General features: G+C 43.1%; 43 protein-coding genes (2 of these 43 only partly in view). 10 read left to right on the top strand and 33 right to left on the bottom strand.

All coding sequences use genetic code 11. The features are described 5' to 3' along the window. The 5 genes from KCV26_01345 to KCV26_01325 all read right to left on the bottom strand — a co-directional run. On the bottom strand, nt 1-1,145 hold the 5' portion of the coding sequence (locus KCV26_01345; GenBank protein ID WZX37066.1) for a PQQ-dependent sugar dehydrogenase. It extends 118 nt beyond the left edge of the window; only the first 1,145 of its 1,263 coding nucleotides appear in the window; its start codon is at nt 1,143-1,145; its stop codon lies off the left edge, out of view. Nucleotides 1,146-1,394: 249 nt separating this feature from the next. Continuing rightward, entirely contained in the window at nt 1,395-2,384 is a 990-nt protein-coding gene (locus KCV26_01340) for an aldo/keto reductase (protein ID WZX37065.1), read from the bottom strand. Nucleotides 2,385-2,488: 104 nt separating this feature from the next. After that, nucleotides 2,489-2,947: an 8-oxo-dGTP diphosphatase gene (locus tag KCV26_01335; protein WZX37064.1), complete on the bottom strand. Its 459-nt coding sequence runs from the start codon at nt 2,945-2,947 to the stop codon at nt 2,489-2,491. A 52-nt stretch (nt 2,948-2,999) separates the two neighbouring features. Further along, the gene (locus KCV26_01330) at nt 3,000-6,245 is read right to left on the bottom strand and encodes a PD40 domain-containing protein (GenBank protein WZX37063.1); all 3,246 of its coding nucleotides are present in this window, start codon (nt 6,243-6,245) and stop codon (nt 3,000-3,002) included. A gap of 195 nt (nt 6,246-6,440) precedes the next feature. Continuing rightward, nucleotides 6,441-7,583, bottom strand: coding sequence for an iron-containing alcohol dehydrogenase (locus KCV26_01325; GenBank protein WZX37062.1), 1,143 nt, complete (start codon nt 7,581-7,583; stop codon nt 6,441-6,443). A gap of 399 nt (nt 7,584-7,982) precedes the next feature. Between KCV26_01325 and KCV26_01320 the strand changes: the two genes are divergently transcribed. From KCV26_01320 to ovoA, 4 genes are all read left to right on the top strand, one after another. Then, a complete protein-coding gene (locus tag KCV26_01320; protein ID WZX37061.1) occupies nt 7,983-8,549 on the top strand; it encodes a LemA family protein in 567 nt (188 codons plus the stop codon). After that, complete coding sequence (locus tag KCV26_01315; GenBank protein WZX37060.1) at nt 8,550-10,496, top strand: DUF2207 domain-containing protein; 1,947 nt, start codon at nt 8,550-8,552, stop codon at nt 10,494-10,496. A 51-nt stretch (nt 10,497-10,547) separates the two neighbouring features. Beyond that, on the top strand, nt 10,548-11,117 hold the full coding sequence (locus KCV26_01310; GenBank protein WZX37059.1) for a GNAT family N-acetyltransferase: 570 nt from the start codon (nt 10,548-10,550) through the stop codon (nt 11,115-11,117). Nucleotides 11,118-11,188: 71 nt separating this feature from the next. Then, nucleotides 11,189-13,312, top strand: a complete 2,124-nt coding sequence (gene ovoA / locus KCV26_01305; GenBank protein ID WZX37058.1) for a 5-histidylcysteine sulfoxide synthase — start codon at nt 11,189-11,191, stop codon at nt 13,310-13,312. A gap of 34 nt (nt 13,313-13,346) precedes the next feature. Here the strand turns inward: ovoA and KCV26_01300 are convergent, their stop codons facing one another. From KCV26_01300 to gdhA, 4 genes are all read right to left on the bottom strand, one after another. Further along, on the bottom strand, nt 13,347-13,802 hold the full coding sequence (locus KCV26_01300) for a PEGA domain-containing protein (GenBank protein ID WZX37057.1): 456 nt from the start codon (nt 13,800-13,802) through the stop codon (nt 13,347-13,349). 99 nt (nt 13,803-13,901) lie between these two features. Next, complete coding sequence (locus tag KCV26_01295) at nt 13,902-16,769, bottom strand: PD-(D/E)XK nuclease family protein (GenBank protein ID WZX37056.1); 2,868 nt, start codon at nt 16,767-16,769, stop codon at nt 13,902-13,904. A 5-nt stretch (nt 16,770-16,774) separates the two neighbouring features. Then, nucleotides 16,775-18,022, bottom strand: a complete 1,248-nt coding sequence (locus KCV26_01290; GenBank protein WZX37055.1) for an OFA family MFS transporter — start codon at nt 18,020-18,022, stop codon at nt 16,775-16,777. 134 nt (nt 18,023-18,156) lie between these two features. Further along, nucleotides 18,157-19,494 carry an NADP-specific glutamate dehydrogenase gene (gene gdhA / locus KCV26_01285; protein ID WZX37054.1) on the bottom strand — a complete coding sequence of 446 codons (1,338 nt, stop codon included), beginning with the start codon at nt 19,492-19,494 and terminating at the stop codon, nt 18,157-18,159. Nucleotides 19,495-19,825: 331 nt separating this feature from the next. Between gdhA and trmB the strand changes: the two genes are divergently transcribed. The 6 genes from trmB to KCV26_01255 are packed head-to-tail and all read left to right on the top strand — an operon-like array spanning nt 19,826 to nt 30,606. Next, nucleotides 19,826-20,566: a tRNA (guanosine(46)-N7)-methyltransferase TrmB gene (trmB, locus tag KCV26_01280; protein ID WZX37053.1), complete on the top strand. Its 741-nt coding sequence runs from the start codon at nt 19,826-19,828 to the stop codon at nt 20,564-20,566. A gap of 18 nt (nt 20,567-20,584) precedes the next feature. Next, nucleotides 20,585-21,694 carry an Mrp/NBP35 family ATP-binding protein gene (locus KCV26_01275; GenBank protein ID WZX37052.1) on the top strand — a complete coding sequence of 370 codons (1,110 nt, stop codon included), beginning with the start codon at nt 20,585-20,587 and terminating at the stop codon, nt 21,692-21,694. Beyond that, the gene (locus KCV26_01270) at nt 21,691-22,224 is read left to right on the top strand and encodes an NUDIX domain-containing protein (GenBank protein WZX37051.1); all 534 of its coding nucleotides are present in this window, start codon (nt 21,691-21,693) and stop codon (nt 22,222-22,224) included. Before KCV26_01275 ends, KCV26_01270 begins: the two co-directional genes overlap by 4 nt. A gap of 37 nt (nt 22,225-22,261) precedes the next feature. Further along, nucleotides 22,262-25,255, top strand: a complete 2,994-nt coding sequence (locus tag KCV26_01265) for a tetratricopeptide repeat protein (GenBank protein WZX37050.1) — start codon at nt 22,262-22,264, stop codon at nt 25,253-25,255. A gap of 20 nt (nt 25,256-25,275) precedes the next feature. Continuing rightward, entirely contained in the window at nt 25,276-26,970 is a 1,695-nt protein-coding gene (locus KCV26_01260; protein WZX37049.1) for a hypothetical protein, read from the top strand. A 57-nt stretch (nt 26,971-27,027) separates the two neighbouring features. Next, nucleotides 27,028-30,606 (top strand): hypothetical protein, encoded by a 3,579-nt coding sequence (locus tag KCV26_01255; GenBank protein WZX37048.1) that lies wholly within the window; start codon nt 27,028-27,030, stop codon nt 30,604-30,606. 41 nt (nt 30,607-30,647) lie between these two features. On the opposite strand, the gene KCV26_01250 is transcribed toward KCV26_01255, so the two are convergent. The 24 genes from KCV26_01250 to KCV26_01135 all read right to left on the bottom strand — a co-directional run. Beyond that, entirely contained in the window at nt 30,648-30,977 is a 330-nt protein-coding gene (locus KCV26_01250; GenBank protein ID WZX37047.1) for a hypothetical protein, read from the bottom strand. A 108-nt stretch (nt 30,978-31,085) separates the two neighbouring features. Beyond that, entirely contained in the window at nt 31,086-31,655 is a 570-nt protein-coding gene (locus tag KCV26_01245; protein WZX37046.1) for a sugar O-acetyltransferase, read from the bottom strand. A 130-nt stretch (nt 31,656-31,785) separates the two neighbouring features. After that, a complete protein-coding gene (locus KCV26_01240) occupies nt 31,786-32,481 on the bottom strand; it encodes a hypothetical protein (GenBank protein ID WZX37045.1) in 696 nt (231 codons plus the stop codon). 30 nt (nt 32,482-32,511) lie between these two features. Further along, nucleotides 32,512-33,339, bottom strand: coding sequence for a DUF4838 domain-containing protein (locus KCV26_01235; protein ID WZX37044.1), 828 nt, complete (start codon nt 33,337-33,339; stop codon nt 32,512-32,514). Nucleotides 33,340-33,881: 542 nt separating this feature from the next. Continuing rightward, the gene (locus KCV26_01230) at nt 33,882-34,382 is read right to left on the bottom strand and encodes a secondary thiamine-phosphate synthase enzyme YjbQ (protein WZX37043.1); all 501 of its coding nucleotides are present in this window, start codon (nt 34,380-34,382) and stop codon (nt 33,882-33,884) included. A gap of 37 nt (nt 34,383-34,419) precedes the next feature. Next, nucleotides 34,420-35,121 carry a triose-phosphate isomerase gene (locus KCV26_01225; protein WZX37042.1) on the bottom strand — a complete coding sequence of 234 codons (702 nt, stop codon included), beginning with the start codon at nt 35,119-35,121 and terminating at the stop codon, nt 34,420-34,422. 39 nt (nt 35,122-35,160) lie between these two features. Further along, complete coding sequence (locus tag KCV26_01220; GenBank protein ID WZX37041.1) at nt 35,161-35,766, bottom strand: SIS domain-containing protein; 606 nt, start codon at nt 35,764-35,766, stop codon at nt 35,161-35,163. Continuing rightward, nucleotides 35,763-37,178 carry an FGGY-family carbohydrate kinase gene (locus KCV26_01215; GenBank protein ID WZX37040.1) on the bottom strand — a complete coding sequence of 472 codons (1,416 nt, stop codon included), beginning with the start codon at nt 37,176-37,178 and terminating at the stop codon, nt 35,763-35,765. Before KCV26_01215 ends, KCV26_01220 begins: the two co-directional genes overlap by 4 nt. A gap of 1 nt (nt 37,179) precedes the next feature. After that, nucleotides 37,180-38,496, bottom strand: coding sequence for a neutral/alkaline non-lysosomal ceramidase N-terminal domain-containing protein (locus KCV26_01210; GenBank protein WZX37039.1), 1,317 nt, complete (start codon nt 38,494-38,496; stop codon nt 37,180-37,182). A 13-nt stretch (nt 38,497-38,509) separates the two neighbouring features. Then, the gene (locus KCV26_01205) at nt 38,510-39,490 is read right to left on the bottom strand and encodes a hypothetical protein (protein WZX37038.1); all 981 of its coding nucleotides are present in this window, start codon (nt 39,488-39,490) and stop codon (nt 38,510-38,512) included. A 1-nt stretch (nt 39,491) separates the two neighbouring features. Continuing rightward, complete coding sequence (locus KCV26_01200; protein WZX37037.1) at nt 39,492-40,661, bottom strand: amidohydrolase family protein; 1,170 nt, start codon at nt 40,659-40,661, stop codon at nt 39,492-39,494. Between the two features lie 41 nt (nt 40,662-40,702). Next, on the bottom strand, nt 40,703-41,479 hold the full coding sequence (locus KCV26_01195; protein ID WZX37036.1) for an SDR family oxidoreductase: 777 nt from the start codon (nt 41,477-41,479) through the stop codon (nt 40,703-40,705). 10 nt (nt 41,480-41,489) lie between these two features. After that, nucleotides 41,490-42,416, bottom strand: a complete 927-nt coding sequence (locus KCV26_01190; GenBank protein WZX37035.1) for a Gfo/Idh/MocA family oxidoreductase — start codon at nt 42,414-42,416, stop codon at nt 41,490-41,492. Nucleotides 42,417-42,434: 18 nt separating this feature from the next. Then, a complete protein-coding gene (locus tag KCV26_01185) occupies nt 42,435-43,391 on the bottom strand; it encodes an aldo/keto reductase (GenBank protein ID WZX37034.1) in 957 nt (318 codons plus the stop codon). A gap of 2 nt (nt 43,392-43,393) precedes the next feature. After that, nucleotides 43,394-44,188: a hypothetical protein gene (locus KCV26_01180; protein WZX37033.1), complete on the bottom strand. Its 795-nt coding sequence runs from the start codon at nt 44,186-44,188 to the stop codon at nt 43,394-43,396. Nucleotides 44,189-44,216: 28 nt separating this feature from the next. Then, nucleotides 44,217-45,524 carry an aminotransferase class III-fold pyridoxal phosphate-dependent enzyme gene (locus tag KCV26_01175; protein ID WZX37032.1) on the bottom strand — a complete coding sequence of 436 codons (1,308 nt, stop codon included), beginning with the start codon at nt 45,522-45,524 and terminating at the stop codon, nt 44,217-44,219. A gap of 43 nt (nt 45,525-45,567) precedes the next feature. After that, complete coding sequence (locus KCV26_01170; GenBank protein WZX37031.1) at nt 45,568-46,569, bottom strand: amidohydrolase family protein; 1,002 nt, start codon at nt 46,567-46,569, stop codon at nt 45,568-45,570. Nucleotides 46,570-46,631: 62 nt separating this feature from the next. Continuing rightward, on the bottom strand, nt 46,632-47,900 hold the full coding sequence (locus tag KCV26_01165) for an MFS transporter (protein ID WZX37030.1): 1,269 nt from the start codon (nt 47,898-47,900) through the stop codon (nt 46,632-46,634). A 64-nt stretch (nt 47,901-47,964) separates the two neighbouring features. After that, complete coding sequence (locus tag KCV26_01160) at nt 47,965-49,152, bottom strand: exo-alpha-sialidase (protein ID WZX37029.1); 1,188 nt, start codon at nt 49,150-49,152, stop codon at nt 47,965-47,967. 119 nt (nt 49,153-49,271) lie between these two features. Then, nucleotides 49,272-50,720 (bottom strand): hypothetical protein, encoded by a 1,449-nt coding sequence (locus KCV26_01155; protein WZX37028.1) that lies wholly within the window; start codon nt 50,718-50,720, stop codon nt 49,272-49,274. A 21-nt stretch (nt 50,721-50,741) separates the two neighbouring features. Then, nucleotides 50,742-51,953: an exo-alpha-sialidase gene (locus tag KCV26_01150; protein WZX37027.1), complete on the bottom strand. Its 1,212-nt coding sequence runs from the start codon at nt 51,951-51,953 to the stop codon at nt 50,742-50,744. A 103-nt stretch (nt 51,954-52,056) separates the two neighbouring features. Continuing rightward, entirely contained in the window at nt 52,057-53,538 is a 1,482-nt protein-coding gene (locus tag KCV26_01145; GenBank protein WZX37026.1) for a hypothetical protein, read from the bottom strand. A gap of 122 nt (nt 53,539-53,660) precedes the next feature. Next, the gene (locus tag KCV26_01140) at nt 53,661-55,148 is read right to left on the bottom strand and encodes a RagB/SusD family nutrient uptake outer membrane protein (GenBank protein WZX37025.1); all 1,488 of its coding nucleotides are present in this window, start codon (nt 55,146-55,148) and stop codon (nt 53,661-53,663) included. A gap of 19 nt (nt 55,149-55,167) precedes the next feature. Beyond that, nucleotides 55,168-57,671 carry the 3' portion of a TonB-dependent receptor gene (locus KCV26_01135; GenBank protein WZX37024.1) on the bottom strand. 766 nt of this gene lie beyond the right edge of the window, so 2,504 of the gene's 3,270 nt are visible here — the last part of the coding sequence; its start codon lies off the right edge, out of view; it ends in the stop codon at nt 55,168-55,170.

Raw genomic sequence — 57,671 nt, 5'->3', positions numbered from 1 at the left:
CCGATAACTTTATTGTCTTTCAGGACTATTCGGGCTATGTGTTTGCTGTTCAACCCACCTATAAACAGGTTGTTCTGCCATTCTGGAATTGCACTGGAAGAATAGAATGCCATTCCGCTGGGAGAGAGGACAGGATCCCAATAATATACCGGCTGTTCCAGTCCTTCTTTTTGCGTAGCTCCACCACTGATGGCAGCACCGCTGTATTCAATTCCATACGTGATGGTTGGCCATCCGTAATTTTTGCCGGGTTTGACCAGGTTGATTTCATCACCGCCTCGCGGCCCCATTTCCGATAACCAGAGTTCCTGGGTAAGCGGATGGATGTCGAGTCCTTGTGGATTTCGATGCCCATAGGAGTAAATCTCGGGCAATGCACCTTCTGTATTGATAAACGGATTACCGGCAACCGGTTTCCCTTCGGTGGTGATATGAATTACTTTCCCGTGTCCGGTATTGAGTAATTGTGCATTGGGCCTTGTTCTCAAATCCGATCGTTCACCGGTGGAAACGAAAATATTTCCACGCTTGTCAAAAACGATGCGGCTTCCGAAGTGCATGCTATTGTCGAAGTATGGAACGGCCCTGAAAATGATCTGAAAATTCTCGATGGTTGTTTCGTCAGCAGAGAGCTTGCCCTTACCCACTGCTGTAAGCGATCCTTGCGTTGTCTTTTCGGCAAGGGTGAAGTAAAGCATCCTGCTGGCCTCAAAATCGGGAGCCGGAGCTACGTCGAGCAACCCTCCCTGGCCCCTGTCGTCAACGGCAGGAAATCCGGAGATGGGGGGGCTGACTGTACCCTCAGTGGTGGCTATGCGCATTGTGCCTCCTTTTTCAGTGATGGCTAACCTCCCGTCAGGAAGGGCAGTAACAGCCCAGGGGCTCGCCAATCCGCTTGCAATAACCTTAGCTTCGTAGGGAGTGGTTGTTTTCACCCCTGCAATCCGGGTTTGCCCTTCAAACGCGGGCTTGTAATTTGTATTGGCTTTCCCTGTCTCTACCGGAGGCAATGTCCCCGCCTGAGGTTCTTGCTCCGTCGGTGTCTGGTCGATATCCCCTCCATCGCTATCCTTTTGTTCAACGCAGGAGGCTGACGCAAAAAACCATGCCAGCGAAATTATCGCTGCAAATTTAAAATGTTTCATTACCTGTGATCTTTAATGTTAAATTATACCCGCATTTTTGTTAAGCTAAATGAGTAAAGCCAAACTCGTTTGGGCTTTGCCATAGCGAAAAAATGCCTAATGAATATGAACTATTTCGTTAAGCGAGAGCAGAGCAAATTTATTTGATTTGCCGAGCGCAGAATTGAAAATCGAGGATCGAAGGCGACTCAAATAGTCTGATGAAATCGAATTCTTTTGTTGGAGCCGTTTTTCGTAACGGTTCCTTGTTTATGTCCTCGGGTCGAAGAACGGATAATCCTTTACGGCCAGAAATTCATTGTCTAGCAATGTTTTTTCTTTTTTCGTTAAAGGACTGTCCAGGATTTCTTCGATATTGTCTACACAGAACGAGAAATTACGAAAATCGCCCGGTGGAATAATTACGTCTGCCCCTGCCTGGAAGGTGAATTTCAGGGCTGCAATACCAAATTCCCGGTTTTCCACATCGATGGGTTTACACCACGATTTCTGGTATCTGGAGTCCTGTTTCTCGTCTTCCATCCAACGGCGGTGGATCAATCCTTTAATAGCCAAAACGCCCATTCCTCGCCTTTTTGCCTCGTTTACAGCTCCGGCTCCCCATCCGTCTAATTTAATCATTTGCCAGTTGGTGGGGAACATGATCGTGTCGAAGTCGTACATCGACATGGCCCGGATAGCCTGCTCCTGCGAGTGTGCCGAAAAACCTACTTTGCGGATCCGTCCGCGTTGTTTTTCTTTTTCTACCATCTCCATAATACCGTCTGGTCCGAAAATTTGTTCCGTATCTTTCGGCGTGCTGATGCTATGTAGTTGATATACATCAAAATAATCGGTCTGCAATAATTGCAGTGATTTCTCAAACTCCTTTTCTGCACCTTCACGTAATCGTTGAGTGGTTTTGCATGCCAGAAAATTGTCTTTCCGGTAGGGCTTTAACGAATTACCCAGCTTTTCTTCCGCATCTCCGTAACTGGGAGCCACGTCAAAGTAGTTGATCCCCCTGTCCAATGCCCAGGCCACATAGTTGTCTGAAGCCTTTTGTCCGTCCTGCATGGATACGATTCCACCATAAACTACCGGATAAACTTCGAATCCGGTTTTTCCCAGCTTTCTTTTTATTGTGCCGGTTTTCTTCGGTTTGGCCGTAGTGTCGGCAAACGTTGTGGAGACCACTCCTGAAGTGCCGATGGCTACTGCTCCGGCAATACTTTTCCTGATAAATTCTCGCTTGTCCATAGTTTTTGTTTAATGTTATAACAAATAAATATACAAAGTAGTTTAAGACATGGGCACCAAAACCTTAACTACCTGTTGGCAGGGGTTGATTTGGATAGCTTCGTCTAAAACCATTTGATGTCTGGGTTGTATCCGCTTTCATTCCATACCTGGAACCTTTCCGTGTTTTTCTCCTCAAAAAACATAGGCAGCCGGTCGATAAATCTGTCGGACAAATTTAAAACGGGTAGCTCTTCGGGGGTTACCCAGAAGACCTTTCCTTCCTCTGTTTCAGGGAGCAACTCTCCGAAGAAGTCACTTGTTTTATAATTGAAAACCAGGTGGCGATCGCCTGTTTTATCGTTGTACCAATGAACGATCCCGCACGGTCTTAAGTTGGATACCGTTAGCCCTGTCTCTTCCTTCATCTCCCGAATGGCGGCTTCCACCAGGCTTTCACCTTCTTCAACGCCACCAGCCGGGAAACTGATCCCTTTCCAGTCTAAAACCCTATCCTGTACCAGGACTTTATTAGTTTTCAAATCCTGGATCATGCACATGCATGTAAGGCTTACTTTTGCCATTTTGTACCCCTTGACTCAAGTTTTACTTTCTTATCTTCAATGGAACAGCCTGTCATTTAATTTCCGTTTCAATCCATTTCGACCTGTCGGGAGGAGCAGGTACGGAAACTGGTTTGCGTGGATTCTCTTTCAGTTCATTGAGCAGTACCTCCACGGCTTTTTCGATGCCGGGATCGTTACCTTTAGCCAACGCTTCGGGACGGTCAACCACCTCGATATCGGGATAAACCCCGATTCCTTCGATAATCCACTCGCCACTATTGTCATAAATACCGAAAATAGGTACGGAGATATAACCGCCGTCAACCAGGCCTGCGTTACCCGAAATGCCCACCAGTCCTCCCCAGGTACGCGTGCCGATAAGTTTCCCCTCTCCTGTTTTTTTAAAGAAGTAGGGAAAAGCATCTCCGCCTGACGATGAGTATCCGTTGATGAGCATAACCTTTGGCCCGTCGTGAGCGATTCCGGGTGTTTTCATCGGTTGGGGAAGCCCGTTGCGATGCCAGTAAACCAGTGTGCGGCGGTTGAGCAGGTCGATCATCCGGTCGGGGATAAACCCTCCTCCGTTGTAGCGGTCATCAATAATGAGGGCATCCTTATCGTTGTAGGAATACATCCCCCGGAAGAGCTCGCGGTTACCCTCGACAGCAGTGTTGGGCACGTGGATATAACCGATTTTCCCTCCCGAAAGTTTATTCACCAGGGCGCGGCGTTCATTTACCCAGTCCAGATAGCGCAGTTCGTGCTCGGAAGTAATAGTTTTCACGGTATGGGTTTTTGCTCCCGAAGCCGAAGGAGAGCTGTTTACCGTTAACTCCACATGCCTGTTGCCCCAATTTTCAAGCAATTCATACGGATTGTCATCGGTAGTGAGATTTTTACCGTTTATACTAATCAGGTAGTCACCTGCTTTTACGTCTATCCCATTTTCTGTAAGTGGCGAACGGCGGCTTTCATTCCAGTTTTCGCCTGCGTATATCTTCTTGATGACATATCGTTTAGCGGATAGGTCAGCTTCTAGTTCAGCCCCAAGCAATCCACCGTTTATCCGGTCGACCTTGGCAATGTCGCCCCAATCCACGTATGCATGTCCGGTATTGGTTTCACTCACGATTTCGTTCAGGATATAATCCAGGTCAAAGCGGCTGGGAACGTGTGGCAACAGGGCTCCGTACTCCTTTTGTATCCTTTCCCAATCCACTCCGTGCAGGTTACTCACGTAGAAATAGTCACGAAAAATGCGGAAAGCATCGGTGTAAATCTGGTCCCATTCTTTACGCGGCTCAATTTTCATCGTCAGGTTAGTCAAGTCGATTTTGTTAGCCCCGGCTTTTTGTCCGGCCTGGTTTTTTGCTACGGCATAATCACTGCCGGAGCGGTAAATGAACGATTTTCCATTAGCGCTCAGGGTTCCGTTGCCTGTACCGTCGAGGATCTCTTCCGTTTTTTCCTCGTTGATACGGTAGCGCATGATCTTATTGCCGGAAGTGTAGAGCAATCCTTCCTCCACTGCGCCTATGATGCGGTAATTCCCCGGTTGAACGGGTAACGCTACGATACGGTTCCGGATGTTCTCAAGGTCAATTTGAACGTTCAACGGCGGTTTGTTCTTGTTCCCGGATTGGACGGAATCGGTTTTTTCACCGCCAACAGGTTCCGTATCGTTTTTGTACTGGATTAGCGTTGTACCGTCGTTTCGCAACGGTATAGCGTAAATGCGTCCTGCGTTGTTGTATAGGTAGTCGAATTCGAAACTACTGAAAGCCAGGTTGAAGTCCCTGTTGGAGGTGAAGAAGAGAAACTTTCCGTCGCGGCTGAATGTCGGTTGTCCGTCGGAGAACGAAGCGTCGGTGATTTGATGCTTCTTGCTAGTAGAAATCTGGTACAGCCACAGTGCCGACTGATAGTTTGGTGATGATTTGCTGTAGGCTACCCAATCGCCGTCGGGCGAGAAGGAATAATCACGGATCTCTTCCGCCGATGCTTCGTCAATGACGGTCTGTTTACCGGAAACGGCATCCACCAGCCAAAGTTTGAGTGTGCGGTCGCTGTACACCAGTTGCTTGTTGTTTGGGGACCATTCTGCCGTATACTTCCAGGCTTTCGAACCTTTTGTCAATTGCCTGGGTTGAGCGCCTTTCTTGTTTTCGAGCAGGTACATTTCGTATTCGCCAGTGGCATCGGAATAGTAAACGATGTTGTTCCCGTCGGGTGACCATACCGGGAAAATTTCCCGTATGCCCTGTGTGCGGGTGAGGTTTTCGATTTCACCGTTCTCTACCGGAACGGAGAAGATATCACCCCTGGCATCGAACAGCGCACGCTTGCCCGATGGTGAAAGCGAAAAACTGCCCACGAAATCTTTCACGTTCTTGAAATAGGGCAATAGGTTGGGGTTGTCGTAGTTAATGGAGACGGATATTTTATCGGAAGTTCCCGAGGCGAGGTTGAGAACATAGAGATAACCGCCGTTCTCATACACCAGCTTTCCGTTACGGCCCGATGGCCACATCACATCGAAATCCTTGTGGTGAGTTATTTGCACGTTTTCCTTGTTTTGCGTATTGTATCGCCAGATATTCAGGCGTGTGTCCTGATCGGATGCGTAAAAAATATACTCTCCGTGCCACGTCGGCCACTGGTCGCTGCCAGCCCAATGCGTTATCTGTTGTGAGGTATGGTTCGTCAGGTCGTATGTCCACAGCTCAGTAGCACGGCCGCCTTTGTAACGTTTCCAGGTGCGGAATTCCCGGTCGACCGGAGTGAAGCAGAGCTGCAAACCGTCGGGCGATAATGTGGCAAAACCGCCGTTCACAATGGGTAGCGGCTCTTCCAAACCGCCGTTGATACTTACCGTGAAATATTTGCCGTTGCGTTCCCCGAAGGAGGTGCGGTTGGCACGGAAGAGAACACGTTTGCTGTCGGGTGTCCAGTCGAGCACCACATTGTCGAATCCACCCCGGGGTGGCATCACGCCTTCGGAATTGTAAAATGTGAGCTGGCGTGCTGTTCCACCTCCAGCGGGCATCACCCATATTTGGCGGTTTCCGGAATATTCTGCCGAGAAGGCGATCCATTTCCCGTCGGGAGAAATTTTCGGAAAAAGTTCGGTTCCCGCATGTGAGGTGAGTCGTCTGGCTTCGCCGCCCGTAGCTTGGACCGTCCAGATATCGCCGGCGTACACAAATGCAACCAGGTTCCCGTTAATGTCGGGATACCGCATCATGCGTGCATCATCTACTGCGGAAGCCCTGAAGATTAAAAGACTGACGGATAAAAAGAGGAGTAGTTTTTTCATTTTTTAATTACAGCAATTTTTTATAATCATTCCCAGAATTTATATTACTCAATTTTCGCAAGCATCAGTTTCTTAGTCTTGTACACTAGCAGCTAGATATTCAGCTTTTTTTTGCGGGAACCCATTCCGCGTGATCTTGCGTTAAAATCGAGCGTTAGTTCCAACTATAAAAGCTTGCGAAGCTTAAGTATAATATTATGAGCACGCCAGTAAAATTTCCCGTGCCACGTCGCCCGTCACGTTTTGGTTTTCACCGAACGCTACGCCACGGTCGTTAAATCGTTTGGCGATGGTTTCGATGGTTTCGTTACCGATGTTTTCTTCCGATAACCGGGTAGTCAGGCCCAGCGAACGGTAAAACTCTTCTGTTTTTTCGATGGCTTTGTCCACACGTTCCGGTTCACTACCCCCCGTTATTCCGAAAACACGCTCGCCGTACTGCAGGAGTTTTTCATGTTTTTGTTCTTTCAGTACACGAAGCGTGCCGGGCATCACAATCGCGAGCGAATGTCCGTGCGTAGTGCCATGCAGCGCAGTAAGCTCGTGTCCGATCTGATGCGTTGCCCAATCCTGCGAAATACCCATCCGGATAAAATCGTTGAGAGCCAGGGTCGCTGCCAGCATATAGTCGGCCATCAGGTCGTAATCACATGGGTTTTCCTTTATTTTCGGAGCAATCTCCATGATCGACAACAATACCCCTTCAGCCCACCTGTCCATCAGCCGTGATTGTCCCGGCGTGGTAAGGTATTGCTCCAGCACGTGCGTATAGGCATCGGCAAGTCCGCAAGCCACCTGGTGCTTGGAAAGGGAGTAGGTTACTTCCGGATCGAGGATGGAAAACTGCGGATAATCACCTCCGAAAGCAAATTTCTCCCGGGTTTCGGCGCGGGTGATAACGGCGCCACCGTTCATTTCCGATCCTGTTGCCGGTACAGTAAGGACGGATGCAAAAGGAATTTGTTTTTCAGCAACACCTTTCAGCACGATGTCCCATGCGTCTTCGTCCGATGCAATACCTGCGGCAATCAATTTTGTCCCGTCCAGCACGGATCCACCGCCTACGGCCAGCAGGTAATTGATGTTCTCGCTTTTTCCTACTTCGATGGCTTTTCGCAACGTTTCCACGTGCGGGTTGGCTTCGATTCCCCAAAATTCTATGAATTTTCGGCCTTTTAACGCGGCTTTCACTTGGTCATATATACCGTTTCGGGTGACGCTTCCGCCTCCGTAAGTGATCATCAGGTTGACCTCAGCTGGGATCAGTTCATTTAATCTGGCAATTTGTCCTTTCCCGAAAACTAGTTTGGTAGGGTTTCGAAAGATAAAATTTTTCATACGGTTATTCAGTTTTTTATTCGGTTGTAAATTTATTTGGGTGTTGTTTACTGCTCTACTGAATTTACTCAGTGGTATGGTGAACAATTCTGCAGATGTCAAAATTAAGAAAAAATATTTAACTGTTACTCGTTGAACAAGTGTAATTAATTTTTGTTTTTAAGAAAACATTCAGAAACTGTTTTGATTTTTTTATGTCCTGTTTTATGCCTATTTTGGGATGGATTTGGAGACATTTTCTCGCTATGGCCACAGCTCAAGCAAGCTTGGCTTTACCCATTTAACTTAACGAGAATGTTCATTTATTCCTTCCGGCTTGCGTTTGGGGTAACGATAGAGATTACAAAAATTTATATACCTTTATCGCATCAACTTAAAACCAATTAAATTATATCGATTATGGGAACAGGAATTGTTGTTTTAATAGTCCTCCTTGCCTTGGCGGTAATCTTTCTGTTTTATGGCATTTCAATCTACAACAGGCTGGTTAAGCTGAGAACACTTGTTGAAGAGGCGTGGAGCGGAATAAATGTACAGTTGAAGAAACGGTACGACCTCATTCCAAACTTGGTGGAAACGGTGAAAGGATATGCCACGCACGAGAGTGAGACCTTTAATAAGGTGACGCAGGCGCGTGCCCATGCAATGAGCGCAAAAGACCTGAAATCTCAGGAAACGGCAGAGAACGACCTGAACCGGGCATTGATGAATCTGCTGGCTGTTGCTGAACAATACCCCGATTTGAAAGCCAACGAAAACTTTATGCAATTGCAGCACCAGCTTAGCCTTATTGAATCGGATATCGAAAAGTCTCGCCGGTTCTATAACGGTTCTGTCCGTGATAAGAACATTGTTATCGATACATTTCCGAGCAACATAATTGCCGGGATGTTCAACTTTACCAAATCTCTTTTCTTTGAATTGGAAAACGAACAGGAGAAAACCGCTCCACAAGTGAAATTCTGAATGCAACGCGTTTTGTGTTTTCTTTTTACCGCGCTTTTCTTTTTGTCGAGTTTTGCTCAGGAAGAAAAGGTATATACGTTCCGTTCTGAAGTGAGGGTTGATACTTCAGGATACATTTCTGTCCGGGAAGATGTGCGTGTATATGTTAAAGGGGTAATTTTTAAGCGTGGGATCACCCGTGCCTTGCCGTTGATCCGATCCGACAAGGACGGGGACAAGGTGCCTGTGGATTACGATATCGAAAGCGTGAAAAGGGATGGGGAGCCGGAAAGTTTTTTTACCGAACGGGACGGGAGTGACAGGGTGATTTATGTTGGCAACAAGAATGTGCTTCTGGATAACGGTTGGCATGTATATACTCTTGACTACAAGACCGCCGGGCAAATCGGTTTTTTTGAAGGTTACGACGAGTTAACCTGGAATGTAAATGCGCTGTCGGATTATCCACTCGATACCGTAAGCGCCGTTATTCGGCTTCCCGAAGGTGCTAAAGTGTTGAGTTACCGTTGTTACACGGGTAGATACGGGTCGTCGGAGAGTAACTGCAGGGCCGACACGTTGCCCGATGGGTTGTTGTACCTGGAAGCTGTCAGTCTGGAACCGCAGGAAATGCTGACCGTCTCCGTTGGATTTACAAAGGGTATTGTTCGTCAGCCGGAGAGGCGGAAAAGCGGATACTCCAAACCTGTCCCGGACACTTTCTTCGATAAAAATGGGTTGCCCATTGTTAGTGCCCTTATTTTTTTATTGCTGTTTGCTTATTATTTCTTCACGTGGCGGAAATACGGAATTGATCCGCCGAAGCCTGTGGTAATTCCACAATTCTCACCGCCCGAAGGATTATCTCCCGCAAGCGTAGGTATGCTTTACAAAGAAAAATATTGGGATGACCTGATAACACCCTCCATTGTGAACCTGGCCGTAAAGGGATTTTTGCGCATTAAAGAAACCGAAAGGTCATCTTTCTTGAGGCGGAAAGACCGGGTCTATACGCTCATCAGGACGAAGAAAGACGATAATATGCTTCCCCGGGAAGAAAGCACGGTTCTGCAGAACCTTTTCAAGGATGAAGATGAAGTGGTGCTTGACGGGGAATATGATTCCGGCATAGCGAACCTGATGAATTCGTTCAGGGACGATCTCAACAAACAATACAAGCCGGTATTGAAAGAAGGTGCCAACCGTAAATTTATGGTGCTGCCCTGGATTATGCTGATCCTGTATTTCAGTTCTCTGCTGTACTTTGTGAGGTTTGAGCCCGCAGATCAGATCGGTACGTTTATAGCCGTTGCCTTGGTGTCCTTTCCCGTTGTGACACTTCTATTGCTGATTTTGCGGAGAATACTGAAGAAATCCAGAATCCGGTGGTTCGGTCTTGTCCTGGGAGCCGTATTGGTTGTCGGGTCGTTGAGCCTGTTGCTTTTCTTTTCTGGAAATTCCCTGTCGGTAAACGCTGTTGGATTTATTATTGGCCTCCCGCTTATAATCACTAGTTTTATAGCATATGGCTTTCTGATTAAGCGTCCGGGTGAACGGAAACTCTACCTCCAATCGCAGGTTGAAGGATTGAAAATGTATATGGATACGGCAGAAGAAAAGCAATTGCAGTTTTTTAATCCGCCAACGGTCACCCCTGAAATTTTCGAACAGTTATTGCCTTATGCCATCGCATTGGACATGGAAGATGTTTGGGGCGAGAAGTTTGAAAGCACGATATTAAGCTCTATGCAGCAGCCGCAACCCTACCAGCCGCCCTGGTATACGGGAACGGTTCTGCAGCCTGCCCGTTTTGGACATATGCTCAACAGCACCTTGTCGAATACCGTTAATCACGCAGCAACTCCTCCGCAGACATCCGGCTCAGGTGGTGGAAACTGGAGCAGCGGTTCTTTTGGCGGCGGTTTTTCTGGAATGGGCGGCGGCGGTGGCAGAGTCGGCGGCTGGTGATCCATCGAACAAGGTAGCTGGTTTGTTTGTTCAACAGTCAATCGTTGATTTATGAAAGAAGAAGCCTTGCAAATTCGTGTTTTTGGGTTGGATTTGTTCAATTATCCCAAGTTCAGGGAAAAGATCCTTGGTTTGTATGTAAACGCTTTTACGACAGGCGAACATGCTCAGTATATACCGCATGAATCAGCCGAAAGCACGCTGGATGAGATGCTCCGGAACGGTTGGGGGAATATGGCTTTTGCGGAAGGTAAACTGGCAGGTGTGCTGATCGCGTTTCCGTTGTCGTTTGACAGGGAATTTCCCCGTGATAGATGTCCGCAGGTTCCCGTTGAAACTTCCGTTTATATTGCTGAGGTAATGACGCATTCCGACTTTCGGGGAAAAGGAGTTGCCTCTGAACTGTTTGAAAGTTTTTTACAGCGGGTGAAAGATAACTATTCGGATGTGGTAATACGGGTCTGGGAGGAAAATAAGCCTGCCTTGTCGTTGTACGAAAAGTTGGGTTTCCAGCCCGTTGTGGACATAATACAGACGAAATATCGTTCTCAAAATGAGAAATTTGAAATGAGAAAGATCTATATGACGAAAGAAATAAGAAGACAGGAATTAAGAAGTTGAGAAGAGGAGAAGTCAAGAAGTCTAAAAGCGAAGCGGTCTGGGTTCCTGGTTCTATTAATCTGTTTAAAAAAATGAAAGAATTACTTACAAAAACAATTGACCTGCGTTCCGGTATGCCGGAAGAAAAGAGAAGGGAGATTCGGGAATATTTCCTGAAAACGTGGGCTGTGGACGAACTGCTTTATACGCAATTAAAGTCGGATGAAGTATTTTATCACCGGGGCGATCCCTTACGCCACATTATTCTGTTTTATCTGGGGCACACGGCTGTGTTCTTTATTAATAAACTTTTTTTGGGGAAGATTATCGATAGACGCATTAACCCGAAATTTGAGTCCATTTTTGCCATTGGCGTGGATGAGATGAGTTGGGACGACCTCGACAACAACCATTACGATTGGCCGCCTGTTTCCGAAGTACGTCATTACCGCGACAAAGCCAAAGAAGCCATACTTCGTATTATCGATACGGCTCCCTTGTTGCTCCCTATTGATTGGGAGAGTCCTTTCTGGATAATTATGATGGGAATTGAACACGAAAGGATTCACCTGGAAACATCGTCGGTACTCATCCGGCAATTGCCGTTGGATAAGGTGGTGTCGGATTTGTTTGGCAAACGTTGCCCGGAGACGGGAAGCGCTCCGCAAAATGAACTTGTCGATGTGGAAGGGGCGACGATGAAACTGGGGAAACCGAAGGATCATCCTTTTTACGGGTGGGACAACGAGTACGGAGATTATACCGAAGAGGTTGCCGGTTTTAAAGCGGCCAGATACCTGACTTCGAACCGGGAGTTTTTGGAATTCATGGAAGACGGAGGGTATGAAGCTGAAAAATACTGGACGGAAGAAGGATGGAGCTGGCGAAACTTTAAACAAGCAGAGATGCCGCTTTTCTGGCGAAAAGACGAGAACGGATACCGGTTACGGTTGGTTGCCGAAGAGGTGCTGATGCCGTGGAACTGGCCCGTTGAAGTAAACTACCTGGAAGCAAAAGCTTTCTGTAACTGGAAAAGTGAAAAAACCGGACAGGCCTACCGGTTGCCAACGGAAGCTGAATGGTACAGGTTGCATCAGGTATCGGGATTAAAAGACGTAATGGGGTGGGAGACTACGCCGGGAAACATTAATCTTGAATATGGCACGTCGCCCTGCCCGGTGGATAAATTCCAACAGGGCGATTTTTATGACGTGCTGGGAAATGTGTGGCAATGGACGGAAACACCAATCACCGGTTTCCCCGGTTTCAAGGTACATCCCTTGTACGATGATTTTTCCACCCCCACGTTCGATGGTAAACACAACCTGATAAAAGGGGGATCATGGATTTCTACCGGGAATGAAGCTACGTTGCATTCACGTTATGCTTTTCGCCGTCATTTTTATCAGCATGCCGGATTCCGTTACGTGCAATCGGATGCTCCGCTGAATATTCAAAGCGCTGATTACGAGACCGACGAAGAAGTTACGTTATCGTGCGAGAACAATTGGGGTGATGCGTATTCACAGGAAACGAATTTCTCGAAACGTCTTGCAGAAATAGTTGTGGATGTGGCGAAAGGAAAAACCGAAAGCCGGGTTCTCGACTTGAACGCTGATACCGGACGATTGGCTTTTGAACTGGCACAGTATTTCAATGATGTTACCGCGCTGGATTTCACTGCCCGCATGATTCGTATTCCCATTCAGTTGCAGGAACAGGGATACATGCGTTATACGATGAAAGACGAAGGGGAACTGGTCCATTTTCGCGATGTGGTCTTATCGGATTTCGGACTCGAAAAAGGAAAAGGGAGCCTTCTTTTTATGCAGGCCGATGCCATGAATCTGAAACCCAATTATACGGGATACGACATTATCGTTATGCCCAACCTGTTGGAGGAACTGAGTGATCCGGGCTTGTTTTTGTCGCACATTCACGAACGGGTGAACGATGGAGGTTATCTCGTTATTGTATCTTCTTATAACTGGGATCTGTTGAGGACGCAGCGCGAAAAGTGGCTGGGTGGATTTAAGAAGGACGGAGAACCTGTAACTACACTGGATGGATTGAAAGCGATACTCGGAAATCATTTTGGGATGGAACGTGAGCCGTTTGACATGGAACTCACCGTGAGAAAAACTTCCCGCATTACCGAAAACAGGGTATTGGAAACAACGGTGTGGAAGAGGAGAAAAAGAAAAGACAATCGGTGAGATTGTCTTTTCTTTTGTAAGTATATACTGAGGATTAATCTTTCAGCACACCGGAAATGTATTCATTTCCATTTGCATCTTTTACCAATCCCTTTTGTGCAGTTGTAATATTGTCGCTTCCTGTTAGTGAAGCATTTCCTGACGGAACCAACTCGTAAGTGCGTACAGGTTTATACTTCATGGTCCACAAAAACGGGAACAGGAAGAAAATCCCACCAATGATAGCTCCCACATCGGCATCTTCATTTCTGGAAAAAGCGGTATTCAGTGTTTCATAACCTTCTTTTTCTAATCTCACCTGCGTGCTACTTCCAACAATCTTGGTGTCGGTATGTGTGTATGGGGTAACCCCGGCATACTCGCCGTTGAGGTACACCTTTGCACCGCTTGGACTGGATTGAATAAGGGTGCTGCTGCTACAACTTGCAAATAAAATGGCTCCAGCCAACATCAACGAAATAGCTTTCGATAATAGTTTCGTTTTTTTCATTTTTGTTAAAATTTAAAATTTAAAACCAGAAAGTGTTATAGGGCAAAAGTAGTTATTTTAATCCAAAAAAGGACAGGAAGGAAAACAGAATAATTTCCGTTATCTTCTGCAAATATCCTTAAATGCGCACCATTCGCAGTTTTTTTCGTTTTGTGTTTGGACGAAAGGAATGTCTTTATCGAAGATTTCTTCTAGAAAAACATTTAATTTTTCAGTAAACGCGGATAAATAAACCGAAATATCGGTGATGGGCTCCCCTGCAAAGGTAATGGCCGGGTTGTGTTCCCTGAAAATATTCCTCAGGTAATAAACGGCAGGAGAAACCGGTAATGGACTGTTATAAAAAAGTGCATAAATAAAAACCTGCAATATCTGGTAGGGGCGATTAACTTTGGTGTTGTCGAAAAGCTGTTCAATATTCCTGAAATTTAATTCGCCTTTCCCCGATTTATAATCAATAATGCGTAATCTCCCGGCTACCTTATCTATCCGGTCGATACTTCCTTTTATATTTACCGATAAATCACCTGAAACCTGGTGGATTGACCTGAAAACGAATTCCGAATCCACATACTCAAACGGTGTGAACGATGTGTCGAACCGAAGAGTCTGCTTTACATAATCGCGCAGAATTTCTCCGATCAGGAAATGATGCCCCGTGAGTGCGCGTGGTTTATCTTTTTGCTTGAAATAATGTTCGGCAAAAGATCGCTCAATCAGGTCGGTCAGGTAATCATCGTTTTGGATTATGGCGTTCAATGTATCCGGCAGGACCGACTTGCCCCTGTAACGGTTGTAAAGGTGCTGCATAATGGCATGATACATGGTGCCGAATACATCGGACTCTACCGACTCCTGCACTTCCTTTTCTTCGGATAGTCTTTCAACGGCAGAAAAATAAAATTGCAAGGGGCAATTGATATAATTGTTGATGAGTGAAGCAGATAAGCTGGCGTCGCCGCCGGCACGAAATTTCTGTAGCTTACGCATCACTTCGGGTGTTTTCTCAACCGAGACCGGAGAAACATGAGGGGCCGAAACGTTGTAGGAAACTACGCTTTCTTTCAGATGAAAGTGCTGGCTGTATAAGTATTTCAACTGATAAAAATAGCGGCTAACCTCACCCGTCTGCATCTCTTCTGTGCGTGTGTCGTAGAGGAGGAAAATGCGTTTAGCGCGGCTTATCATCCGGTAGAAATGGTAAGCATATGTGCTGTCCTGGTGCTCGTAAGTTGGTAAGTCAAAAGCTTTACGGAGGGTGTAAGGAACAAAAGAGTTGGTGGCGTTTTTAAGTGGAAAAACACCTTCGTTCATGGATAGAATGATCAGGTTTTCGAAATCTATCACGCGCGTTTCCAGTACTCCCATCACTTGCAAACCCGATAACGGCTCGCCGGAAAATGATACGCTGAGGTTTTCAGTTAATCGCTTAAATAAACGGAAATAGGTGTCAATCGACATGTTTTGCACAGATGATAACGTATCCTGCAGGCGGGTTATCGATTTGTAATACTGGACAATAAATTCCCGTTCAAGGTCAATGGAACGTGTGTCGCCCGTAAATCCCCCTTCATCCGGGTGCTTCTCGGAAGTCAGGTGTCGGTAAATTTCCGATAATATCGATTTCAGGTATTCTCCGATTTTTGTCCAATCCATTATGGGTGAGAAGATAAGCTTCAGGAAGGGATGCGTGCCAAGCTCGGAAACCGTAAGGATAACACGGTTGTGTTGTTGGATATAGGCTTTCAACTCCTCGGTTTCGGATGGTGCTATCCGGGTCACCAGGGGATGATTGAGCACCGACAGTACGAACCGGAAATAAAACGCCGTTTCGCCATCCATTGTCCTTGTGTTGTGGTGCAGCCGGGCAATGCTTTCCGTCAGGCTTGCTACGGATGAATGTTGCAACGAATACCCCATCGTGACATTTATCTTTTCGATTTCCTGAGGGATGGAATAGAGGACGGGCAGTAACAGGTTTTCGTCGGGAAGGACTATCGCCGTGTTTAATCCGGCATTGGACCCGGTAATGCTCTTGTTATTGAGCAGTTGTGAAAGCAGACGGTTCACAGTTTTTGCCTGCCCCACGCCGGAAGGAATGCCGATAAGGTTTATGTCGGGCTTTTCCGCATTCGGAATGCCTGAGCCGAATTCCAGTTTTGAAGGGAAGCGCGACAGGTTTTCCTGAATCCACCGCGATGAACGGTTTTTTTTATCGCGAACCAACGGAGATTCGTAATCCCAGTAAAAATCGGCAACACCCCTGTTCCTTAGGTACTTCATCAATTCTACTTCGGTAGGTGTGAGTGCGTTCAATCCGACAAAAACCAGTTCAGAAAAAGGCAGTTCAATGTCTTCTTTTTCTTTTGCCCTTTCTGCCACCTCTCTGAACAACATTCCCTCGTAAGCGTATCCTTTCTTGTGTAGGGTTTCGCGAAAGGCCGTGTACAACTCAAACAGAATCTGCCAAGTCTCCATAAATTCCTGCTTGGTCTCATTGCCTTCGTAGGGCATAAAAGCAGTCCAAAACCGGCGTATAGCGTTAATCTGTTCAGGGGTAAGGTAGGACAGGTCGTCATCCATCGATTTCAGGTTGTGGATGTTTCTGAACAATTGCCGGGCATCTGCCAGGTGTTTGTCCACATCGTTGAAATCGTTAAGCAATATCTCTCCCCAATAGAGGAAATCATCAAAAAGCTCTTCAGACCTTCCGATACGAATGTATTGTTCATAAAGCATTACCAGCATTTCTGTCTTGTCGGCGGTCCGGTAGGCGGAAAGCGATTCAAACAGTTCCTGGATGGTAATTATCCGGGGAGAAAAAACCGGTTTCCCTGCAATTTCAGCCAGGTATTTCTGAAAGAAAACCCCCGCACGTTTGTTCGGGAAAACGAACGACAGTTTATATATCTCATTTTCGTATTTGGAATAGAATGCTTGTGCTATGCGGAGGAGGAAGGGGGTCATGTTTTTTAATTTTCAAGATTTATGACGTCTTTTCTTCGATACAAAAAACTGGTGAAAAAACCGACAATCAACAGCCCTCCGCCCACAACAAAGGCAAACAAGCCGGCCTTCTCTGCATAGTTGTCTTTCATGAAAGCCACGATTTGCGGGCCAATAATTCCGCCCATACTCCACGCGGTAAGGAATGCGCCATACAGCGAAGGCATCAATTTACTTCCGTACATATCTTTTGTCAACGATGGCAAGACGCCAAACCCGCCACCGTAACATAACAACACAATGCAAACCAGAACAGAGAAAACAACCGGATGATGAACGAGAATAAGCAATCCGAAAATCACCGCCTGTAATGCCAGTAGAATCCGGAAAGTATACATCCTGCCTATTTTGTCGGAGATACTGCCCCAGGCAAATCGGCCCATGCCGTTGAAAACAGAACTGACAGCAATAAGCGTAGCGCCCGCAGCGGCCAGAGAAGCCATCGTTTCACCGTCAGAAAAGTTTGTACCGTCGGACATCCGCATTTTTAGTATATCTTGTAACAGAGGTGATTGAAAAGATATAAAAATCATTCCCGCTACAATATTTATCGTAAAAATTAACCAGACAACGATAAACGGTTTGCTTTGGATATGCCGGGCAATAGAGATTCTCTCCAGCTTCTTTTCATGGGTTTTATCCGGTTTGGGTAGTTGCAGAAACGATGCCAGAACAGGAATCAACACGATCATTACCGCTCCAACATAATAAAATGTAGTACTCAAATTCCCATCCGATAGTCGAAGTAAAAGGGGGGCTAAAAACTTGGACATTACCAATGCTCCGAAGCCAAACCCCATTACTACCATCCCGGTTGCCAACCCCTGTTTGTGAGTAAACCACGCAGAGACAGTTGCCACAGGGGCAACATAAGCTAATCCCAATCCTATTCCTCCCATGATTCCAAACCCGAAATAGAGTAAAAACAGGTACCGGTGGGCAAGTGCGAAACCCGAAACAAGGTATCCAAAGGCGTAAAGCGCTCCGCCGATCATTGACAATCTGCGTGGACCATAGACCGACATTTTGTTTCCAGCCCAGGCGGAGGTAACTCCCAGCATAAAAATGGATAAACTAAATGCCCAGGCAGTCTGAGCGTTGTTCCAGCCTGCAGATTCACTTATGGGATTTTGAAAATAACTCCAGGCATAAACAGTTCCCAACAACAAGTGCGTGAAAGTTCCGGTGACTGCAATCAGCCATTTTTTGCTCATGATAATGTCCGTTCACTGATAAAAGACAAAGATAAGAAATAATAGAAAAAGGTTAGCCGGTTTACGCAAAAAAGCCGCAAGGCTAAATCCTTACGGCTCTTCTGCGGTTTTCAAATAGTATTAATGATGTATCTTTATAATACGCCCTGAGCCATCATGGCATCGGCTACCTTCATAAAGCCGGCAATGTTTGCACCTTTTACGTAATTGATGTAATTATCCTCTTTTCCGTGTGCAACACACTGATCATGGATCTCGCTCATGATCTGATGCAGCCACTTGTCCACTTCTTCGTTTGTCCAGGAGATGTGCATGGCGTTCTGCGTCATTTCCAATCCGGAACAGGCTACTCCTCCTGCGTTTACTGCTTTTCCGGGGCCGAACAAAATTTTGTTTTCGATAAAGAAGTCAACCGCTTCGGCCGTACAGCCCATGTTGGAAACTTCAGCAACGAGTGTAACACCATTTTGTTTTAGTCTTTTTGCATCTTCCAGGTTCAGTTCGTTCTGAATGGCACAAGGCAATGCTATATCCACTTTGCATTCCCAAGGTTTCTTGCCCGGGAAGAACCTGGCATTTGGGTACTCTTCGGCATAAGGTGCCACCACATCGTTTCCCGAATTGCGAAGTTCCAGCATATAATTGAATTTTTCGGGTGTGTTGATACCGTCTTCATCGTAGATATAGCCGTCGGGGCCTGAGATGGCAACCACCTTGGCACCTAGTTCGGTGGCCTTCATCGTAGCTCCCCAGGCAACGTTGCCAAAACCTGAAACAGCAACCGTTTTGCCCTTCAAATCGATTTTGTGGGTCTCACACATCTGATTCACGAAATACAAGGCCCCAAACCCGGTAGCTTCGGGACGAAGACGCGATCCACCAAACGAACGCCCTTTTCCAGTGAATGTTCCCGTATGTTCCCGGGCTAATTTTTTGTACATTCCGTACATGTATCCCACTTCGCGTCCACCAACTCCAATATCGCCGGCAGGAACGTCGGTGTCGGGGCCTAAATCGCGCCAGAGTTCGGTTACAAAAGCCTGACAGAAACGCATGATCTCCGCTTCAGAACGCCCTTTAGGAGAAAAGTCCGATCCGCCTTTTCCACCACCCATAGGTAATGTAGTTAGTGCGTTTTTAAATGTTTGTTCGAATCCTAAGAATTTCAGTGTAGATAACGTGACGGAAGGATGGAAGCGAATACCTCCTTTATAAGGGCCTATGGCTCCGTTAAACTGAACGCGATAACCAATGTTTACATGAACTTTTCCGTTGTCGTCCACCCAAGGCACTCTGAAAGTGAAAATCCGGTCAGGCTCCACAATTCTTTCTACAATTCCTGCCTTCTCAAATTCAGGATGTTGATTGTAAACGTCCTCTATAGAAGTTAAAACTTCTTTTACTGCCTGAAGATATTCGGCCTCGCCGGGATGCTTAGCCTCAAGTTGTGTCATTATGTCATTTACTTTCATAATATAAAGAGTATTTTATAGTAATCCGCTTGACAAAGGTAAGTAATAAATTGAAACTTTATCACTTTTTTCAAAAAAAAATATTGAGATAAGATAAAAAGTATTCTTTCAAAATAGGCTGTTTTACTTTGTTAATAATCAACTGTATAGTAAAATAATAAATAACAGGAAAAAAGATTTGGATTGATGAAGTTTATTGAAATAAGGCCAATAGATTGTTTGCATCGCTTACAATTTCATACTGGAAATGGATGGTTGTTTACGGGGATGTATTGTCGTATTTAAAGTTAAATTTGTATTTTTGTATATAGAAATATGGAGAAAACCGAAAATGGGAAAAAATAAATTATCGAAGTTTGCGGATATGGCGACCTATCCGAACGTTTTTCAATATACTTTCTCTACATTACAAAATGGCGGTTTCCCACTTAAGGGGAAATGGAAAACGGATTATTTTCGAAACGATAACCCTGTAGTACTCGAGCTCGGTTGCGGAAAGGGAGAATATACGGTAGGACTGGCACAGTTCTACCCTGAGAAAAATTTTATAGGAATTGACATCAAAGGTGCCCGGATGTGGTCCGGAGCAAGACAGGCTTTGAGCGAAAACCTGACGAATGTCGCTTTCTTGCGGACTCATATCGAACTGATTCGCCATTTTTTTGCCGAAAATGAAGTATCGGAAATCTGGATCACTTTCCCTGATCCGCAGATGTCCAAGATCAATAAACGGCTTACTTCCACTCGCTTTATGAACACCTACAGTCAAATTCTTGCGGATAAAGGCGTGATTCATCTCAAAACTGACAGTAATTTCCTCTACATCTATACCAAAGCCATGATCGAAGAAAACGGCCTGGCGGCTTTAGCGGATACCGATGATTTATACCGATCCGGGACTAACGATAAAGTATTAAATATTCAGACTTTTTATGAACAACAATGGCGTTCGCGCGGTTTAAGCATCAAATACATCCGTTTCCTGTGCCCAAGAAAAGATAACTGGACGGAACCGGATATCGAAATTGAAAAAGACGAATACCGCAGTTTCGGCCGTGATGCTCAACTATAAAATTTTAAACAAAATAGTATGGCTATATATCCTCAATTAATTATCGACGCACTGAAAAATGTGCGTTACCCGGGAACGGGGCAAGATATTGTTTCTGCTGGAATGGTGGAAGACGATATCCGCATTGACGGAATGAAAGTGAGTTTCTCACTCATCACTGAAAGACAGAACGATCCGTTTGTTAAATCGCTGGTAAAGATGGCGGAACAGGCAATTTTAACATATGCCGACCCGAAGATCCAAATCAAAGGGAATATTTCAGTAAAGTCGAAACAGGCACCGCGGCCTGCATTGCCTGATCTGTTGCCCGATGTAAAAAACATTGTTGCCGTGGCATCTGGAAAAGGCGGTGTCGGTAAAAGTACCGTATGTACTAACTTAGCTATTGCACTGGCTCAAAAAGGATACAAAGTAGGGTTGCTCGATGCCGATATTTTCGGGCCATCGGTTCCCCGGATGCTTGGTGTTGAAGATGTGCCCGTTTACACTGAAAAAATGGAAGGGCGCGACTTGATCGTTCCCGTGGAGAACTATGGGGTTAAAATGCTTTCCATCGGTTTCTTTGTCAAGAAGGAAGATGCCGTGGTTTGGCGCGGAGCAATGGCCAGCAACGCACTTAAACAACTCATCACTGATGCTGACTGGGGCGAACTGGATTATTTCCTGATCGATTTTCCGCCTGGGACAAGCGATATTCATTTAACACTGGTACAAACCGTACCCATTACCGGAGCCGTTATCGTAAGTACCCCGCAGGAAGTGGCGCTGGCCGATGCTCGTAAGGGAATCAGTATGTTCACGGGTGAGAAGGTGAATGTCCCCATCCTGGGTTTGGTCGAGAACATGGCGTGGTTCACCCCTGCTGAACTACCTGAAAATAAATACTACATCTTCGGAAAAGACGGTTGTAAGCAACTGGCGGAACAAAATGGGTATGCATTGTTGGGGCAAATCCCTATCGTACAGTCCATTCGTGAGGGTGGCGACGATGGACAGCCCGTGGCTCTTCAGTCCGACAGTATCACCGGCATGGCTTTTGCCCGGCTTGCCGACAATGTGGTGGAAGCGGTGGAAAAACGGAACCGTGAATTACCGAAAACAGGGATTGTGGAGATATCGAGGAAATGAAACACCCCCTGCATCAATTTCACTTCTGTCCCGAATGCGGTTCAGGAAACTTTTCCGAAAACAACTTAAAATCGAAAAAGTGTACGGACTGCGGATTTACCTATTATTTTAATTCATCGGCTGCTGTTGTGGCAATAATTGAAAATGAGAAAGGTGAAGTGCTAATTGCCCGGAGAGCAAAAGATCCGGCAAAGGGCACTTACGACCTGCCCGGCGGATTCGTAGACATGTATGAAACGGCTGAAGAGGCTATTGCCCGGGAAGTTCGGGAAGAAACAGGGTTGTTGATAACTTCGTCTAAGTACCTTTTTTCAATTCCGAATATTTACGTATATTCGGGTTTTGAAGTGCATACGATGGATCTGTTTTTCCAGTGTAAGTCGCTTGATGATAGTGTGATGACTCCTATGGATGACGTGTCGGATCTACTTTTTATCGATAAAAGGGAGCTTCGTCCGGCTGACTTCGGACTGATTTCAATCCGTAAAGGAATTGAAAAAATATTAGAAGATGTTAGAATTAGAAAGTAGAAAATCAGAGAGAAATCTCAGTGTAACAAAGCAATATATGAAAAAAACAATCTTCGTGCTATTTTTTGCCCTTGCAACACACCTGACAATGGCGCAGCGGACAGTCTACCACCATCAGCCCGGGAAGCTTTTCAACCAGGGTAAAGAGATGTTTCTAGAAGGAAACTATACAGGTGCCCAGGATTTGTTGTCGCAATTTATCACGGAAAGCACCGACCGTTTGCTCATCGAAGAAGCAAAATACATGATGGCTGTTTCGTCTTTTTATAAAGGGGTGAAAAACAGTGGTGAGCGAATGAAGGAGTACCTGGATGAATACCCCGAAAGCATCTACCATCATCAGGTGAAATTTCTGATCGGTTCATACCATTTCGACGAAAAAGACTGGAAGCTTGCCCGGTTTTGGTTTGACCAGGCTGACCTGGATTACCTGAAACCGTCGGAGCAGGAAGATTTTAGCTTTAGGAGCGCTTATGCAAACCTACAGCTTGACAATAAAGATGAAGCCTACCGGCTTTTTGGATTGCTTTCGCAGAACAGCAAGAAATACCGCAATGCCGGAAATTTCTACGCCGGATATATCGATTACACGAACGGTAACTACGATGCCGCTTTACGTCGTTTTGAAGGGTTGCGGAACCATCCCGAATTCGGAGAGCAGGTTGCTTTTTATTCCGCACAATCCACCTTCTTCAACAACAAACTGGATGAAGCTATCCGCCTCGCGGATTCATTCCTGAAAGCTTATCCGCGCAGTGAGCACAATACTGAAATGTATCGGGTTCTGGGTAACAGCCATTACCGCCAGGGAAGAGCAACTACTGCCATTCCCTATTACGAAAATTATTTCGGCAGCACTGCCCGTCCACTTCGGGGAGATGCCTATTTCATGGGACTTTCTTACATGGAAGCACGAAGATTCAACGAAGCTGTGCAAATGTTTCAAAAAGCAGTTGGAGAACGGGATGCGCTTACGCAAAACGCTCAGCTGCAAATTGGGCAGGCCCAGTTGAAATTAGGACAAAAACAGCAGGCACAAATGGCATTTGAAGCAGCTTCGCGCGATAATTTCGACCCGCAGGTACGCGAAACCGCCATGTTTAACTATGCGTTGCTGGCGCACGAAACCAACTTCTCTGTTTTTAGTGAATCCATTGCGCTTTTCGAAAACTTTCTCAAAGAGTTCCCAAATTCTCCATATACCGATCAGGTGAACGATATTCTGGCCGAAACTTTCCTAACCACCAAGGATTACCAGGCTGCCCTTGCAGCCATCAACCGCATATCCAGGCCCGGTCGCCGTATTTTGGAAGCAAAGCAAATGGTGCTTTTCCAGTTAGGAGCACAGGAGTTTATCAATGGAGACATGAACGCTGCCGTCCAACATTTCAACAACAGCATTGCACTGGGAAATTACGATGCTAAAGCTCGTAACAATGCCTATTACTGGCGTGGGGAGGCCTACTATCGCATGGCTAACTACCCGAATGCAGCGTCAGACTTTCAGGCATTCACTCAAAACGCATCGCCGGCAGATGAAAACTATGCCATGGGTTGGTACAACCTGGGTTACACCCGGTTCAAACAGAATCAATATTCGTCGGCTGTTACTGCTTTCCAGCAATACATCTCGGCGGAGACTAACAGAAACCGGACAGAATATGCCGATGCACACAACAGGATTGGGGATAGCTACTATTACAACCGGAGCTTTGCAGAAGCCGAGCGATTTTATACTACAGCCGCGACCATCAACCCTTCAGCAGCTGACTATGCGGCGTACCAAAAAGCATTTGTGATGGGATTGCAGCGCAATTACCAGGGAAAGGCAGATGCGCTGGACGATTTGATGCGCCGTTATCCCCAATCCCAGTATTTCGATGATGCGCTTTATGAAAAAAGCCGCGCTTTGGTGATGATGAGCCGTGAGAACGAAGCCATAAATGTTTTACAGCAGTTGGTGTCCGGCTATCCCAACAGCGCTTTGTCGAGCCAGGCAGGTATTCAGCTGGGGCAGTTGTATTACAACGGTGGAAATTATCAGAACAGTATATCGACATATAAAAATGTAATTTCGAAATTTCCCGGCACAGACGATGCGAAGACAGCTCTTTTGTCGCTCGAGACCGTTTACAGTGAACTCAACGATATTCAGTCTTACGTGAATTATGCCAATTCGTTGCCGGGCGGAATGCGCATCACTGTGTCGCGGCAAGATTCACTCACTTATCTGGCAGCAGAAAGTGTCTATATGCGTGGCTCAAAAGTGGAAGCGGAATCGGGCATGCAACGCTACCTGCAAAGTTATCCCAACGGTGCATACCATACCGATGCCAACTATTATCTGGGCGTTTTGGCCGATGAGAAAGGCAACAAGCAACAGGCGGCAACCTATTTCAGGAAAGTAGCAGATGCCAACAGTGCCAAGTATCTCGACGATGCGCTGATCTATGTGTCCGCCATCGAATACAACAACGGAAACCTCAACCAGGCACTGGCAGATTATTCCAGACTGGCTAACTCGGCCCGGAATCAGAGCAGTCAGCAAACGGGACAGATGGGTGTTGTCCGTACACAGTACCGGTTGAAAAGTTTTCACGAAGCCGCTCGTGCAGCAACTGCTTTCCTGGCTAATGCCAATCTGTCGCCTGAAGTAACTGCAGAAGCCCGGTACCTGCGTGGAAAATCACTACAGCAAGTCAACGAGGTGGAAAAGGCGATGGACGATTTCCAATCGCTGGCACAAGACACACGAAACATTTACGGTGCGGAAGCGCAATTTATACTTGCCGACACGTATTACCGGTGGAAGTCGTACGACAAGGCAGAGTCACAGGTGAAATCGTTTATGCAAAAAGGAACGCCGCACCAGTACTGGATGGCGCGTGCACTGATTGTCCTGTCGGATACATACAGAGCCAAAGGCGATAATTTTCAGGCCAGACAATACCTTGAAAGCCTGAAAAACAACTACAAAGGCTCCGAAGCCGATGTTCAGCAAATGATAAACGAAAGACTAAGTAATTTATAATTCACAATGAATAATTGAAAATGAAAAAGACAATATTTAGTGTAGCCCTGTTGCTTGTATCTACCGGTATTTTTGCCCAACAACAAGACTCTTTGTTACGGCGTCAGATGGAACTTCAACGTGAGTTCAACCCAACGCTGCAGGATGCCAATAAAATAAATTCATTGCCGTCCGTCCCGCAGCCGGCAATCAAGAAAGCCAATACCGGTTATTCGCCTTGGGCGGGTAGAACCACGCCACCGTTGGAAATTGCTATCCCGGATCCCGCCAACATAATGACAGAGGTTCCTTTCAGTTCGAAAAAAGGATATGTTTCGCTCGGAGCCGGAAATTATGCCAATATCGATGGGGCATTGGGCTATCGCCTTGTCGAGAATGAAAAGAGCAACCTCACGTTTAATTTTCTGCATAGCTCATCCAACGGGGATATAAATTACGTACAGGAGAGTGATCCGGCGGGTAACAAGGCTTTTTTTATGGATAATCTGGGGCAGCTCCGGTACGGGCATCTGCTCAGTGCCTTCAAACTTAATCTCAAGGCCGCGTACTCGCATAATGCATTCAATTACTACGGCAATACTTTCGGGAATGACCGCTTTTACGACAATGTAAACCAAACACTGGGCGTTTTCAACTTGGGATTGGGGGTAGAGTCCAACAAATCGGACCTTGTTAATTATCGTGGATTTTTCGATTTCAAGAATTTTGCTAGCAAATACGGTTCGGATTTGACGAGTGCCGGTTTGAAAGGAAATCACATCGACGCCGTAGTTGGACTGGGTAAGCCTTTTCAGGGTGGGGACAGCCGGGTAGGGGTTGATGGAAAGTTTCTTGGCGTTTTTTATAGTCAGGGTATGGATGATTTTACGCTGTTGGGTGCCAATCCCTATGTCGCATTTGAAGGATTGAACTGGAAAGCCAGGTTGGGAGCTGATTTATTGTTTCAGATGCTGGGTGGAACAAAATTCCGGGTTGCACCAAACATTGAACTGGACCTGAAGGTTGCCGGACATTCTTCCCTTTATGCTCACATAAAAGGTGGAATTGACGGCAATACCTATTTGGATATGATGAACGAGTCGCGTTACATCACCCCTATGACACCGGTAAAATCATCCTTTTCAATTGTTGATATCGAAGCCGGAGCAAAGATTGGCGAAGTCAGTGGTTTTCGTTTCGATATTTTCGGAGGATTTAAGAAAACCGAGGATGAGCATTTCTTGGTATTAAATCAAATAGTTCAGGCAGAGACTCCCGATATGCCATCAATTAAGGAATCATTAGCCCCTCTTTATGGAAATTTTTCTCATTCTCATATTGGAGGAATGCTTCAATCCAACATCTGGTCGCCTTTAGATATTGCGTTGCGCATAAAAAAGAATTTTTATACCGTAAATGACACCGGTATCCCTGATGCAAAAGCCTATAACAAACCGGGTTTCGAAACTGATATTAGTACTACGTTTAGTGCCACGAGCAACCTGAAATTCATGCTCAACTATTATTTTGCCGGTGACAGGTGGTCCTACTTCAATGATACAAATGTACAAATAAACAACATTAACGACCTCAATTTTGGAGCCCTTTACGACATCAATGAATCCTTTGCTATTCACTTGAAAGCCAACAATCTTCTGCTCCAGAAGTACGATATCTGGTACGGATATCCGGCACAGGGTTTCAATGCGATGGGTGGGTTTACACTTAAATTCTAAATTAAAAGAGTCGGAACAACGGGCTATTACATAAAAATATCCTTAACGATACTGAAGATGAAAAACAGCACAAAAGTTGTGAAGAAAGGGTGGTTATTGATACTGCTGCTGACTATTCTGCAGCAGCCTGTCGCCGGACAATTACAAAAGGGGAAGGGTTATCCTAAGAAAGCCTACGAGAGTGACCTGCTACAACACTTTGCTGCTCCCCCAGGGGGTTACGGCAATGTTCCTTTCTACTGGTGGAACGGAGACTCGCTCAGGAAAGAACGGTTGCAGGAGCAACTGGACATCCTCTCTTCGTCAGCAGTGGATGGCTTTGCTGTTAGTTACATTCATACTTCTCCGCGCATAGATACGTTGGAGAACAGAGATGGCTACGGACTCTACGGTATGACCGAACCGGGTGTGCCTCACGTTTTTTCGGATAAATGGTGGGAGGTTTGGAATTGGTTCTCGGGTGAGGCTGGACGCCGTGGCCTGGGAGCCGGACTCGACGATTATACCGTGGGTTGGAACGGTAACGGATACTATCCCGATGAGCTGGACACCGTGGCGGTATTCCGGGATTACAGCGGTGAGCTGGTGATCCGCGTGGACAGCATCAGAGGAGGAGAAACCTACAATGCCTTGCAACCAGAAAACCTGTTGACGGTAGTAGTATGGCCGGGTAAAATAGTACTTACAGACAGCGTGACAGACGGCCGTATACGATGGAGGGCTCCCGGCAAGGGAATCAGTCGCATTTACACCATTACTACAGCACCGGGTTATGTGATTCATCCCGAACATGGCAACAAATTATTGGATGTATATTTCAATCGCTTTGAGGAGAGGATGGATGATGCGGGCCGCGCGGGGATGAACTATTTTTTTCAGGATGAACTCGCATATCCGATCCACATGCTCACCTGGTCGGATGATTTCAGCGAGGAGTTTATCCGCAGAAAAGGATATGACATCGTTCCCTATCTGCCCGCTTTAAAAGAATCCATAGGTCCGGTCACTCCTCGCGTACGAATGGATTATTGCGAGGTATTGATGGATCTTTCCGAAGAACGTTACTACAAGCCTATCTATCAGTGGCATGCCGACAGAGGATTGATGTACGGTTGCGACAATCTGAGCCGGGGCAAGGACCCAATGGCATACATAGACTACTTCCGGGCCATGTCGTGGTTCACCGCTCCCGGGAACGACGCTCCCGCAAGGGGATCGAGCTTCCTCGAAACAAAAATTTCCAGTTCCATCGCTCACCTCTACAGCCGTCCTCGTACCTGGCTGGAGGCGTTCCACAGTATGGGATGGGGCAGTTCAGGAGCCTGGCTTACCGATCAGATTGACCACCACTTCGTTGCCGGAGGAAACCTGGTGTGCATGCACGGCTTGTACTATTCCACACACGGGGGATGGTGGGAGTGGGCGCCGCCCGACTTTCATTTCCGAATGCCTTACTGGCCTCACATGAAAAGGTGGCTAGACTATACCGAACGGATGAGTTTCATTCTGAGCCAGGGCTCTCATGTTTGTGATATTGCGCTAGTGTATCCAACGGAGACGATACAGGCTTATCCCGGTACGAAACCCGACGGGGTGTTTGATCTGGCCCTAAGGCTGAGCAACAGCGGACTGGATTTTGATTTTGTGGATTTTCGCTCGTTGAGGGATGCGAGTATTGAGGAGCGTGAACTGAGGATGGCGGACGAACGGTACAAAGTGCTTATTTTGGCCGATATGGAGGCTATGCACCACTCATCCCTTACCCGGGCGCTGGCGTTTTACCGCGCCGGAGGGATTGTGCTAGCTATGGGTCGCCTGCCGAGGGCCACTTCTGCAAAAGGAGAGAAGGACCCCGAGGTAGAGGCGATACTGCGTGAGCTATTTGGCCTTACTGCAACCGAGGTAGCTGCGGGTAAGCCGGCAAAGAAACAGGTGAATGCTGCCGGCGGTGTGGGTTGGTATATCCCCGAAGCGCCGGAACGACAGGTTGCGGGGCTTATTACTCCCGACTTCCAGCCTGGGCCGGATGGGGGCAAGGTACTGCATCGCAGGGTGGGTAACAAGGATATTTATATGGTGAAGGATGTGGAGAAGGGGAGCGAATGCTTCTTCCGGGCTACGGGTCGTGTGGAGCTGTGGGATGCCCACAGCGGTACCGCACAAGCCAGTCCCGTGTTGTCTCAGGATAAGGCCGGCACTCGCATCCGGATGAACAGAGAGACGGGTAACTCCTACCTGATTGTTTTCTCTCCGGGCGAACCACTGATGGCGGATGAGGGCCGCACAGCCCTCCGGCTTAGTTACGAGATACCGTTAGGGCGGGAATGGGTGACGGAGTTGCTGCCTACACTTCAGAACAAGTGGGGAGACTACCGCTTTCCGGCTTTCGACGGTATGATAGGAGCGGAGGCCCGCTCGTTCCGCTATGCCCCGGACAACGGGATGCCAGGCAACTGGATGCAACCGGACTATAATGATGCCAATTGGGAGGAGGGTATTTACGGCTATGGCCCACAACTCATGACCCAGGCCGACGGTACCGCTTGGACACCGGTCTCCTTCTCCTGGCAGTATGGTGTTTGGGACAATCCGGGTGCACAGGGATACCATGGCCTGAAAGGGAAGGTGGATGATCGTTTCTTTATATTAGACAAAGGGAAAAATCAGCGCTTTAGGACGTATGTCTATGCCCCGAAAGGTGGGGTTTACAGGATAGAATCAGACGGGGTATTACCCCAATGGATACATGTCAATGGACTGGAGGTGAAAGAGACGGTCCACCTGAAGAAGGGATGGCATGCTTTGGAGGTGCAATACGACCGGTCGGAGCAGTTAGATTATAAGCCCCGCACGGGTTTGTATAACGACACGCGTCTGCGCGGAATGGTGCTCTTCTTTCCGGAGAAGACACCTCTGCCGGAGAAACCATCCCCTTATGCCGATGAGGTGTCGTCGCGCTGGGTTACAGGCAAACACCTGCTGTTTGACCCTTACGGCGGTACCCGCAACCGGTGGAACTTCCGCTTTGACGCAGTACCGGGTCTGGAGGAGATGACTCTGGTGTTGCAGGGTGAACTGACGGACCTCTGGATCGATGGAGAGAAGGCCGCACGGAGTCAGATCCTTCGTACACCCGGTAAAAGAGGTATGAACCGTTATCGGGTGACACTCAGGAAGAAGAAAGAGCGAACAGCAACGGTTGCCTTCACGGTGCGTGCGGAAAAAGGTTACCAGGGTACGGCTGTGGTGCGGGAACCGGTGACACTGAAAACTTCAACGGGACTTATGAAGAGCGGAGACTGGTCACAGGAGGGAGCGTTACGATACTATTCCGGAGGGATCCGTTACCGTCAATCGTACGAACTGAATAACACCGCGGGGGCAAAGCAGATCATGCTGAAACTGGGAGAGGTGGTGGCTACCTGCGAGGTGACAGTTAACGGGCAGTCAGCTGGCGTGTTGATCAGCCCTCCCTATGAGTTGGACATTACCGGACTGGTGAAAGATGGTAAGAACGATATCGAGGTACTGGTGTACAGTACCCTGTCTAACCACTATCAGACTATCCCTACACCGTACCGGGGTGAGCCGCGGGCCGGACTTATCGGTCCGGTGTTGATGTCGGTATATGAATGAATTTACGGACTCGGGGCGAGTTTGTCCTTTTCATTCCTTAACTACATTAAGGTGTGGTTAAGGAATACCGACCGTGGTGAATTTGTTGTTGGCTGTCCCCGGTGGATTCGTTCGACAAGTTCCTGACATGTTCTGTAAGCCGGTATTACGGGGACAGAACCAAGTTCCCAGGATGTATTAACCTGAATATTTGCGTCTTTCGCATTCTGCCTGCTTCCTGCTTCCTGCTTCCTGCTTCCTGCTTCCTGTGCGATACGTAGCAGTAGAAAATCGGAGTAAGAGGATACTTCGGGATCTTTCAGCGGATCTCCAAACTCAGCGAAATAGGAGAAAACCAGCCTTTTGTGTAGTTCCCTCCCCGGGAATTTCAAGGGTTGACGGAGTTTATGACTGTCCTTTCAAACAGAATGCCACAAACAATAAACAAAACATTATTTTCTTCTTTATGATTATCAGTACGCTATCGCATGCATTTTTAGCTACAGTGAATATTCGGTATCCAGCCGTTTTATTATCCTTGCGGGATTCCCAGCCGCTATTACATCGTCAGGTATATCTTTAGTTACTACGCTCCCTGCACCGATAATTGTTCTGTTACCTATGCTGACCCCCGGGCAGATGGTTGTGTTTCCTCCAATCCACACATTATTTCCGATGAAGACAGGTTTCCCAAATTCAATTCTCGTAGCTCTCTGCTTCCATTGAACCGGATGTGCAGCTGTATATATTTCTACAGAAGGACCTATCAGTACATCGTTACCGATAGTTACAGTTGTCACGTCGAGTATTGTGCAGTTATAATTGATGTAGACGTTGTTTCCGAAGTGGATGTTATATCCGTAGTCGCAGAAAAAAGGCCCTTCAATATGTACATTGTCTCCTTGCACCGGACAAAGTTCCTTCAATATCTCGGATCTCTTCCCTTTTTCGACGGGATCGATTGCGTTGTACTCCCTGCATAATCGTACAGAATTCAAATGTTCTCCGGATAATTCAGCACCTGAACCCATATACAATTCTCCACGAATCATTTTTTCCTTTTCTGTCATAAAGCTGTTTGAATGAATATAATTTTTTGCGGTAAAAATAAAACAATTTTCTCAGGTTTTGGTACTTTCTTCACAAAGAAAGAATTCGGATTTAAAAAAACTTGACTGTGCTTGGGCCTTTAAAAATAGGTCATAGCTGTTTCATTTTACATTTTCCAAATGCTGAAGGAATATGAAAATCCGGATCTTTTGTATGGGGATTTAACCAAGAGTACCAAATTACGGAATTTTCATTTTCTCCTGTAAAATCAGCCCTGAAGATGCCTAAACAAAAAACCTTATCAAGATCGATATCTATTTTTTTTAATTCTGATAATGAGATGCGTCCCTCCACAACATAGCCGGTTGACGTGATCTTACCAACAATATCACGATGATTAAAATTCCACAAATAGTTGAATTTACGATACAACTGCGCTTTATAATCCAGAATATACCCATTTGGATTTATTTCCAAACAATAGTAGGAGGATAGTTTGGAAGAAGGACTAAAAAACAATTCAACCCGATCCCCTTTCGCAACAGTTATTTCATCCGTATATTCCAAAACCGTCAGGGTTCTATCGATAACCTCGAAACAAAAATTAAAATATTTTTGAGAGAAAAAACAACGAAAAATTGTACTGTCTCGTTCTGCCGGTGCCCAGGGAGAATACAAATCAGTTAAGGTAGTTGAGCGGCTCCATTCCATTCCATCGATATCCCCGTCAATCTGAATTTCGGATGTGTGGTATTCAATAAGAAATGTATCGGGTTGTTTGAGTCGACATCCTTCACCCGACAAAAACATAACAATCAGACTGACCAAAAAATTAACGTTTCGCATCTTTTTAACGGAATTACATTAGCACTCGTTTTAGTCCCCATTTAACAAAGACCCGTATTCTTTTAATATTTCAACCGTTTCATCCTGTCCATACAGTTCAAAGTAGTGTTGATGAAGCATCCATGTGGCAAATGTTGTAAAAGAACATATCCCCAAACTCCGGTACAATTCAATATCCCGCTTGCAATAATTGGCATTCCAAGGAACTTTGTTCCATTTATTTCTGTCCCAACCAGAAAACATGGAGGCATCCAGCCAATACTCCAATACATGTGCTGTTCTTTTCGGAAAGATTTCCAAATTCTTTTTTAATGCTTTGTGCTGTTTGGAAGACAAAGAATCTTCATAGTTTCGGCCGATAGGGGCAAATTCGAGAAATATTCCTTCTTTTGGTTTTATTGTTTTCGGTGCTTCCAATGTACTCGCATAGGCTAAATGAGCTAAACTAGCCTTAGGATTCACTTTCTGGATAATCTTCAACATTCTGTTTTCGTATAACAGTGCCTGATCACTTGGTGAATAAAGGTTACATTTATCACAATGGCAAAATCCGTCGTATGAGTCATCAATCCAAAAGAAATAGCGGTTAGTAGTCGGTTGGATCCATTTGAGTAGTTCCGTTGTATTTCTTTCAACAACAAACCATGCCTCCTCAGAGGAAAAACACATATTGAGATCGCCCCTTCTTACTCCATTTGTATCCACACGAAAATATTCGGGATGGTTGTTAAATAAGGAACGGGGAAGAATCTCCTGTAGTACATGGCACTCATATTCCACCTCAATTTTATTTTTTTTGCACAAGTCAATCAATAATTGCCCATTTGGACTTTTGAGAAATATTTTCAAACTATCCAAATTCTCAGTCAGGGTGTTGGAGTGTAGCCCTATCAGGTTAATTTTCGCCCTTTCCAAAATATCAATAAGTTTGTCCGATTCGAGTGACCGTATATCACTTGGATACAGAACTACTCCGCGGAAAGTGTCCTTCGAAATTGTAGTTTCGTTACTGCTGCAAGAGATACTTAACAGTATGAGAGAGAAAAATAACAATGTAATTGAGATTATTCTATATTTCATATCTGAAAAAAAATCGTTTAAAGTTTAATAAATTTAGGTTCTGCATATTGATTCCTGATCAGATGGGCATAATAGTTTATGAAATGATCGGATAACGGACAAATTTTTTTACCGGTTTTCGCACAGGCAACTTTATATACCAATGGAGCAGGTGATATCACCTGCCCATTGGTAGAGGCTTTTCCGGATCAACTCATTCGCCCTCCGAACGACCAACTAAAACATGTACTTGACAATGAGAAATCTCCGAACAAGTCTTGTCATGTTCCTTTTGTGGGTACGTCAGATTGCTTTTGAAATCTTCTGTAAGCTGTTTGATCCTATTCCCCGATAATTTGTACTTCACAGACTCTTTTTCTTTCACGGATCTGGTCCCAGTCCACAAAGTAAATGAACCCAAAATCGCCCAACGAGAGCTTTCCGTCAACCAGAGGTATGGTTTCGGAACGCCCGAAAAACACGGAACGTAAGTGGGCGTCAGTGTTAAGGCTGCCTTTCGGTTCTTCGTCCGGGAAGGTAAGCGCAAACTTAATGTGCTCCGGACCCGGATGCAAGTATTGCCCTTCGGTTCTGCATGTCGGTACCAGCTTCTCCATGATGTTGTTCAAATCCTGTTGCAGGTATTCCCTGCCGAAAAAATTGAGGTCGTGCGAACATTCCTGCGTCATCACCGAGCAGGTGGTGTGGTGCGAATAAACGACACAAATGCCGTTCTGAACGCCGGATTCATTCACAATTCTTTTTACTTCGTCCGTCACGTTGTGAAAATCCGGCCTGTGATCTTTTGACTGAAGGTCAATTGTTCCCCTGTAAAGTTTCATTTTTTTAATCTCCTTTCTTAGTTAGTTTGTAAATCAATTATTTATTTAAATCATCCCATGCTTTTCGAACGGCACCGATCATTTCATCCAGCATCGCCTCCGGATCCTCTGCTCTCATGATCCCGCTGGTGGTGCCCGTGGCGTCAGCCCCCGCCCTGATCGTCCTGTAAACATCCTGCCCGTTCTTGATTCCGGCTGCTTGTAATACCTGAATCTCCGTGTTTACCTTTTTTATGGCCGAAGTGGTTGCAATCACGTACTCCTCGTCGCTGGTCTGTCCCGTGCCGATCAATTCCGTGGGTTCAGCCACGATAATATTGGGAGAAAGATGGGCAACTGCCTCTGCCTCCCGGATGGAGTCGGCACATACCATTGAAACCAGGCCCACTTCATCCGCCCGTCTAATTGCCCGGGACAGATCAGCCAGGGTCATCGGTTTTTCGGCGTGGTTGAGAATGACACCGACAGCGCCGGCTGCTTTTAGCGCCTCTGGAAGGATGGAGCCGTTTCCCCTGCCTATCGGGACCGGATCCATGTGTTGAGCAAAAATGAGCACGTGTTCCGTCTCCCTGGCCAGCAGGTAAATATCCGACGGTTGCAGTGTTAGAATTATTCTCACATCGTACTTGACGGAAGCTTCATCGGCCGCTTTTGCCAGCCTCAGCATCCTTTCCCCATACATGTAAGCTTTGGGCCCAATTTCAAAAAATGGCGGTTTTATTGTTAATCCCTTATACATATTATTTGGTAATTTTATTTTTGGTTTCAGATACTCTATTTACCCGTTAAGCCTGCTGCCGACAGCGCCGCCCGGGTGGATTAAGGCAAACTGCTCCAACGAATACCCGGTGGTTTCCATAATGGAGGCAAGCATGGCGTCAAAAATGGCAATCGTGGCTACGAAGCTGGCCGTTGCCATGACATTCAACCCGTCACTCTCCTTCTCGATTTTCATGGGGACAACGATTTGTGAATTTTTAGCCAGGGGAGCATCCAGGTTCTCGGTAACCCCGATAAGGATCACCTCTTTTTTATTGCACACCTCGATGATGGGTAACAGCTCGGCGGTCTTTCCTCCCCGGGAGACCATCACTACCGCATCTCCCTTTTTCATGCATCCCATTCCTCCGTGGATGGCTTCCGCCGGCGACAGGAATTGTGCGTTTCTCTCGATGCAGCACAACGAGTGTGCGAACTTTTTGGCTGCGATACCGGACGACCCGCTGGCGCAGGTTATTATCTTGGGACAGCTGCTCAATACTTCAACGGCTTTTAAAAAGCTCTCTTTGTCCAGGTAATCAATGATATCCGAAATGGCCTTGCTTTCAATCCTTAAGGACTGTATTGCGCGTTGCAGGATCGCATCTTCTGTTAATTCTTTCATAATTTATTTTCCAATTTATATTTTTCTACATCCGCTGGATTTGGGTTTATCAGCTGAGCATATCTCGCCTGTTTTCCGAAAGACTCTTTCCTCTCTTCCTGTTGGATACTCCCTGTCGCTCCGATCAATGCGGCTCCCTGGCAGGCCAATTCACTGCATTCGGGTACAATAAAAACTTTATTGAGGATATCGGCCTTTATTTGCATCCACAAAAGGCTCCGGGCTCCTCCTCCTGAAGCTATTAACACCTCTGATACGTTTTCTTTATCCAGACTGCAAATTAAGTCTCGTAAACTTAAACCAGTCGATTCGAGAATCGCCCTTACAAAATGTCCGTGGGAATGCTTGTTTGTAATGTTCTGGAATCCCGAAAGTGATTCAAACTTATCAACACAGGGAGAAGCTTTTAAACCATCACTTCCCGGGGCAATGCCTTCGGCCATCTTTAACAGTTCTTCAATGGATAATTCAGGAGCAAACTTTTTTTGATACCACTCTAGTGCTGTAGCTCCATTTTCATTGAAAGCCATTTGAAAATAATATTCTTTTCTTAAGCCTGGAGCTATGTTTATTCCCGCTCTCGGACAGAATCCTTGATGATAATTCACGCATGCCAGCACAGTGCCTGTTGATTCGGAAATTTGGGTTGAACTCGTTAAGCCAGCACCTACAGCAACAATATGGTGGTCTAATCCTCCCAAGAAGAATTTCGTGTCGGCAGACAATCCCAATTGTATAGCTCTTTCTCCGGCTAAAGTGCCGACAAAACTTCCTGTTCTTTTGGGAGAAAACAAGAATTTTTTGTTGATATTCAGTGTTTCTAATGCTTCGTTCCACCACTTTTCTTCAAGTAGATCGAACAGTCCTGTCATGGAAGATGTACTGAAGTCGCTTACTTTTTGTCCGGTTAACGAGAATGTCAGGTAGTCTGAAACGGAAGCAATGCTGTTTACCTTCTCCCAGATTTCCGGCTTGTTCTCTTGAAACCAAACTATTTTAGCTGCCATTGATTGCAAACCGGGCAAAATTCCTAATCCTGTTTTCTTTAGAAAATTAGGGTTTTCCAATAAAGAGTCCAGAACGGAAGGAATTTGTCCGGCTCTTTTGTCCGGCCACAGAATCAATGGAGTTAACGGATGATCCGTTTCATCTAACAGGATAAAGCTGTTGGCTTGCGATGAATAGGAAACAGCAATTAGCTCGTTTGGGTTGATTTCTGCCTTTTCAATTGCCCGATTAATGCATTTACGTAGTGTAACCCAAAAATCAGCGATTGGCAATTCACAGATCTTTCCATCGTCTGTTTGTTTAATAACAAGACAACGTCCCAGTCCGGCGAGATTTCCTTGTTCATCGAATATGCCCGCCTTGAAGTAACTTGTTCCTAAATCTATTCCGAGATAGAATCCCATTTCACATCGATTTTAATTCCTTGATTGTTTCGGCCAGCATTAATTTACCGGCCTTGTAATCGAAGAAAGAATTTCCAGCTTCATAATAACCTCCGTCCTGGGCTTCCTGGGTAACGAGATAACCTTGAAGTTCGCCATTGGCATAGGTTATCAAAGCGATCTCTTTAGCATGATTTTTCAGTTCAATGCCGTACTCTACAAACACCTCCCCTGGCCAGGCTACAAATTTCCATTCACCCACTTTAATTATTTGTATTTCAGCAGGTAGAGAGCTTTGGTATGCTTTTCCCAATTTGTTGTCTTGAGCTAATTTCGACAAATACAGGAGTTCTTCTGAACCAAACCAGTTCACTTCTGCCGTGCGGACCTCCTGCGGAATTTCTGAATTCTTTTTAAGCTCTTCGAAACGTTTTTTGGTTTTGTCGCGATGTTCAACTGCCCATTCAATCGAGGGAAAAGCCCGTTTGGGCAAATCGACGAATTTTTGAGCGGCTGAAACAGGTATATGGGAGGAGAAAGTCACCGTCTCCGTTAGCTTGGAGCTGATGGAATCTGCAACAATCTGTCCTATTCGTTTGGCCTCTTCAAATGTATTGGATTTTGTCACGTGTCTCGGGCTTTGATTCCCGGCAGTCCCGGTAAAATAGATGACCGGACGGTCATTTCCTAAAACTACTTCCTGAAGGGTTTTTCGGACAAAATGCGGAAAATCACTGCTGTACAGTGTTGAGTTTTCGTGCAATATGGTAGGGTGCATGTTGCAAATCAGCATACAACTGATAAATTCATCATTGTACTTATTTTTGACAAATACTGCCGGAACATCCGTGTCTTTTGCCCACTCAGGATTGTGTCGATTGGTTCCCACACCGGTTGCGTCTCCAACAACAACGGCAATCTCAGCCAACGTTGCATTCTCAACTGCCTGGCAAGCTGCTTTTACGGTGCTCTCCTCCATGAATTTCAGGTAGTTTCTATCAACTTTTGGAACGATTGGGTCGTTCGCACTGATTACTACATCTACAGTAACCGGAGCTGAATGTGTATGTGTTGCCGCTACCAGTATATTGGAAGCCTGTATCCCGGTTTCTTTAGAAATTCCTTCTCTTATCCGAGCTGTAGATGCTTTACTCACGTATATAACGTCGTTGGAAATAAACAAAACCTGATTCTTCCCATCCGTTAAATACAAAGCTGAACTTAACAAATCATCGTGTGTGCCGGTACTCATTCTATCAACAAACGGGTAACCGAACAAGAAATGTGATTCTTGCGGGGTAATATTTACGGTTGCTGCGCCGGCTTTTAATTCAGTCATCTTTAATGTTTTTTTAATATCCTTTGTTCCAGTCTGTTTCTATGTTTTGTGCGATGGTTTCCGATACGTATACGTCGGTCCTCAATGTCTGAAGGATGGATTCGGGCACAAGCGGCGTTACCGGTCCGTGCAGTACGAGACGCGTAGTAAATCGTTGCCATGCGGTGGTTGTACCGTGTACAGTAATAGCGTGTGTGTCAAAGCGGTGTTTGGCATTTATTACATCAGCGGGGCCTATTGTCGCAGCCTTTGGAGGCACTGCCGCCAAATTTCCGCTCTTGCCAAAAACACCGTGTAATGAGTTTTGAGCGAGAGTGAAAGGACTTAACGTGCAGACCCTTGCTCCCATCTGTTTCCAGTCTTCCAGGGAACCCCGGAATTCGGGCGCATCCGGTTCGATAAAGGCTAAATGGCCTGTCCACCCGGGCCCACTGTAGCATATGTCGGCCCCACCACGGTCAGCAATCATTTTACTGTAATCATGTACATTCTTGTTGGTAAATCCAACAAACTGCTCTTTTGGCGGCCTCAGCCTTTTATCCAGTTCATAATAGAAATATTTCATCATCGCGTGAGTAAAACCAAATTCCCACCCTTCAGGCGCAATATTTCCGTTTTCATCGGCGTATTCATCCATAGCAAAAGCATAGACATTCCGGCAGTCTATATTACAAGCATTGATTAATCTGGCCAGATGTCTGTAAAGCGGGGCAGGATTGGGGAGTATCATTACGAGTTTTTCCCCGGTATCCGAAGAATGCTTGATTCTTCTGAACATGTCCGTTATCCAATAATATTCGACATCTGAATCAGGTAAAACCTTAATTTTAAAATCGGGGTTTTCGTGTCTCTCTATATCCTCTCTTTTGATGGCTAACACCCTGTTGATTTCTTTTTTGTCCTTAAAGGGTACCCATTCAGAGGGATTGAAGTCGAATTGCTGATGTCCTGTATTATGCCCAGGGTCAGGCTCAAATTTTTGAGTTTGTTTCATATTATTTCCTTTCAAAAAAACATTTACCGTTTATCCATGTTCGTAAAACATCCAGATTTTCATCTAATACGACGAAATCGGCGTCGTAACCTTCCTTTAATAATCCTTTCTTATCACCGAGGCCAAGAACCTGAGCCGGATGATGGCTTACCAACTTTGATGCTTGCACCAAATCCAAATCCAGCCATTTCACGGCATTTTTTAAAGCCCGGTCCATTGTCAGGCCACTCCCTGCCAATGTGTTGTCCTTTACGGAACGTGCAGGAGCGCCTTTGTACGCAAAGCAGATATCTCCCAAATTGCCGAACGAGAATTGTCCGGGCTCTAATCCCGCACCTACGTTGGCATCTGTAACGAGACAGACCTTGCCCGGCCCTTTCCTTTTACTGATCAAAGACATTTTTGCCGCCACGGGATCAACATGTACGCCATCCAGGATGAAATCCACACTTACCCGCTCGTCTGCCAGGATGGCTTCAACGGCTCCGCAAGGTCGCACACCGGGTTCGGAAACAGAGGAACAGGGGAATACATCGTAGAAATGAGTAGCGTGTCGAACGCCCAATTCTATGGCTAGCTGAGTTTGTTCAACTGTGGCGGCAGTGTGTGTCATAAAGACAGGGGTGCCGTTGGCTGCCATCAACGGCAACAGTTTCTCGATTCCGTCTACGTCCGGAGAAATGCTGAAAATCGCTTTATGTGGTTTCGCCGCATGAATCAGAGCATGTACCCTTCCTTCATCTGCCCCGGAGATGGCCCCGGCGCCTAAAGCTCCTGTGATCTTGAGAAACGGCCCTTCCAGGTGGAAACCCAGTACTTCCGTTCCTTCAGTTTCTGTTTTGGACAACTCCGAGAGAAACTCAGCATCTTCTCCTTTAGGCCTGGGAGCTAGTGTGGGCAAAAATCCGGTAACTCCGTATTGAGGTAAAATTTTGCAGATTTCTTTCAAGTCTTCCGCACCGTTGTCCACCAGCATGCGGTGAATGCCGTGTATATGCAAATCAATGAATCCGGGCGTGATATACGATTCACCCAAATCAATCACATCACATCCCGGAGGAGATTCTCCTATATCGATAATTTTTCCTCCACTTGTTGTGAGATATCCTTTAACTACTTCAGAATCTGAAATTATAATCCCCTTGAAAGCAATTTGATTATTCCTTTGCATATGTTCAACCTTATTATTTCCGCCGATGGGGTATGGGGGTGCTACGCATGCATTCCGCCATCCATCAAAATGTTTTCTCCGTTTATATAAGCGCCGGCATCCGATGCCAACAGCACCATCAGGCCTTTTATGTCGTCGTTGTTTGCCATTCTTCCCAAAGGAACTTTTTTGTTGTAATTCTCCAGGAAGCGCTCGGGTTGATTATTGAATAAACCTCCCGGGCTAACGCAATTCACCCGTATGTTTTTCCCGGCATAAATACGGGCCAGGTACCGGGTGAGATTGATTATCCCCGCCCTGTGGAAAAAGTAATCGGGAGGCGGTATGCCCATATTCGTACCTTCGTAGTTGGAAAGATCCGGACCAAACATTCCCATCATAGAGGCAATATTTATTATACTTCCACCACCACTTTCTTCGATTAAATCTGCCATTTCACGTAAAATGTCCATAGCTCCGGTCGCATTTATACGCATGGATTCAGCAAAATTTTCAATGGGATCATTGTACGTCTTCATCGGTCTTGATACGGCATTATTTACAAAAACGTCTAATTTTCCAAATTTTTTGGTTATTGCCACTTTCAGAGCTACAACAGAGTCATGATCCCCTTGATCAACGGGCATGGAATGTACATCCCATCCTTCCTCCCGGAATTTAGACACAGTTTTCACTATATTATCCATATTACGGGAAGCAATGATTACGGTTCCTCCTGCTTCTGCCAATCCTTCTACGATGCATTTACCGTAGTTTCCAGCACCACCTGAAACCAAAATTATTTTGCCTTTTAAATTCAATAAATCTTTTATGTTCATTTTAAATCTGTTAAAACTTAGACATATCTATGGTTTTCCCTCCTTGCTTGGAACTTTCGATAGCCGCGATGATGGTCCGGAGGATATTTTCTGTTTTATCGAAAGAAAGCCGGGAGGTGCCTTGCTCTACGGATCTGACAAATTCAATAATGTTGTCTCTGAACATAGAGTAGGAGTTTTTTATATCAATTAATCGCCATCCCAGTTGTCCAAATAAGGATATCTGGAATGTACCCGTAATATCCATAAACAAATGTATTGTTGCCTGAAAACCATCAGCAAACTCAATATACACGATCTCTTTGTTTGTTTTGCCTATGGATTTGACAAATATGGGTTTAGGGTCATTCAAGACAGAGAATAATCCTTCCACGATATGAACGCCGTACTTGATCCAATCTTTTTTGCCCACCGCTGTTGCAAGTTCGAGCTTACCTAATGAGTCAATCTCTTGTTTTACAATCCTGGCTTCGTTGGCGTAGCGCATGGACGAGCAAGACATGATCAGCTTACCTTTAGCATTTTCATCAGCAAAGTATTGCAGGTCTTCTTTTGTATTTGCAAGTGGTTTGTCGACAAAAATAGGTATTCCCGCTTCCAAAAAGGGTTTAGCCATAGCTACATGATTTTCAGGATCATCTCTTGACAAGAGGATTGCATCCACGAGAGGTATCATATCTTCCAGCTTATTCACTATTAGAGGTATTCTGCTTGATTTAGCGATACTTTCCGAAGTTACGCGGTCTTGTGTCCATACACACGTCACTTTTGCGTTGGATATTCCGAGTGTGTCTTTATTTGCTTCTAAATAATTTGCAACAGCCGGATAACCGACTTTCGTTATTTCACCGGCATCAAAAACTCCATTTATAATAGATGACCATGAGTAGGGATGAGCATTTCCAGGACTCATTCCGATTATACCAATTTTTATCATGTATTTTAATTTTATCTGTTATGTTAACCATTTCATTTTATCCCAATAGGGAAGATTAATAAATTCCGGTTCGGGATATGCTAATTGCCTCGCTTTATTCAGTTTTTCTTTACTTAAATAGACTCCATCCACCGTTCTTAGTGCTTCTTCCAAATATTCTTGCTTGTCAATACCCACCAATACGGAAGAAACTTCCGGAAATGACAATGCAAATTTGGTGGCTAATGCCGGCAATTTATAATTGGTTCCTTCCAATAATTCATGGTATTTTGCAATGTGGTTTTCTACGTCTTTGAGGGCTGGGTGAAGATTTCTCCCCCTGTCACTTAACAATCCTTTTAATAAAACAGATCTTACTACAATGCCGATTCCTTTCTCATCTGCTTTCTTGAACAGTTCTCCTTGCCGTTGATCCATAAGATTGAAAGGCAGCTGAATCATATTCCAGAATCCAATATCTATCGTTTTTTCCGTTACTTCTGTAGTGTATGTTGAAACGCCGGCTGCTTTAAATAACCCTTTATCTTTCAGGGAGGAGAAAACAGTTAGGATTTCTTCGTTTTCAAGAATTTTTACGGTTGCCTGGTGAAGCATAAAAATATCCACATAATCTGTTTGAAGTGCTTTCAGACTTTCATAGATGGATTTTTCAACAGTTTCTCTTAATTTATTTTTTGGTGGTAAGTTTCCTTCGTTATCAAGCAGGTGGACACATTTCGTGGCCAATATTACTTCACTACGTTTATTTTGGAATGCTTTACCCATAATATGCTCACTATTACCGTACATCCGGGCTGTATCGAAGAAATTTATACCCGAATCCAGTGCCAAACGAAGCAGGTCTATCGCTTTGGCTTCGGAGATCATATCCTTGTCGCTGTTGACTCCAATACCATAAGGGAGTCCGATTTCAACACCGCCAAAAGCAATTTCTGAAACTTCTATCCCCGTATTTCCTAATTTTCTTTTTTTCATAGTTAATAGACTCCGGCAGATTTGTTTTTTTCTTTTACCTGATTGATGTTGTTCATAATGTTATGGCAGTATGAACTTAATCCGATCACGTCAGCACCCATACTGATAAAACGGTAGCCCATGTCGATTAGTTCCTGGGCATTTTGCGGACTTCCCACAGTTGCTGCAAATTTTCCGTATTTACATGCAACTTCTGCTACCCGTCTGCGTGTTTCTGTTAGTTGCGGATGCTCCCATTCGCCAGGGGCACCGATGCCCTGGCTGAAATCGCCGGGTCCAAAAAACAACATATCGTATCCTTCCAATGCAGCAATTGCTTCCAAATCATCCAACGGTTCAGGATCTTCAATCTGTAAGGCAATAAACCGTTGTTCATTTGCTTTTCTCAGGTATTCATCAAAAGCAATGTTCGTATATCCACCGTCAGCATTTCCCCCATCAATCGGGCGTCTGCCGACAGGATGGAATCGGGTATAATGGATTATATTTTTTGCGTCTTCCACATTCATGATATGTGGAACTAAAATTCCGGTGGCATCCAGTTCCAACGGTTTTATCAAGTCGCTGTAACTCCCACGTGAAACGCGTACCATCAAATCTGTATCGTATGCTTTAGCCACCCAGTTCTGTACTTTTATATCCGACCAGTCCTGTGCAACATGTTCACGATCAGCCCATAGGCAGTCAAATCCTGACATGGCTGCAATTTCTGCAACTTCTCCCCCTGATAAGTTCAGTTTAAAACAAATTACAACTTCTCCGTTTCTTAATTTTTTCAATACACGACTTTCTCTCATAATATAATTCCAATTAAATTAGACTGTTTTAAGTCAAACGTTTAAACCCTGATTGACATTCTGGACCTTTTAAATACGTCTTAGGATTTCCTTCTTTCAGCGATTGTTTAATTATTTTAAATGTTTGATCGATTGCACAAATATATTTTTTAATATGTTGCTGTTTATGAGCATAAGAAGGATAAAATGATGTTGTTGCCAAAAAGCCCTTTGTGAGCATTTCTTGCGTAAACAGGGTTTTTAATATTAATGGGAATTCAGCGAATTCAAAATGACTTAAGGGATAAATGCCACTAACTTTTATTTCTAAATTATGTTTTTTTGCCATAAAAATCCATGCTTCTTGAACTTCTTTTCCAATTTCCATTATATAGCTCTGTACTTTCAATTTTTCCATTTTCTCTATTGTAGCCAGAGTAGCAGTTGGCCCTATTTTTTCCGTCCAATAAGTACTACTAATAAAAGTATTTTGAGCTGCATCCATATACTTTTTATTACCAATTATAATCCCCATAGGATAACCATTACTTATACCTTTGGCGAAAACGGCAATATCCGGTTTCACATCAAGCACCAAATGTGCTCCTCCACAGTTTAATCTAAATCCACTTGAGATTTCATCAACAATTAATGGTATATTCAAACGAATAGTTTCTTTTTTTAAAGTTACTAAAAAACTCTTGTTGGGGTTCAGATTTCTGACAGTTTCTAAAACTACTCCTCCAATATTATTCTCATATCTACTAATGAGAGACAAGAACTCTTCTTCATCGTTGTAAAAAAAAGGATACGAAGTGTTTTTCAAACTTCTTGGAACACCTGCCGGTTTGAGCCCTGGTAATAAATGACCATCGAGGGCTGCATCACTAGAAATATTAGCGGATAAATACCAATCGTGCCATCCATGATAACCGCTGAACAATATGATGTCTTTTCTAGTTGAAGCTCTTGCTATCCTGACAGCTATACTCATTGCTTCGCCTCCGGTACGTGCATAGCGAACCATCTCTGCCCATGGATGAAGTTCAATAATTTTTTTTGCCAGTATCACTTCTTCCGGTGCATTCAATGTAGTCATGTTCCCAGTTTCAATAACTTTTAATACAGCTGAATTTACATCATCATCAGCATAACCTAATATACAAGACCCAATTCCCATGAGACTCATATCAATATATTTATTATCGTCCAAATCCCATATCTCACAACCTTTTGCTTTTTTGTAATAAGTTGGCCAGAATTCTGGTAAAAATTGTTCTGGACGCTTAGACAACAATTGGACACCTCCCGGTATTAACTTTTTCGCTTCTTTATATAACTCTTGACTTCTTGACATATTTTTTATCTAGCATAAAAAAATGAATTATTATCACTGTTAATTACATTGACTTCAGGTCAAACAATTTTTTAGCATTATTATAAAAAACATCATTAATTTGTTCTGTTCTTAATTGAGCAAGTTGTGCTGCATGTTTAAAGGCTAACAATTGCTCATAAATAGCCAATATAGGTTTTGAATTTGTATGAATATTATTTTTTTTCGCATATTCCGGCGTTCCTATTTGATACCAGAATCTTCCCATAGCTACATATCTTCCGTGAAAGGCATTTGCCGTGAAATTATCTGAACCATATAAAATTCTCCGATGATCTTCTTTACTGAGTAAAGTATATTGTGCCATCACATCGGAAACTGCAGATATGTCATACCATATGTTGGGTATTTGACGTAGTCTGTTAATTGCCTTTTGAAGAGGCCAGTATGTAAAACTACGTGCACAGTGAGCAAGTATCCATTTTATATTAGGATATTTCTTTGTGGTATATTCTTCTAAGTCAATCAGGTTTTGTTCATCCGCACACCCGTGATAACGAGACAAATGTAATGTAATAAACAACCCCATTTCATTAGCCAATTCCATCTGTGGGTGTGTCAAGAAGTCTTGAATACGACATTGATTAATATCACCTGTGGTGGAAAACTGACGATACGGTTTCATTCCCACAAAATTATACTTTACAACGTCATTATAAATATCTTCAGTTTTACATTCAGGAGTAACCAGTCTGTTTTTTCTTGAATTTGGTTTTCCTGCAAGTTCTGATACAACAAATTCATTATTGGCTTTTATATCAGCATTAGCTAGTGGCATACCAAATACCAAATAATCAAAGTCACGACCAGGAAACATCTGTTTGTTCCACCTCTCGGTTATTTGTAAATCAGAATTTACAAAATTATTTCGTTGAGGATCTTTCAATGGCAAAAAAGAATCGTCCCAAAAGTGAACATGAGCGTCAAAGATCTTGTAAGGAATAAAGTCCTCAAGGTCTTCTTCCCAGACAATACGATCTGATTCATTATAAAAAACTTGATTCATAAAAGGGTTTTTATCTGAAAATCATATTAATTTTATCTGATACGAGTTTTTTTATAGTGGAACTAGACCTTTTTTTTACTTTGTTCTCTCTTGATTAACCATAATAAAAATACGCAAATGATTATGCTTAAAGCAACCATTTGATAAATTATTTTAAGGCTTATCTCTAAATCACGAAACATTCCTGTAAGATAGATGCCAAAACCTCCAACAGTGGTAGCAATCATGTTTAAAATTCCTAATCCGGTTGATCTATATCGTAAACTGACAATACTACATGCAATTGGTGTAAAATTAGCTTCCACTGATGATCTGGTTAATCCATATAACATAAAAAGAACTATGGATATGTATAAAATTGAGGTATAGCTTGCAAAGAAGATACACGGAGCCGCAATTAACAGGCCAAGTATAGGAACAAATATACGTGCATACTTATTTCTCTTGCTCCAACGGTCAGATAGGATGCCAGCAAACAATAATCCTACTATGGACGCAGGATAAAGAAATGCGGTTGCGTAAAAGCCTGCCATACTCTGTGAAAGATTAAACTGTTCTTTAAAAAAAGTTGGTAGCCAAGCCATAATAGTCCATCCGACAATTCCCAAAATACCCCAGAATAAAAACAAATAGATAAATGATCTATTTTTAAACAGATCAACAACCGCTAATCCAAAATTGACATTTCCATTTGTTTCTTTTTCTTGTGATTCATTCTTATTATTGCTTTCACTTGAATTCTTGGGTATGTCTTTTAAAAGAAACAGAAGTATTATTGCATAGACCAATCCCAATATGCCAAAAACATGAAAAGCGTAGTGCCAGGTGTGTTTTTCAGCTAACCATCCTCCAATAAATCCTAATGTGGAACCAAGAGTAACTCCGGTTAGGTGAATACTGGTTGCGATAGATTGAGTGGAGTTTCTGTGATAATCAATAATTAATGCTCCTGCTGCTGGCAAATAAAAGGCTTCGCTTATTCCCATCAAAGCTCTTGTTGCCAAAAGTTGATTGTAAGTTGACGCATAAGATGTTAACCAGGTTACTAATGACCATATGAAGAAACTGAAAATAATTACTTTGCTCCGGCTAAAACGGTCTGCTATAAATCCGGCAACAGGGCTGAAGAATGCATAGGTCCATAGAAACACAGAAGTCAATATTCCGAATTGTGCATCTGTCATCGGAATAGATTCAATGATTGAACTCCTCATGGTGGCGATTGTGTTGCGATCCAGATAATTTAAAGCACCCACCCAGAAAAGTAAAAAAACAATTAACCATGCATTTTTTGGAAGTTTTGCTTGGATAGATTTTGATTGATCAATCATATATAATTATTCTTTTTAACTTCATAATTTTTTTCTGTCAGAACAGTGAAGATGGTTTGATTGATTAATTTATTCCCAATATTGTTCCAGCAATATGTCGAGTCCCGTTTTCTTTATTAAAATAATATACAACCAAAACCCTGTTTTCATCAAGTAGTACGGGCCAAGTGTAACCAATATCTCCATTTCCACCATCCTCCCGCAAAATAATCTCCGGTGCGGTTGCAAAGTCGGTACATTCTGAGTTAAGTATTCGAGCTCGAATCCCGTAGGGTACATGACGATAACCATATGTTAGTAATACTCTATCATCCGGAAGTCGGAGCGCATTAAGAGGATGACCCTGAAAGCCCATTTTCTCCCATTTAAATGTTTTTCCTCCATCTGTGGATCGGGCTATACAAGCTTGATCATCCATATTAGCGGTTCTTAAAAAAGCCACTAAATCTCCTTTTGGGGTTTCATAAATTGAAGTTTCGTTAAAGGAGGCTTTGTCGTCAGTGGCAACCAACCCCGAATAGCTCCATGTGAGACCTTTATCATCTGATACAATCAGGTGATTGGATGTTTTCTTTATTGGAATAGAATCATTCACGGCAACAACCCAATAAATGCGTCCACTTTTTCCTTCGTAAAGAGCACCTCGATTGTATGCTGGCAGGGACTCTCCCAAAGCACTCAAATAAATATCCTCATCAACATGAGGCGGATAAATGGGCTCTCCCCATGTTTTTCCACCATCAGTTGAACGCACCAAATACCCTCCCAAGAAGATAACCCCTCCTCCAATATCGAAAACGGGGCGTTTTAGGTTTTCAACTCCGTCCGGTCTTAAAAAAGCCCATGTATAGCTAGTACAAAGCAGGGTGCCATCACTCAGTTTCAATAAACAGGGATCCTGTGATCCGCCAAAAGGATGCGAATAAATAAGTTGAGGATCTTTGGTCCAAGTCTCACCATCAGTTGAACGCACCATCATTAAATAGCTGTTAGGATCGACGTGGTTGTTCCCTTTTTCATTAAATATTCTTCGGTCAGGAGCACGACGGAAGGCGACAATAAAATCGTTTTTGCCGTTTTTTACAACAGAAGGAAATGAAGAATAAAATTGTGAATCTTCATAAATAACAACATCTTTAATTTTTTCTATTCCCAAATGTTTTACCAAATTATTATGTTTTTCTCTTGTAGTGCAAAAAGTAAGACAAAAAAACACTCCGATTACTAATGCTGAAAAATATTTTAAATTCATATATTATTATTTTTATTATATAATCAAAAGAAATATAATCGTTAATTTTGGATTGGGATTTACTGATCGATGACTATTTTAAGTAAGTAAAGTTCTCTTGTATTCTAAAATGGTTGGCTCTAATTAAATTTCAACGAATACAAATCAGCATCTTTCATGAGGATTCTTAAACGAACCGTTTTTGAGGCTAGTGATTCTACGTTTTTATTTCCTTTCCAGGTTACAATTCTCGAGATTTCATTACCAATGATTGTATCTGAATCTTCCATCGTATAACCAGGGATTGGCTTCCCTTCTTCATCTTGAATTTCAAATTTAAGTTCACCGGCCGCAGAGGTTGAATAGTTTATTTCAAGTTCTTTGCCTGAAAAAGTAAATGCTTTGCTGAGGAGTTCCCCTCCTTTATACGGAGCAGACAATGACGTGAATCCATCCAATCTTAAAGAATATCTGTGTAAATGAGCTGTAGGTTGAGCGTAATCCTGATTAACGTATATGGACATCTCAGTTGGACTTGTCTGTACGACATTCAGAGCAGGATAATTGGATCGTGAGACCCAATTGTCTAATCCGATCCCTGGACGGATAAATGCTTCCATAAAAGTACGATCATATACATTTCCTCCCCGTGAAGTCATAAAAAAGGCATCCGAGCAATCTTTGAAATAACCGGGATTTACGTTGAGCTTTTTTGCTTGTTCTTCTGTCAAAACCTGACGTCCGGGCATAAATCTGCCACCAATTGCAACATATATATGCGGAGCCCTGAAGTACGGACTTGTTTGTTGAGTATAGAGATGCTCCATAGGGGCATCGCCAAATGTCATAGCTTGTGGTTCTGACCAATTGATAAAATCATTTGATGTTGTGTGGCTTACTGATCTGTAGCCATCATTTAACGTACGAAAATAACAAACATAACATTTTTCGCTTTCGGACCAAAATGCAACATTTTGCGAGTCAAATTTTCCTTTAGTAATTACACCTTTATTATGCATTTTTTTCCAATGAATTCCATCTGGTGATGCGTAAGGAATTAAACCGATATTATCTTTTATAGTCCCTCCTAAAGCTTTATATTTCTGATCTGATCGGACTTTAGGGTTTTTATCAAGAAACGGACTGAAATTGTGTTGCACGGGGGCTTCGTTTGCAACTACTATATTATTCTCAAATGTATCATAAACTTCGTACAGTCTTAAGTTTGGCTTGATCCACTTTATTCCGTCTTTTGACTCTGCGTAACATGTGAATTCTCCATTAGTATAACCATTGTTATGTGTACTTCCGCCTCGGTAATATGCTCGATAAATATCATTGTCTTTTATTATTGTAGTATAAGTGCTAAAAATACCTTCCCATGGATTATCGAAATATAGCACGGGACCTTCATCAATGGGGGCATGCTTTACTAGATTGATGCTGTTCAACTTTTCAATTAAAAAGTAATCTACAAATATTTCACGGTTATTCCTCAGTTTCACAGGTTCCTGACTCGTTAATGAAAGAGGGAAAAATAGACAAGCTACAGCAGCCAAACAGTTAGTTTTAATTTTTTTTAATTTCATATGATAGTCATTTTATATTTTTTATTCTAAAGGAAGATAATCCACATTTAAAATTTGTAATAAAGAATTATTTACAGAGTAGGTGGGTTTTCTAAAGCGTACTGCCCGTATTGAACTATTTAAACCTTCCTCATAATAAACAATTAAAACAGAGCCATCCTTTAACTCTACTGTTGATGGATAAGCACCTACCTTTGTATCAATTAAATAGGGGCCTTCCCATGTTTTTGCTTCGTCGCGACTCATTCTAATTCCAGTATAATATCCTAGTTGAGGATCATAAGCGCGATAGGAGAGTATAATTTCGTTACTTTTAAGACGTGTGAAAGAAGGTGAATGACCAGCAAAACCAATATCGTTTACTGATTTCCACGATTTTCCCATATCATAACTAACAGAATAATGCATATTTATTTTAAATCCATCTCCTCTCATGATTGCATATAGAGTGTTGTCTTTTAATAGAATTACCTCTGTCTCTGCGGCTAACATCAAATTGGCCTCCTTCCCTATCGATGTAATATTATTCCATGTTGTCCCTTTATCTAAAGAAAAAACAACACCTCCCCATCCTGAATTTTTGTATAAATCTGTATGATAAATTGGAAGAAGATATCTTCCATCGGGTAATTCTTGAACTTTAGCTGAACTATACCAGTCAATATCATGTGTCGGTATTAATACTGGCTCTTGTTCCCAACTATTCCCGTCATCATAAGACTTTATGATAAATGGACCCCTTCCTGTCCATTTTTTTGTTGGAGGCATTGTTTCTATCTCCAAATCTCTTAAGAGATCTGGATTATTACCATAATTTATTGATTCTTCTTTTGTATTTTCTATTTTTTTTTCATAATTGCATTTTTTTGTACTCAATTCAAATTCAAGCGAAAAGAAACTACAAATTATTGTGCCGTCGCTTAATTGATTAATATGGGGATCTCTGTTATCATGGGCATCATCAAATATTGTAATTGGAGTACTCCACGTCTGACCCTCATCTTTTGACCTTGTCAAACAAATTCTACCTGCTTTTGGATATTTTTCACTTGGAAAAGTTACATGATTATCTCCCGCATAAAAAACAACTATTATATCACCATTTTTTAACCGACACATATCCGGTACTGCCTGGTAGTCTCCACTATTTTTTCCAGTAGAAATTATCTTGTATGGTATCAATTGTGTCAAGTTTAAATTATTTGAGAAAAATGCTTTATTTTTATTTCTCAAAGTATCTTGTGCGCATACATTCGACAGCGCACAAGATATTAGCAATAAATTAAGTATTCTCTTCAATTTCATTATTTGCCATTACAAGTTTAGCAAGAAAAAATCAATTAAATTTCAACGAATACAAATCAGCATCTTTCATGAGAATTCTTAAACGAACCGTTTTTGAGGCTAGTGATTCTACGTTTTTATTTCCTTTCCAGGTTACAATTCTCGAGATTTCATTACCAATGATTGTATCTGAATCTTCCATCGTATAACCAGGGATTGGCTTCCCTTCTTCATCTTGAATTTCAAATTTAAGTTCACCGGCCGCAGAGGTTGAATAGTTTATTTCAAGTTCTTTGCCTGAAAAAGTAAATGCTTTGCTGAGGAGTTCCCCTCCTTTATACGGAGCAGACAATGACGTGAATCCATCCAATCTTAAAGAATATCTGTGTAAATGAGCTGTAGGTTGAGCGTAATCCTGATTAACGTATATGGACATCTCAGTTGGACTTGTCTGTACGACATTCAGAGCAGGATAATTGGATCGTGAGACCCAATTGTCTAATCCGATCCCTGGACGGATAAATGCTTCCATAAAAGTACGATCATATACATTTCCTCCCCGTGAAGTCATAAAAAAGGCATCCGAGCAATCTTTGAAATAACCGGGATTTACGTTGAGCTTTTTTGCTTGTTCTTCTGTCAAAACCTGACGTCCGGGCATAAATCTGCCACCAATTGCAACATATATATGCGGAGCCCTGAAGTACGGACTTGTTTGTTGAGTATAGAGATGCTCCATAGGGGCATCGCCAAATGTCATAGCTTGTGGTTCTGACCAATTGATAAAATCATTTGATATTGAGCGTCCTACAGATCTAAATCCTTTATATGAAGTAAATCCTCCATCGGACCAGATACGAAAATAACAAACATAACATTTTTCGCTTTCGGACCAAAATACAACATTTTGTGAGTCAAAAACTCCCTTTTTAAACACAGCTTCTTTTTGTAATTCTTTCCAATGGATACCGTCTTCTGATACATATGCCAATAAACCAGTCTTGTCGACTCCACCAAGGCCTTTATATTTTTGATCAGGTCTGGCTTTTGGATTTTTATCAAGAAAAGGGCTAAAATTATGAGGAACAGGGGCAACATTTGCCAGAACAACGTTATTGTCTTTTGATCCTTGAATCGTATGGATCCCTAAATTGGGCTTGTACCATTTTATTCCATCTTTTGATTCTGCATAACAAGTAACTTCGTTGTTGTTTCCATCTCTACCCCCTTGCGAACCTCGGTAATATGCCCTATAAGTATTATTGTCTTTAATTATTGTCACATAACCACAGAAAGGACCTTCCCACGGTTTGTCGAAATAAAGAACAGCCCCCTCATCAATGGGGGTGTGCATTTTAATTTCAATTCCATATAGCTTGTCAATAAAATAATCATCAACAAACAACTCTCTTTTATTATTTAATTCTAGTGATGTTTGCCCCACAAGCGAAAATGGAATTAATAAGCAAGCAATCAGATGAATAATTAATATCCTCATCATAATGTTGTATTTTTTTGATTTTATTTCAGTCATATCTTAAATGATAAATGAGTTTTTAAATAAAAGTCAATCTTTGAATTTTTGCAAGCATCTTTGCCTTCTGTTGCAAAAATAGGAAACTGTTGATTCCCAAATCTTATGTTAAATTTATAGATTTATCGCTCTTGATAACCTGGATTTTGTGAAATATTTGGCTCCATGCTCAATATATTTAATCCAATAGGCCATAACAGTTTATATTTGTCTTGAGGATTTTCTTTAAAGTATGGAACCAATTCAAATACTTTGTCAAATCGAATTAAGTCCCACCATCGTTTTCCCTCATAAAAAAGCTCCAATAACCTTTCATTTAAAATTTCCATATCGTTTTGGGCTTTACTTCCATTGACAAATACATGTTTAGAATAATTTTCACCGTATGCTCTTTGCCTTATTTTATTAATCGAAGTGGATGGATCTTTGCCTAAAGCATTTTCAGCTTCAGCTTTCATTAATAAAACATCTGCATACCGATATATAATCACATCATCTAGAAAATATCTACTTCCTGCATCAACAACTCCATTGAACTTCATTTGAATACATCCATAGAATTTAGAATAGAGACCAGTAGCTGCATCAAATGAATATAATTCATAGAAAGTTCCGTCTTTTCTTTGATCTTCATTTGAAAACATAGCAAGGCTTTCATCTGATAATGTCCAATAATTACCATCTCTTGGTACTCCAATTACTTCACTGGCTTCTGGAGCGGGATTAGGTGGTAATTGGTCTATGTACATCCTATAATAACCTGTGTTACTTGACTCGTATAATTGAAATCTACTTGCAAAAAGTATTTCTTTATTTCCTTTATTATCATAATCAAAAACTCTATTGAATTCAGATAATAACATTACATCACTCGATTCTATTTCGGTTAAAGCATTCAGTGCAGTTGAAAAATCGGAATTCCCACCATTCATAACTTTTCCTGTCCATAAATACACATCTCCTTTTAATGCGTTTGTCGCAGGTTTTGACCACCTGTTTCTACCGGTAATAAAGTTATTATCCGGGTATAGACTTATAGCTTTATCAATGTCATCTTTAATTAGTTTAAAGCAGTCTTCTATCGATGAACGCTCTTTATACATTTTTTCAGGTATATATCCCTCAGTAGGTTCTGTAAATATTATTACACCACCCCATGTTCTTGCCATAACGAAATAACAAAAAGCTCTCATTGAATAAGCTTCTGCCAATATTTGATTTTTGTTGTTTCCATCTAAAAAACTAATTTCCGGAACATATTTTAAAATTAAATTAGCATCATTCACGACCTGATAAAGTGTACTCCAGCTTGGACCCGCATCTACAGCATCTAAAGTGTTTTGAAATATTCTCATGTTACTAAAATCATTCCCGACAGATTGTTTCAGGTTCTGGCTCCGTGCTTCACCCCATAAAAAAAGATTACTATTTGTTACATTTCTAAATCTCGCATACATTCCGTATATAGCTCCCTTTGCATCGTCTTCTGTTTTCCAAAAAGAAGCAGTAGTAATGTTACTGGTTGGTTCGAGATTCAATAAGTTGTCACAAGAAAGAAATGAGAATAGTATTAGTGACAATAGTATAGTTATTGAATTATTTTTTTTCATTTTTTAATAATTTTAATAATTAAAAATTAATCGACAATCCAAATATGAATTCTCTGGGTACCGGATAGGCAGTGTCAGAGCTCGATTGTTCAGGATTCAACCCTTCAAAATTTGTAAAATAATGTAAATTACTTCCTGTTAGATGTAAACGTAATCCAGATAATTTCATCTTTTGTAAATAATTGGAGGGTAAACTGTAAGACAGAGTAATTTCACGCAAACTAAGAAAATCTGTTTTCTGATAATATCTTGAACTTCCACGATTGTTCCAAACATTCCAGTTTGCATTTTGATCAGCCCAGTAATATTTAGGGATGTCAGTAATATCTCCTTGCTTTTGCCATGAGCGTAAAATCTTTTTACTCAATGCGTTTGCTCCAGAGAAATTGCCTTCAATTCTAGCCCCTGTTTCATAGTATAGTGTTCCTCCTAAAGTATAATCCATGCGAACACTTAAGCTTAAGTTTTTATATTCAAGGAAAGTTGAAAAGCCACCAGTTAAGTCTGGGTACTGATTCCCCATGTAGACTTTATCCCTCGAATCTATTATACCATTTTTATCAGAATCCAACCAATTTACGTCACCTCCATGCTTTGTTTTATCTGTCCTTGGAATTAAAGTATCAGTTGGTCCAGCAGCAGCTTCTTCATCTGTTGCAAAAATACTTACTTGTTTATATCCGAATAATTCTCCAATTTTTCCACCTTCTTGTAATCCTCCTTTCCAAGCATAATCACCTAATTTATCATCCCATATATATTCTCCTCCAACACGGTTATTTTCAATGCCATTAGGAGGAAGGTGAAGTATTTTTGTGTTTACTTTGGCAACATTAAAAGATAAATTCCATTGAAAGTCTGATGAATAGGGCATTATTCGAGCGTTTAATCCGAATTCGTACCCTTTATTTTCTAAAGAACCATAATTTGTAATAATACTTGAAAAACCGGTTGAAGGTGGCATATCTAACGTTGTTAATAGGTTATCATTAACTCTTCTATAGTAATCAAGAATTACATCTATTCTCCTGTTAAACAATCCCATGTCAACTCCAAAATCTAGTGTTTTAGATTGTTCCCATTTTAATCCTTGGTTTGGCAAAACTGAAATTTGTATAGCTGAATTACCATTATACTTGTTACTTGAATTATATTCACCTTGAGCTTGATACCATCCAAGTCCGCTGATATTTCCAGTTACACCATAACTACCTCTCAATTTTAACTTTATCAAATCTTTCGGTAGAGCATTCCAAAAATTCTCTTTATCGACATGCCATCCTAGCGAGATTCCTGGAAAGATACCCCATTTATTATTTTCACCTAAATTTGAAGCTCCATCGTATCTTAGACTAGCATTAACCAGATATTTTTGCTTATAGCTATATGTTGCTCTTGAAAAATATCCTAACAGGACATGGTGACTTTCAGATCCTGAAACAGAGGTGGGAACTGCAGAAGCATTTAATGTTGGTATTAGATCTGTAGCGGCACCATTACCTGCAGCATTGAAACTGTCATTATTTCTTCCAAAATACGATAATCCTGCCATAAGATTTATATCATGGTCTTTTATACTTTTTGCGTAATCAAGTACAGCATTAAATTGAGGACTGAAGTTCTGCGAAAATGAGGCATTAGCATTACGTGAAGTATCGTATGAAGCAAATCCATTCCAGAAAGCTGTGCGGAAATTTCTGTTATAACTAGTAATTTGATTCCATGAAAACTGTGGTTTAAAAACAAGTCCAGGGATAATGTTCACCTGACCACCTACAATCAAGGTTAAATCGTTTGCTAGATTTCTTGGCTTGTAAACTGATAAACTGTATAATGGATTGGCAAAGCCAAAATTCCTTCCTGAGGCTAAAGTCCCATCTTCATAATACAATCTATTTGTAGGAGGCATTAGAAGTCCACTTTTAAAAATGTCATTTGTGTGAACTTGTCTATCACTTCTGTTCGAGTACATTACTCTGGCAAAAGCACTTGTATTTTTAGTAACTTGTATATCTCCACTAAAGTTTAACGTAAAACGCTTATAATCGGTAGTAATTGCAATTCCTTCATTATCAGAATATCCAATCCCTAAATGAAAAGTCGCCTTGTCACTCCCACCTGTTACAGCAAAAGAGTGATTGTGCGAAATACCAGATCTGAATAAAATACTTTGGTAATCATTATCTTCAAAAATAAGGGTTTTAGATGGGTTAAGTGGATCAGGAATACTTTGCCAGCCTTCATTCAACTTATGTTGATTTTCGGGAGTTAAATACATTAAGCTCGAGTAATAATCTTTCGACAAGCCATTACCGGCTCCACCTGCATAAGTTGAGCCGTCGAGTTGAGCTAATAGGGCTGAATTAATTTGACCGGTATTGTAGAGTCCCAATCGAGAAAAATAAACGAAATCTTTTGCGCTGAGTAAATCATACCTTCTGCTTGCTTCAGAAAGTGTCAGATCATATTTATAATTAACTTGAATTTTTCCAGATCGTCCTGATTTTGTCTGAATAATAACAA

This window comes from Petrimonas sulfuriphila (assembly GCA_038561985.1).
GTDB classification, from domain to species: Bacteria; Bacteroidota; Bacteroidia; order Bacteroidales; family Dysgonomonadaceae; genus Petrimonas; species Petrimonas sulfuriphila.
The sequence above is the reverse complement of the archived record's forward strand: the minus strand, read 5'-3'. Positions and strand labels throughout refer to the sequence as shown.

Coding starts and splice junctions, on each gene's coding strand:
- KCV26_01340 (WZX37065.1), bottom strand. CDS start 2,384: ATGGACAAGCGAGAATTTATCAGGAAAAGTATTGCCGGAGCAGTAGCC.
- KCV26_01335 (WZX37064.1), bottom strand. CDS start 2,947: ATGGCAAAAGTAAGCCTTACATGCATGTGCATGATCCAGGATTTGAAA.
- KCV26_01330 (WZX37063.1), bottom strand. CDS start 6,245: ATGAAAAAACTACTCCTCTTTTTATCCGTCAGTCTTTTAATCTTCAGG.
- KCV26_01325 (WZX37062.1), bottom strand. CDS start 7,583: ATGAAAAATTTTATCTTTCGAAACCCTACCAAACTAGTTTTCGGGAAA.
- KCV26_01320 (WZX37061.1), top strand. CDS start 7,983: ATGGGAACAGGAATTGTTGTTTTAATAGTCCTCCTTGCCTTGGCGGTA.
- KCV26_01315 (WZX37060.1), top strand. CDS start 8,550: ATGCAACGCGTTTTGTGTTTTCTTTTTACCGCGCTTTTCTTTTTGTCG.
- KCV26_01310 (WZX37059.1), top strand. CDS start 10,548: ATGAAAGAAGAAGCCTTGCAAATTCGTGTTTTTGGGTTGGATTTGTTC.
- ovoA (WZX37058.1), top strand. CDS start 11,189: ATGAAAGAATTACTTACAAAAACAATTGACCTGCGTTCCGGTATGCCG.
- KCV26_01300 (WZX37057.1), bottom strand. CDS start 13,802: ATGAAAAAAACGAAACTATTATCGAAAGCTATTTCGTTGATGTTGGCT.
- KCV26_01295 (WZX37056.1), bottom strand. CDS start 16,769: ATGACCCCCTTCCTCCTCCGCATAGCACAAGCATTCTATTCCAAATAC.
- KCV26_01290 (WZX37055.1), bottom strand. CDS start 18,022: ATGAGCAAAAAATGGCTGATTGCAGTCACCGGAACTTTCACGCACTTG.
- gdhA (WZX37054.1), bottom strand. CDS start 19,494: ATGAAAGTAAATGACATAATGACACAACTTGAGGCTAAGCATCCCGGC.
- trmB (WZX37053.1), top strand. CDS start 19,826: ATGGGAAAAAATAAATTATCGAAGTTTGCGGATATGGCGACCTATCCG.
- KCV26_01275 (WZX37052.1), top strand. CDS start 20,585: ATGGCTATATATCCTCAATTAATTATCGACGCACTGAAAAATGTGCGT.
- KCV26_01270 (WZX37051.1), top strand. CDS start 21,691: ATGAAACACCCCCTGCATCAATTTCACTTCTGTCCCGAATGCGGTTCA.
- KCV26_01265 (WZX37050.1), top strand. CDS start 22,262: ATGAAAAAAACAATCTTCGTGCTATTTTTTGCCCTTGCAACACACCTG.
- KCV26_01260 (WZX37049.1), top strand. CDS start 25,276: ATGAAAAAGACAATATTTAGTGTAGCCCTGTTGCTTGTATCTACCGGT.
- KCV26_01255 (WZX37048.1), top strand. CDS start 27,028: ATGAAAAACAGCACAAAAGTTGTGAAGAAAGGGTGGTTATTGATACTG.
- KCV26_01245 (WZX37046.1), bottom strand. CDS start 31,655: ATGACAGAAAAGGAAAAAATGATTCGTGGAGAATTGTATATGGGTTCA.
- KCV26_01240 (WZX37045.1), bottom strand. CDS start 32,481: ATGCGAAACGTTAATTTTTTGGTCAGTCTGATTGTTATGTTTTTGTCG.
- KCV26_01230 (WZX37043.1), bottom strand. CDS start 34,382: ATGAAACTTTACAGGGGAACAATTGACCTTCAGTCAAAAGATCACAGG.
- KCV26_01225 (WZX37042.1), bottom strand. CDS start 35,121: ATGTATAAGGGATTAACAATAAAACCGCCATTTTTTGAAATTGGGCCC.
- KCV26_01220 (WZX37041.1), bottom strand. CDS start 35,766: ATGAAAGAATTAACAGAAGATGCGATCCTGCAACGCGCAATACAGTCC.
- KCV26_01215 (WZX37040.1), bottom strand. CDS start 37,178: ATGGGATTCTATCTCGGAATAGATTTAGGAACAAGTTACTTCAAGGCG.
- KCV26_01210 (WZX37039.1), bottom strand. CDS start 38,496: ATGACTGAATTAAAAGCCGGCGCAGCAACCGTAAATATTACCCCGCAA.
- KCV26_01205 (WZX37038.1), bottom strand. CDS start 39,490: ATGAAACAAACTCAAAAATTTGAGCCTGACCCTGGGCATAATACAGGA.
- KCV26_01200 (WZX37037.1), bottom strand. CDS start 40,661: ATGCAAAGGAATAATCAAATTGCTTTCAAGGGGATTATAATTTCAGAT.
- KCV26_01195 (WZX37036.1), bottom strand. CDS start 41,479: ATGAACATAAAAGATTTATTGAATTTAAAAGGCAAAATAATTTTGGTT.
- KCV26_01190 (WZX37035.1), bottom strand. CDS start 42,416: ATGATAAAAATTGGTATAATCGGAATGAGTCCTGGAAATGCTCATCCC.
- KCV26_01185 (WZX37034.1), bottom strand. CDS start 43,391: ATGAAAAAAAGAAAATTAGGAAATACGGGGATAGAAGTTTCAGAAATT.
- KCV26_01180 (WZX37033.1), bottom strand. CDS start 44,188: ATGAGAGAAAGTCGTGTATTGAAAAAATTAAGAAACGGAGAAGTTGTA.
- KCV26_01175 (WZX37032.1), bottom strand. CDS start 45,524: ATGTCAAGAAGTCAAGAGTTATATAAAGAAGCGAAAAAGTTAATACCG.
- KCV26_01170 (WZX37031.1), bottom strand. CDS start 46,569: ATGAATCAAGTTTTTTATAATGAATCAGATCGTATTGTCTGGGAAGAA.
- KCV26_01165 (WZX37030.1), bottom strand. CDS start 47,900: ATGATTGATCAATCAAAATCTATCCAAGCAAAACTTCCAAAAAATGCA.
- KCV26_01160 (WZX37029.1), bottom strand. CDS start 49,152: ATGAATTTAAAATATTTTTCAGCATTAGTAATCGGAGTGTTTTTTTGT.
- KCV26_01155 (WZX37028.1), bottom strand. CDS start 50,720: ATGAAATTAAAAAAAATTAAAACTAACTGTTTGGCTGCTGTAGCTTGT.
- KCV26_01145 (WZX37026.1), bottom strand. CDS start 53,538: ATGACTGAAATAAAATCAAAAAAATACAACATTATGATGAGGATATTA.
- KCV26_01140 (WZX37025.1), bottom strand. CDS start 55,148: ATGAAAAAAAATAATTCAATAACTATACTATTGTCACTAATACTATTC.